The organism is Centipeda periodontii DSM 2778 (assembly GCF_000213975.1).
GTDB lineage: Bacteria > Bacillota > Negativicutes > Selenomonadales > Selenomonadaceae > Centipeda > Centipeda periodontii.
The window spans coordinates 1,108,576-1,166,246 of sequence record NZ_GL892076.1 but is presented as its reverse complement, the minus strand read 5'-3'; the positions used below and the strand labels follow the sequence as shown (position 1 = coordinate 1,166,246).

The following is a 57,671-nucleotide window of genomic DNA, read 5'->3' as shown; positions in this document are numbered from 1 at the left end:
TTTCCCGAGTACATCGGTCTCTGTGATGAAGATAACATAACTCTCCGGCAGCTTCTCGTAATCAGCCCCCTCGGGCAATGCATTCGCGTCCATAATGCTGCTATGATAGCGCGCTCTGCGCGGTGCCGCTCCCTTTCTCGCACGTTGAATCTCGATGTTGAACTCCTGCCCGTCCGCAAATGCGTGAATATCGAGCCGGACATCATGCCCATGCAGATTCTTCAGTGTATCCTGCGTGACAACGCTCGTTGCACGAAGATTCGGGCGATCTAAGATGATCTGCAAGACCAGATCAACACAGGGGAGACTGTCCTGAAACACCGCCGTCATAAAGACATCATCGAGCAAGGTAAAACTCTGAATGATTTCCTTGTACCTCTCACGGCGTGCTTCCTCCATATTGAATGTCATCGAATCCCCCCCTATGATGTATTTTAGCGTATTCCGCACACAATCGCAAGATGAAGCAGTTTTTCCACACAATTTACTGCGGCTTGATATGCCCTGTCTGATACGCGCGTAGGAGTGCGTGCAGGTCAGCAATCTCGTCCGCGATCACCGCGCCGCGGTCGGTATCGCGCACGAGGGAACTGCGCGCCTGCAGCTCGACCGTCTGCGAGACGGACTCGATGTCGCGGTTCTCGCGCAGTGCCTCGCGCACATTGGCGACCGCCTGATGCTGTAGAAGACGCAGCCCGCGCGAGTTGTAGATGAGTGTGTAGCCGGAGATACCGGTCTTCGCGCGAAACGGTGCCGCAAATCCACCGTCGATGACGAGTGCGCGCCCGCTGGCGCGCAGGGGGCTCTCTCCCTTTTTTACCTTGACGGGAACATGCCCGTTGATGATGTGCCCGTGCTTCGGATCCAGTCCGAACTCCGCAAGGATCTTTTCACAGATCGCCTCATCGTTCACAAGACGGAAATATGGGTCGGACGGTTCCTCCCACGTCGACTCATCCGCGATAAAGGAACGCTCAAACGTCGTGAACGAGCGGCCCGAGGTCGGCGCGAGCAGTCCGCACCAGAGGAAGTACATAAAGTCCAGTCCCTCCCGTGTATGCTCAAGCCACGCCTCGCGCGCCTTCTCCTCGCAGAAATCCAGCCACGCCCGCCCACGATACTCTTTTCCTTTGTATGTAATCGTCCGAAAATTCCCCGCCTCGTCCATCGGAACGCAGGCGTGAAAGAGCAGATTGCCGTTGCAACACAGATACATGCTGCCGCGCTCGTAGAGATAGTCTACATGGCGCTGCAGCGCCTTGCTCTCAAGGAAGTAGGAGCGCAGATCGTCGATGATGTGCCGCTCCTCCTCCGTGAGTTCGTAGCAGTTCGCACTGCCGTCAATCGTTGGGAAATACGCGCTCTCAAGCTCCACGCGCCGCCCACTGCCAAGCGTGACATAGGACGAGCTGAAGTCAATCTTGTCGAGGAGCAGGCGATCCTCCATCTGAAAGTCCGTGTTGCGCTTGATAAGCGCCCCCTCAAGCTTGAACATCATCATTGTGATGGCGCGCTCTGCCGCCTTGATTGGATTCTCGTCAGGGTAGATGCGCGAGGCGAAGGTTGAGAGCGGACGCAGGCTGATGCCGTAACCGCGCTCGAGTACGTCCGTATTGCGATAGCGCAGCGAGTTGCGGATGACCGCTGCAATGCAGACCTCGCTCCCGAGTGCCGCCCCCATCCAGAGCACATCGTGGTTGCCCCACTGGATATCGACAGACGGATGCTCCATGAGAAGGTCGAGGATCCCGTCGGGGCGGTCGCCGCGGTCGTAGAAGTCGCCGACGATATGGATGCGTTCGACCGCGAGACGCTTGATGAGGATGCTGAACGCCTCGATGTAGTCCGCGCCGCCGCCAATCTCCACAATCGTTTCGATCAGTTGTTTATAGTAGTAGAGCTGTGCCTCATCCAACTTTGGATGTGTGTTCAAGAGCTCCACAATGACGGATTCGTAGCGCTTCGGGATGTAGCTGCGCATCTTGCTCGCGGGGAGTTTCCAGCTCATGAGCTTCGTGAGCTCGAGCAGGTTGGCAATGGTCTGCTGGTACCAGATTGCCGTCGCCTTGCCCGCCGCCGTCTGCTGCTCCACCTTTTCGCGCGGATAGTAAATGAGCGTGCAGAACTCCGCTTTGTCCTCCTCTGTCATGCGCTCGCCGAAACAGTAATCCACCTTCTCCTTGATGACGCCCGAACAGTTGTTGAGAATGTGAAAGAACGAATCATACGCGCCGTGCAGATCGCTCATGAAGTGCTCCGTGCCCTTCGGCAACATGAGCTGCGACTTCAGATAGACAATCTTCTCATAGACAATTTCCTTCGTCGGATACTTCTCCGCCATCAGGCGGAGCACCTTTTCCTGTTCTGTATTTATCATGTTTATACTCACCTTGTTTCCTCCTACGCAATATTTTTACTCTTCTGCATTCTAACATTATGCAGGTGAAAATTCAAGGACGCGAAATGAGAGGAAGCACGAGCTCGCGCTTAGTGAAGCAAGTGAGGAGCACACGATCACTTGCGCAACGAGGCGTTCGCGGGGAGTACGCAAACGTACTCCTTCAAAGAAGTCCCTTTCCGCGAAGAAAATTCTCCGCAACGGAGCGCGGCTCTTTTCCCTCGCTCTCGACAGCGTAGTTCATCGCCGCCATCTCTTCATCCGTGATGATACCCGTCAGCTTGTCCAGCGCATCGCCAAGCTCCGGATGGCGCTCCAACACCTCTGCACGCACGACGTTCCCGCAGCGATAGGACGGGAAGAATCCCTGATCGTCTGTCAAGACGCGTGCATCCGACGCCGCAAGCTGCCCATCCGTCGTGAACACAATCATCACATCCATTTGCTTGTTCGCGAGTGCCTGATATTTCAGCCCGATATCGAGATCAACCGTACGTGCAAAATCAAGTCCGTATGCCTTGCAGAGCGCGGGAAATCCATCCGCACGCTCGAAGAAATCATACTCCGCACCAAAGGTGAGATTGGGCGCCGCGCGGCGCAGGTCGGAATAAGTGTGGAGATCGTATTGCTCTGCAATGTCACGCCGCACAGCAATGCCAAACGTATCGTTAAAGCCATACATCCCCATCCAGCGCATTCGAAAGCGCCGCTCATACTCCTCGGTCAGCTTCGGAAACAGTTCCTCACCGTATTTCGACTCCTCCTTGAGCACCATGTTCCATCCCGTCCCCGTGTACTCGGGGTAAATATCGAACGCGCCGCTCTCCATGCCGGGGTGGATGTTCGACGTGCCGCCGCCGACTCCTGCCGTAATACGCGCCTCGAGCCCCGTATCGTGCTCAATGACGAGCTTCAGCATCTCGCCCATGATGAGCTGCTCCGTCATCGGCTTCGTCGCGATATGCACGACATCTGCCTTCCCGAAAAAACCATACGTCACACCGCTCACCGCAATGAGCACAGCCGCCGCCGCGGAGGCGTATGCCGTACGGCTGATTTCGCGCTCCCGCACGGGCTCTGCCATACGTCGCTCCGCAAAGCCGAGCACACCGTCAACAACGAGGGCGAGCACGGCGATCAGAAGACTGCCTGCGATCGTGAGTGCGGGATTGTTCGTCGTGATGCCGCGATAGATTGCAACGCCGAGCCCGCCCGCGCCGATAAAGGATGCAATGCCCGCGAGCGCGATCGTCATCGTCGCCATATTGCGGATACCGCTCATGATGATCGGCATCGCGAGCGGAATCTGAACGCGCGTCAGCACATGCAGCTCCGAGCCGCCGAGGCTTGCAGCAGCCTCACGCAGGGATGGCTGAACCTGCGACAGCCCCGTGTGTGTCGCGCGTACCATCGGCAGGAGCGCATAGATCGTGAGTGCAATGATCGCCGAACGATTGCCGATGCCAAAGAACGGAATGAGGAAGCCGAGCATCGAGATCGACGGGATCGTATAGAGAAAGTTCACTGTCCCGAGTGTTGGCGCCGCTGCCCGTTCATATTTGTGGATCAGCACGCCTGCCGTCCCACCGAGTACGATTGCGATGCCGATTGCCGCGCCCGAAATCCAAAGATGCTCTACCAAAAGCTGCAAAAAAAATGTACTGCGCTCTGCAAAAATCGAAAGAACTGCCTGAAAGAGTTCCATGTTTCAATCCCCAAAATGTAATTTGTCTAATCACAATTATATTATATCACAGATGATAATGTCATGCAAATGAAAAATCCCTCTCTGCAATAGGAGAGGGGTTCCGCATCTATAGCAAGACAACCGCTTTGCCGAAGCCGTTCTGTCCCTCAAGCCAGCGATGTGCCTCCGCTGTCTCCGCAAGGGAGAATACACGTGCCGGCTGTACGGGAACATCATAGTGCCCAATGTACGCAAACAGCTCACGCAGGCGTTCCACGCGCACATTGCCCGAATAGAATGAGGTAAGATATGCATCCTCCGCAAGATCAACAATGGGATCGAATTCCTCGAGATACCATTTCCCACCGAGTTGTCCCGTATTGCACAGAATGCCGCCGGATGCCAAATGACGCATAGAGTCTTTCATTGCCGCCGCTCCAACCAGATCGAGAATACGGTCATAGCGTTCCTCAGCATTGAGTTCCCCGTTCGTTTCGATCACAACATGGTTGTATCCTTCTGTGCGCAGCTGCTCCACCATCTCAACACGACGTGTCGTACCGTCGATCTGTATATGAGGGAACTGCGCACGCAGCAGCCGCAGAAATGCAATTCCGACGCCGCTTGCTCCGCCGCGCACAAGCACAGTATTGCCCTCCGATATGCACAGATTCTTCAGTGAACCAAACGCTGTATAACAGGTCTCGGGAATCGCCGCAAAGACCTCCCACGGCAGATCATTCTCCACGGGATAGATCTGCTCATTCGGCAGGAGCACATACTCCGCATAACTGCCGTCAAAGGCACGCCCCATCTCTCCCATGATGGAAACGACACGTTGTCCCACAGGAAGTCGTGCCACATCCGTCGTCTCCTCCACCGTTCCGACGCATTCGATGCCAAGAATGCGCGGAAATACAACAGACGGAGATAGTCCCTGCCGCGTGAAGATCTCCGAGTGATTCACGCCGAATCCGCGCACGCGCACGAGTGACCAACCGTCCTTGCGTACGGGACGCGGTACATCCGTATATACGAGCTGCTCCGCGCCGCCGGGTTCATATACAACGACTGCTTTCATCATGTTTCCTCCAAACCGCGTACCATTTTTCTCTATATTATCATTTTCTTATCGCAAGGGGCAAGTATATACGAATGGATTTGTCACAGCCCTCTGCCTGTGCTATAATGCCTCTGTAAAAGTAACAGGACAGGAGTTGAACGTCCTTGAAGAAATTTTTCTCCACATTCTTCCATTTCATCGCAAGCGTTGTGCTTGCGGCGTGCGCTGCAGGCTATTGGTATATCACAGGCGATATTTCCGTTGAAGCTGCATCGGAGATCTTCCTCGGCGTATTTCTTGCGGCCTCGCCGCTGCCCTTTATCGTATCGCGATGGTTCATCGCCCTGCGGATTAAGCGACGCCTGCGCGACTCCGGCGTCACATGCAGCCGCATGGGGGCGCTGACCGAGCTGCTGCATGTCGACACGATTGCATTCAACCGCAACGGCACACTAACGGAGGGCAACATCTTCATCTCTGCCCTCGTGCCCGAAGGCATGACACAGGGATCGCTGCTCGCACTTGCCGCGAGTGCCGAGCGTGAGGCAACGCATCCCTACGCCCACGCGCTCTATGACACTGCTGTCCAGCGCGGTCTGCATCTCCAGCGTCACTCCGCCGCGCACGAGACCGAGAGCTTCGGCGTCGAGGCACTGATTGCACGCACACCCGTACGCGTCGGCAAGAAGGAATGGCTGCAGGAGGAGAACATCGAGATCAGCGCGGCACTCCTCACGCGCGCCGACCAGCTTGCAACGAGCGGACAGACGCCGCTCTTCGTGAGCTCGAGCAAATACGCGCGCGGCATCATCGCAGTTCGCGATGATGTGCGTGCCGACGTACGTCATGCACTGCAAGCACTCAAAGAACGAGGTCTTCGTTTTGTCCTCCTCACGGGTGAAACGAAGCGCCTCGCGAACGCGACGGGCAAGGAACTCCACATCTCCGAAGTGCGTTCCGACCTGACGGGCGCAGACAAAGCACGCGAAATTCGCCTCCTCCAATCGCACGGCTCCGTCATCGCGATGGTCGGTAATCCGATGGCAGATCAGCCTGCAATGCGTGCGGCGGACATTAGCATCGGCTGCCCCTCCTCACTCGATAAGCCCCCCGCCGTCGAAATGGAAGAGCAGCCCCACGATCCGCTGCACGAAGAACTCCTGCGTGGACCCGACGGGGAGCAATCGTCACAGGAGCTTGAACCGTTGATGTCCCCCGAGGACGCCGCCTACTTCGAGGCACAGGCGCTGCGCAATCAAGGGCGTTCGACAAACTTCACGCCGGACATCACCCTCGACGCGCAGGGATTGCCGAGTCTCGTCACGCTCTGGGATACGAGCAACGCAGCGCGTGTGCGCGCGAAGCAGAACGCATGGCTCAGTATCCTCTTTCTTCTCCTCTTCACAGCGGCTGCCGCAGGAATCTTCATAGCCTTTGACCTCGCTCTGATGCCCTATCCATTCGTCGGGGGCGCTCTTATTGTGCTCGTCATTTTGCTCATTGTGAACGCTCTTCGAGAATGAGGCTAACGATATTTATTCCTAAATAAGTAAAAATATTCATCTAACTTGTATTTCATTTTAACCTATGATATAATTCACCGAATCAAGGGATTTTGTTGCAGTTCTTGTGACAAAAGACGGTGATATTATCATAGGGTTTTATTTTTTAGGAGGGGTTTGGAAATGGAAGAAGTGCTGCTGTCACGATGGCAGTTTGCAATCACAACCATCTATCACTTTCTCTTCGTCCCCGTCACCCTCGGCATGGCGATCTTCGTCGCCATGCTCGAGACGTGCTACGTGCGGACGAAGAAGCCGGAATGGAAGAAGACCTGCCGAAAGCTGCTGCATTTCTTTGGCACGCTCTTTCTCATCAATTTCGCGATGGGTGTCGTCACCGGTCTGGTGCAGGAGTTCCAGTTCGGCATGAACTGGTCGGAGTACGCGCGCTTCATGGGCGACATCTTCGGCGCGCCGCTTGCACTCGAAGCGCTCACGGCGTTCTTCCTCGAGTCGACCTTCCTCGGCATCTGGATGTTCGGCTGGGATAAGCTGTCGGAAAAAGCGCACTGTGCCTGTATCTGGCTCGTCGCAATCGGCAGTAATCTGTCGGCGTTCTGGATTCTCGTCGCAAACTCGTTCATGCAGCATCCCGTCGGCTATACGCTTGCGAACGGCCGCGCGGAGATGGCAAGTTTCTTTGAGCTCGTAACAAATCACTACATCCTCGGCGAGCAGTCCCACACGCTGTTCGCAGGCATCACAACTGCGGGCTTCGTCGTCATGGCGGTTTCGGCATGGAAGCTGCTCCACGATACGGAGTCGCGCTACGCCTTTACGCAGGCGATCAAGGCGGGCGCGGTCTACACGGTGGTCGGCGTCGTCGGCGTCATTCTGAGCGGGCATTTCCACACGCAGTACCTCGCACAGGCAAGCCCGATGAAGCTCGCGGCGATGGAGGCGCTTTGGGAGACGGAGGATCCCGCGCCGTTTGCCGTCGTTGCCTACCCGAACATGGAGAAGGGACACAATGACTTCGAGATCACCATCCCCTACATGTTCACGATCATGGTGCACGATAATATCAAGGGCGAGGTGCGCGGTATCAACGATCTCCAAAAAGAGGCGGTTGAAAAGCACGGTCCCGGCGACTATCGTCCGCATGTAACCATGCTCTTCTACTCGTTCCGCGCGATGGTTGGCTCCGGCTTCTTCATGGTGCTCGTTTCGCTCGTGGTGTTCTACCTCGCAAAAAAAGACAAGCTGTTCTCGGCAAAAAAACTGCTCTACGCGCTCCCGTGGCTCGTGGTCGTTCCCTTTATCGCAAACTCCTGCGGCTGGATTGTCGCGGAGATGGGGCGTCAGCCATGGCTCGTCGTCGGACTCCAAAAGACGGTGGACGGTGTTTCGCCGAATCTCACCTCTGCTGAGATCATGATTTCAATGATCGGGTTCACGGTGCTCTACCTGCTGCTCCTGATCACGGCGCTCTATCTCGCCTTCCGCTTCATCCGCCGCACGCAGATCACCCCTGCCATCGAAGGAGGGAAGTAAGAATGGACTACAATATTCTCTGGTTCGTGCTCATCGTCGTCCTCTTCACGGGATTCTTCTTTCTCGAGGGATTTGACTACGGCGTCGGCACACTGCTCACACTCCTTTCGGACAAAGAGAGCGACCGCTCTCAGGTCATCCGCACGATTGGCCCCGTCTGGGACGGCAATGAGGTCTGGATGATTACGGCGGGCGGCGCTACCTTTGCGGCGTTTCCGCATGTCTATGCGACGATGTTCAGCACCTTCTACATCGCACTCTTCCTCATGCTCGTCGCTCTCATCCTGCGCGGTGTCGCATTCGAGTTCCGCCATCAGCGTGAGGATGCAGAGTGGCAGCGCCGCTGGTCGTACGCGATTGCGTTCGGCAGCATTGTCCCTGCATTCCTCTGGGGCGTTGCCGTCACGAATCTGATCGCGGGGCTGCCCATTGGCTCGAACATGGTCTATCAGGGCAACTTCTTCGATCTTCTGACCCCCTATACGGTGGTCGGCGGCGTAACCTTCCTCACGGTCTTTGCCTTCCACGGTGCGGCGTTCCTGCGCCTGCGTCTCACGGATCGCTATCTCCTCGACCGCGCCCGTGTGCTCGGTTTGAAGTTCGGCGTCCTCGCAGCGCTCCTCTACGTACTCTGCATGATCCTCACCTATGTTGAGACGGATCTCTATGCGAGCCCGCTCGCTGCCGGCGCTCTTGTCTTCTCGGCGGCGGCATTCGTCGCAGCGCTTGGCGCAATGTATAAGGGAACACAGCTGCCCGCATTCATGCTCGGCGGTCTTGCAATTGTCGGCACAACGATCGGCTTCTTTGTCGGTCTCTTCCCACGCCTCATGGTCTCGAGCCTGAATCCCGGGTACAGCCTCACGATCTACAATGCGTCCTCGACGGAGTACACACTCTCCATCATGACGATTGCGGCGGCCATTCTCGTTCCCGTCGTCCTCGCCTATCAGATCTGGACGTACTACATCTTCCGCAAGCGCATCTCACCGAATGACAACGGTCATCAGGCATACTGATCACAATGAAAAAAAGAAGTCCATTCTGCTGTCTGTGCTTCGCACTGAGCGGAACAGCATCCTCGTGCGCGCGGCGATCGAGTTCCTCCACGGAGGTCTCGTCGTCGCGGCAGCATGGGAGACTGCCATCATTGTGAATGCAGTATTTATAGAACACGGCAGGCTTGCTGAAACAGCATCAGATCTTCTGATGCTGTTTTTGTGCGTTCTCTCGATGGCACTGCTGCGCCTGCCGAAGGGACGCATTGAGGCACAGCTCTCGCATAACGTGCGCCTCTCCGCACGCTCCTCCCTGCACGAGGCAATGCTCCTGCACGGCCGCAGTTCCTCGGGTGCGCTGACGCTCATACTCGAACGCGTCGATGCACTCGATCCGTTCTTTCACACGGTACTGCCCACAATGATTGCAGGAGTTGTCCTCATCCCGCTCATTCTCATTGTGACGGCAATCGCGGATCCGCTCTCGGCGCTCCTCTTCCTCGTCACGCTGCCGATCGCGCCCTTCCTTCTCTTCCTCATCGGCAAGGCGACACGCCGCGCGAGTGAACGGCAGTGGGACAAGATGCAGGCACTCACGGACGGATTCGGCGAACTCGTGCGTGCAGCGATGACGCTCAAGATCTTTCGCCGCGTCGATGAAGAGGGCGCACATCTTGCACGGATGAGCCACAGCTTCGCCGAGGCGTCCCTCTCCGTCCTGCGCCTTGCCTTTGTCTCAGCGTTCGCGCTCGAGCTGATTACAACACTCTCGATTGCGCTCATTGCCGTCTCCATCGGTCTGCGCCTCCTCGATGGGATGATGACGTTTCAGACGGCGTTCTTTGTCCTCATCCTCGCGCCGCTCTTCTATCAGCCGCTGCGCGAGGGCGGCATCGCGTTTCATGCGGCGATGGATGCCAAGACAGCGGAGGCGGCACTCCTGCCCTACGTGGGTCTCCCCTCCCCCGGGGACGGTGCACGCAGTCAGATCCTCTCGCCGCCCGCCGTGCATGCGGAGCATCTCTCCTATCGCTATCCGCTGACCGAGGAGACCGTGCTCACGAACACGAATTACTCCTTCCCTGCGGGAAAAGCCACGGTGCTTGCGGGTGCGAGCGGCATCGGCAAATCTACCCTGCTGCTCCTGCTCGCAGGTCAGACTGCACCGACGGAGGGAAAAATTGTGCTCGCGGACGGTGCGGGAAACGGCAGCGCATTTGACCTTGCGCACCTCTCTGCGGCAACGCGGCAAAATCTCATCACCTACGTTCCGCAGGAGCCGCATATCTTTACGGCGTCGCTTGCGGAGAACGTCAGCCTCTGGCTCAAACACGCCACGAACGAAACCCTCACGGCAACACTTGAGGCAGCTTCGCTCGGCGACTTCCTGCGCTCCCTGCCCGAGGGACTCGAAACTCCGCTCGGCGCCGGCGGACATCCGCTCTCTGCGGGTGAGCGACATCGTCTCGGACTCGCGCGCGCGTTTTTTCAGAATCGCCCCATCGTACTGCTCGACGAGATCACGGCAGGTCTGGACGGGGAAACGGAGGCACAGGTCATTGCGGCACTGACACAATTTGCACATCATCGCACGCTGATTCTGACCTCGCACCGCCCCGCCCTCATCGCGTGGGCGGATCACGTTATCACATTGGGAGGTGAGCACGCATGACAAGAACACTCTTCCGACTACTCAGGATTGCTGATCCGATGAAGGCGCTGCCCGCTCTTATCGCGGGCATACTTGCGGCTGCCTCGGGCATTGCGCTCATCGGTGCAGCGGCGTGGATCATCGCAAGTGCTGCCCTGCAGCCTCCCCTCTCCGCACTCGCACTCATGATTACGACGGTGCGCGCCTGCGGCATCGGGCGCGCCGTCTTTCGCTACCTCGACCGCCTGCTCTCCCATCGGCTTGCATTCGCGTGTTACGAAGGCTTGCAGCAGGCGACCTACCGCCGCTCGGCTGCGATGATTCCGCTGCGCGAAGGAAACGTGCGTGAGGGCGAATTCCTGCACGATCTCCTGACGGGCTGCGAGACACTGCGTGACTTCTACCTCCGCACCGTCCCGCAGCCGCTGATCGCAGGAATACTCACCGCCGTAACCTGCGCGGCTCTCCTGCCGCTCAGCCCGTGGGGCATACTGCTCATCGTACTCCTGTATGCCGCGCATCTCGTTCTCCCCCATCTGCTGCGGGAAACAGATTTGCGCACGGAGAGCGCCGCCTACCGCAACGCACTGCTCGACCGTCTCGATGGACGCATGGAACTTGCGGCGGCGGGCACTCTCGTGGATGCTACGAATCATCTCGATCGGGCGGCAGTGAATTTTCAGCAGAAACAGAGCGGCAAACGCACGAAGCGCGAGCGCCTTTTCACACTGCTCGACGTTCTGCGTGTATCCGTCTGGATTCTTTTGATCATCCTACTCACCCCGCTCGTCGCAAACGGTGCTCTCACGGGCGTCCAGTACGCCGTCTGGGTGCTCGTTATTGAGGCAGTCCTCAGCGAGTATCGGCCCCTACCCGCCGCAAGTCTCGGTACGGTGGAGGCAGTACGGGCGGCAGAGACAATTCTGCCCGCGACGAAGGAACTACGTGAAATTACCTCCCCCGTGCCCGACAGCGCCCCTGACGCACCTCTTATTGAGGCGCAGGACATCTCCTTCGGGTATCATGCCTCCGTGCCCATACTGAACGGACTCTCGTTCACAATTCAGCGCGGTCAGCACACGGCGATCATCGGTGAGAGCGGCGCAGGCAAAACCACGCTTGCAAGCCTCCTCCTGCGCCTCTGGGAGGTCGATGGCGGGATGCTCTCCTATCGCGGAGCAAAGCATACGGAACTCTCTCCGACCGCGACGCGCGTGCTCTTCGGCGCTGCGCTTCAGGGCAGTTATCTCTTCAGCACGTCAATACGCAACAACTTCCTACGTCTGCACGAAGGTATAACGGCGGAACGTATGTGGGAGGCGCTCGAAACGGCGCAGCTTGCCGATGTTGTGCGGGCACTTCCTGCGGGACTCGACGAAGAGCTCGGCGCGAATGCCGCACGCCTCTCGGGCGGACAGCGCAGCCGCCTCCTCACGGCGCTTGCACTCGCCTCCAATGCGCCGATTCTTCTTCTCGACGAGCCGACCGCAGGGCTTGATGCAGAGCGTGGGGAGCGGTTGATTGCCGCCGTTCTCGCGGAACTCGACGCACGCGGCGGCACGCTCATCGTCATCACGCATGACCTTCCCCTTCTCGACCGTATGAAACAGGTGATAGAACTATGACAGAAGAACGCTTTCACGAACTCATTCATGTGGTGATAGACCGTCTTGGTGCGGCAGCTCCGCCCCACGACCTCTTTGCGGGCGGCGTAGCGGACTGGCACGCACGCGCACGCCTTGCCCATTTCCTCGCACAGGCGGAGGAATATCGCAGTGATGCTCTCGCACTTTTTCAGAGTATCATCGACGCAGAGCCGAACGAAGAGCTTGCACAGGACATGGAGGAAAAGATCTATGCCATGCAGGGGCTGAGTGCGCTCGAAGCTGCGGAAAAGGAGACGCAGGAAGCGGCACTCGAGCACATCAACCTTGCCATCGAGTGCGCCGAGTCCACGGATTTCCTCTACAAGTACATCCTGCGCGGCGAGCTCTGGGCAGATCGCTGGAACCTCATGCACAAGCTGCACATGACCGAGGATGCCGAGGCAGAGGTGGACGAGCGCATTGCCGCCTTTGACGGGCTCGCGGACGCCGTGCCGCACAACTCGTATCTCTACTACGGCTACCGCTTCAAGGCACATCTCGCCGCCGAGCGCGGCGTCGTCCTCATCGCAAAGGACTACATGCATATGGCGCTGCACGCGATGGAGATTCCGCCCGCATATGAGCAGGGACTTGCAGATGCCTTTGCCGCAGCGCACGAAAACGCGCCATGGATCCTGCGCGAGATCGACCGTGCGACACCGAACCCCGAACAGCTGCACTGGGATATATAATTTTTTCAAATTTTTTGGTAAAACCTGTCATTTATGACAGTACACTTTTTTTCTGACTGTGATAGAATATAGGAAGAGCTTTTTGGAGGAAAAGAGGATACCCCCTCAGTTTCCGTGTATTTCAGCTATAAGGAGGAAGTGTTATGCAAATCCGTTCACTCAGTAAGGTTCTGCTCGCCCTCTGCTTTGCTCTCTTTACGAGCGTCGCCCTCATGGGCTGCGGCGGGAACGATCCGAGCGTTGATGTCCAAGCCCTCGCAGAGGGAATCGGCCACGGCGATGCCGCCGCAATGAAGGATTTCAAACTGACGGGCGATGGCGCAAAGCCCATCAACGAGATCTTTATTCAAGAGTTGGGGAAGAGTCTCGAAGCCAGCAAGGAAGGAAGCGACGCTGCCCAGAAGGTCATGGGTGACAAGCTCAAGGAGCTGAAGATCAAGACCGAGGACGTGTCTAAGAGCGACAACTCGGCGAAGGTCAAAGTCACGACCGACTATATCGAGTTCACATCTGTGATGACGAGCTCTATGCAGATGCTCGAAAAAGAAATGGAAAAGGCGATGGATTCGGATGATACGTCAGCTCTTTCCAAGCTCGGTGACGTGTATCTGAAGATCTTCTCCGACCAACTGAAGGCTGCAAAAGTCGCAGGACAGCAGTCGTTTGAGGTCGAGGTCAAGAAGGACAAGAATACCGGCAAATGGGTGCCCGCCGATGTCGGCAAGTTCCAGGAAGACCTCGCGCGCTACATGTTCTTCAAGGGCGGCGACGACTCCATTATGGATGAGATGAAATAACGAACATTCCGGTACACAAACCTACTGACGAAAGTCAAACGATAACATCACAGGGGCAGTTGCACGAAGCTAGAAAACTTCGTACAACTGCCCCTGTCTTTATGATTAGATGAATCGTTACAAACGCCCCTGCCCCGCTGCGGCGGGGCAGGCTTTGATATTCGGCATAAATTTTGAGTTGACAAGACAAACACAATAATGTATTCTACGAACGAGCACATGAGGGAATGATTATAATTTTCGCTGCTGTTGATTGTAGAAAAAGGGGGCGATCCCCCTTTTTCTTTTATATCTTTATTGATAATAATTTTATATTTCATATTCTTATAAATGGAGATTCTATGGAAGCATCGAAAAAAAATTTCTCCACAGACATTCATCCGCGTGCACTGCTGCGTCGGCTGGCACTTGGCATTGGTTTCCTCGCACTTGTGGGCGCACTGCTTGCGAGCGCTTCACTGGGAGCGGTCGAGATCGCTCCGCATGATATTCTTCCGACACTTCTCGGAAACGGAACGCCGGAGGACTACCGCATCCTGTATCATATTCGTCTGCCGCGCATCGTTACGGGGGCGCTCACAGGCATCAATCTCGCGCTCGCGGGCTGCATTCTGCAGGGCATTCTGAAAAATCCGCTCGCTGATCCGGGCATCATCGGTGTCTCGGCAGGAGCGGGGCTTGCCGCTATGTGCATTATGATCCTGCTGCCTGCCGAAACAAAATTTGTCCCGCTCGGTGCCTTCATTGGAGCGATGATCGCCGTTGCGCTCGTCTTTGCCCTCTCATGGGAGAACGGCGTGCATCCGATGCGCATGGTGCTCGCAGGCGTCGCCATTGCCGCATTCTTCGGTGGAGCGATGACTGCCCTGATGGTGTTCTACTCCGATCGCGTGCAGGGTACGGTGAACTGGATGGCAGGAGGTTTCGCAGGGAGAAGCTGGAGTCATGCAGAGATGGTTCTCCCCTACACACTCATCGGCATTGCCGGAGCCCTGCTCGGCAGCCGCTGGCTGAACGCTCTGCAGCTCGGTGAGGAAACGGCGCGAAGCCTGGGCGTGAATGTCGCACGCGCCCGCCTTGTCCTCCTCATACTTGCAGCGCTGCTCGCGGCATCCGCCGTCAGTGCCGCAGGCATGCTGGGTTTTGTCGGACTGGTCGTACCACATATCGTACGCCTCCTGACCGGTTCTGACTTTGACTGGCTCCTGCCTGCATCGGCACTCTGGGGTGCAGCGCTCGTCGCCGGTGCGGATGCTGCGGCACGCGTCGCCTTTGCCCCGGTCGAGGTGCCGGTCGGCGTATTCATGTCCTTTCTGGGCGCGCCGTTCTTCCTCTACCTACTCAAGAAAGGCATGCGAAGGGAGTGACGTTATGGAAGAACTGCTGCGGGCACGCGCGCTTTCGCTCAGCTACGGGCGCATGGAGATCATACACGCGGTTGATGTATCCATACACCGCGCGGAAATTGCTGCCATCATCGGCCCCAACGGCTCAGGCAAGTCAACACTCCTAAAGGCGCTCGCCCGCCTCTTGAAACCGAGCAGCGGGACAATCGAATTCCTAGGCGCCGACATATGGGGGAAAAGCGAACGGGATATTGCACAGAAAATCGCCTTCCTGCCCCAAAGCGCGGAACCGCCCGGCGACATCACGGTACTCGAACTCGTTCGCATGGGACGACTGCCGCATCGAAAATTTTGGGACATGTTCTCCAAAGAGGACGGAGAAATATGTCGTGAGGCACTCATGCGAACGGGCATGGAGTCCCTCTCCATGCGACCGATCCGCGCGCTCTCCGGCGGTGAGCGTCAGCGCGTACGTCTGGCGATGGCGCTTGCCCAGCAGCCGGAGGCGCTGCTTCTCGACGAGCCTACCACGTATCTTGACATCCGGCACCAGCTCGCACTCATGGAGCTTGTGGAAAATCTGCACGACACACTCGGTCTCACCGTCATTATGGTTCTGCATGACCTCAACCAAGCCGTGCGCTATGGCGGTCGCCTCATTGCCGTCCGCGCAGGCGAAATTATCGCGGACGGATCCCCAAACGACGTATTCACGCACGAACTCGTGCGTGATCTCTACGGCGTGGAGAGTCGCGTCAGCGACATTGAGATTGCGGGACGGCGCACGAAACTCTGCCTGCCCGAGCGCGTTGCACGGACAGCACACGAACACTGAACACCGAAATCTCAGAGAATTACTTTAGGAAGTTATCACTTTCGGAGGTGTTTATGCGAAAAATCGGTATCATTGCAGCATTTCTCTGCCTCGCGGCAGCTGCCATCTTTCTCCTTTGGCCTTCGGCACAGGCACCGCCGGAGCCAAAGGAGCTCATGGTAACGGACAGCACGGGACGCACGGTCACACTTCCGTCACATCCGCAGCGCGTCGTCATCCTCAACCCGTCGAACCTCGACCTCTACGTCGCTGCGGGCGGCGCCGACGCCATCGTCGGAAAGCCGACTTCGCAGGCGCTCTCCGAGACAGTCAAGGAAAAGACGGCATCCGCAGAGGAGGTCGGCATCATACATCAGCCAGACATCGAGAAGATCCTCGCGCTGCAGCCCGATCTCGTCATCGGCACGAACGTCCCCTTCCATACGGGGCTTGTGGAGACGCTGAGCAATGCCGGCGTACCACTCTATATACAAGCGCTCGACGACGTTCCATCCCTGCTCTCCACGCTCGACTTCTACGGAGGCCTCACGGGGCACGAAGAGGATGCTCGCGCGCAGGCAACAGTGATTCAAGAGAAACTCGATGTCGTGAAGAAACGTGCGGAGGGGCGCACGCCACCAAAGAATCTCCTCGTCTTCGGTTCGCCCGACAGCTTTAACATGGGCACATCGAAATGCTTCACCGGGGGGCTGATTGACATGCTCGGCGGCGGCAATATCGCCGATCGGGCGGAGGGGGACGGCGGTTATATTCCGCTTTCCATGGAGTTCGTCGCGCGCGAGAATCCAGCCGTGATCTTCATCATCGTGCACGGTCCCGCTGAGACGCTTGAGCCGAAGATGCGTCGCGACCTACAGGAGAGCGAGGCATGGTCAGATGTCGATGCAGTGAAGAACGGTCGCGTCTATGTACTGCCATACGAACTCTTTGCCGTAAATCCCGGTGTCCGCGCTGCGGATGCCCTTCAGACACTCGCGAACATCATGTATCCGAATTCGTAGTGAAGGGAGGGATGGGCAAAGAAAACACATCTGCATTTTTTAGGAGAGCAAAACGAGGCGGCAGCGGCGATGTGCAGGAATTCCCCACGCGGAGCTTTTGCATACGCCACGTTTACATAGGGAATCGCTGATAAAATGAAGTCCGTCAGATTGGCGTAGATTTTTTCGTCCGGTTGAGGAGGCAAACCGGACGCAGAGTGGTGCTCTGTGGAGGATCGAGGGCGAAAAGCGGGCAAAAAAGATGCGCCAAGATGATGGTGCTGAATTTATCAGTGCTTCCATAGTATGATAGGAGTTGAAAAGATGTCACACAAGCACACACAGAGGAAAATTCTTCTGACCGCAGCCGTACTCAGCGCAATATCCGTGCCCGCCTACGCAGCAGTTCGCGATGGAGGGGCATCTGTAGTCACAGACGAAGTCGTTGTCACGGCTTCCCGCACGGAGCAAGAGATCAAGGAGACACCAAGCGCCGTCGAGGTCATCACGCGCGCGGACATCGACAAGATGGGCGCGGAGAACCTTGCACAGGCGCTCAAACTCGCCCTCGGTATTGATCTGCAGGAAAACACGATGGTCGGCAATCGCTCCGCCATCCGCGGCATGAATACAAATCAGACGCTCATCCTCATCGATGGACGCCGCGTCCGTACGGAAAATACGAGCGAGACGATGAACTACTATGAGCTGCAGCGCGTCAACATGGACGATGTGGAGCGCATCGAGATTGTGCGCGGCGCGGTCAGCTCTCTCTACGGCTCGGAGGCGCTCGGCGGCGTTATCAACGTCATACGGAAGCGCCCCGCCGAGGCACAGACCTCTGTTACCCTCGATTGGACGACGCGCCAGAACAATGAAGGTCTCCGTCTCGACTCCGGCAAGGTCGGCAAATGGGCGTTCAGCACGAGCTTCAAGCGCACGGACGTGCGCGAGCGCGGTACCGACGCGGTCAGTAATATATACGGCAAGAAGTATTTCTTCAACATCGACGGGCGTATGGACGTGGCAAGGGACAAGTGGCTCGATGTCTTCTTCGACTATCTGAAGGAAAATCTCGACATGAAGGACTCCGCCACACAGAAAACAAGCTATGACCATGATCGCTTCTCCACGGGCGTCAAGTATTCCGGACGTGACAGCCGCGGCGACTACGAGATGCAGGTGTACTATACCTTTTTTGACAAGAATCAGCGGACAAGAAACCGCGCAAACGGCAGCCTCCACAGCTTTGACGATATGACGTACAACTCCCTGATCTTCGACGGCAGACGCTCCATGCAGATCGCAAAGGATCATCTGCTGACCGTCGGCGGCGAATACCGCAAGGAAGACTACGAGAGCACGCGCATCAAAGGCTCCAAGACAACGACGCTTGAGGGTGTGACCAATCAACTTGGCGACAGCTCAATGAATTTGGCCGCGCTCTATGTGCAGGATGAGTGGCTTGTAAGCCCACGTTGGACGGTCATCCCATCCGTGCGCTGGGATCACAGCGACGTATTCGGCAGCGAGGTGACGGGCAAGCTCGGCACAACCTACAAAATAAACAAGGGTCTGCGCTTCAAGGCGAACGTCGGCAGTGCCTACCGTGCCCCGACCGCGAGCGAACTCTACTTTGACTGGCGGCATACACCGGCTCGAAAAATAAATGTCCATATTGTTGGAAATCCTGATCTGAAGCCCGAAAAGGCGCTGAACTTCGACCTCGGAATCGAGGGCGAGCGCGGCAAGACCTTCGGTAAGCTCACGTACTTCCACAACAAGGTGGAAGACTTGATCAACGTCAATGTAGTCAATACCGTCATCCCCGGTCCCCCGCCGCCTACTATCCTCTCAACCGGTACCTATCAGAACATCGACAGCGCCACGATTCAGGGCGTCGAGCTTGAGGCAAAGCAGGATCTCGGCAGCGGCTTCGCCCTGCGTGGACTCTATACCTACCTCGACGCGCAGGACGATAAGACCAACACACGCCTGACGGGACGCGCCCGCCACAAGGCAAGCCTCCAACTCAGCTACGATGACCCGCGGCACGGCTGGAACGCGACGCTCTGGCAGGACTGGACCGCCGGCTATCGCTATGCGGAGCAGGTCGGCAGGCGAACCGTTTATAAGGATGCCGCGCTCGCGCTCACGAATCTCGTTGTCACCAAGAAATTCAACGACCAGTTCAGCGCCTACCTCGGCGTCGACAACATCTTCGACAAGGAGAGCGACGCACTCGCCTACGACGGCCGCATCTGGCGCGGCGGCGTACGCATGACCTTCTAAACAGATACAGTAAAACGCAGAGAACCCATCGGCGATTGTGCCGACGGGTTCTTTGTGTTTTCAGATGAAATTGTAAAACGATTGAGGCTTAAGGAAGCACTGATAAATTCAGCACCGCCATCTTGACGCATCTTTTTTGCCCGCACTGTGTCGGCAAATCCTCCACATAGCTTTGGCTATGCGTCCGGTTTGCCTCCTTGTTCGGACGAAAAAATCTACGCCAATCTGACGGACTTCATTTTATCAGCGATTCCTTAGTTACCTCATAAATGTATAGACCGCAACATTGCTGAAGATCGAGAGCGGCTCTGCCCATACGCCGATGATGAGGGTAAAGGCGACGGCGATCACGCCCATTGCGCTTGCGGGGAGCGGCAGGCGCAGGTGCTCCTCCGTCCACTTCTCCCCTTCCTCGACATCGCGGAACATCTCCTTGATGACAAGCAAATAATAGTAGACAGACATCATGGACATGACGAAGCCGACACCCGCGAGCCAGAGATAGCCCGCGTCGATTGCTGCCGAGAAGATGTAGATCTTCCCGACGAATCCCGCCGTCGGCGGAATGCCCGCCATCGTGAGGAGTGCGACCATGAGAATGCCCGCAGGGAGCAACGAGTCCTTCGCAAGACCTCTGACGCTCGTAAAGTCCGCACCGCCGCGCTTCATCTCAAGATAGGACACCGTGACAAATGCGCCGACGTTCGCAAAGACGTAGACCATCGCATAGAAGAGGACTGCCTTGACGCCCGCCGCATTCGTCGCGACCATTGCCGTCATCATGTAGCCCGCCTGTGCAATCGACGAATACGCAAGCATACGCTTGATGTTCGTCTGGCGAAACGCCATGAGATTGCCGCCAACCATCGAGACCGCCGCGAAGATCGCAAGCAGATGCGCCCAGTACGCCGAGAGCACAGGGAACGCGACGAAGAGAACGCGCAGGAGGATCGCAATGCCTGCCGCCTTCGAGCACATGGCGAGCAGTGCCGTCACGGGTGCGGGCGCGCCTTCGTACACATCGGGTGCCCAGAGATGGAACGGGATGATCGAGAGCTTGAAGAAGAAGCCCGCGAGGATAAAGACCACGCCGATCAGCCCGAGGGAGAACACGAGTCCGAGTCCCTGCGCGATCGACTGAAACACCATCGTCCCTGTCATGCCGTAGACGAGGCTCATGCCGTAGAGCAGCACCGCCGTCGAGCCGGAGCCGAACACAAGGTACTTGATGCCCGCCTCCGCCGAGAGCGGGTTATCCGTGCGAATGGCGACGAGCGTATAGAACGAAATCGTCATCAGCTCGAGTCCGACAAATGCCGTCATGAGGTCGTTCGCCGAGGCGAGAACGCACATGCCGAGGAGGCCTGAGAGCAGGAGCAGATAGAACTCGCCCTTGTGTCGCATCGTCTGCTCCACATAGTCCGCCGCAAAGATGACGGTCGAGAGAATCCCGATGATGAATAGAATCTTGAAGAAAATCGAGTAACCGTCAACGATGTAAAGCCCCGCGTAGAACGCCGCCGCGCCCCCATCGGGCGGATACATGCCCACGGCAAGCGCGAGCACGCCGAGAAGTCCTGCCACCGTCAGCCAGACGACGGGGCAGCGCGGCGCATCCTTTTTGAGGACAAGATCGGTGACGAGCACGGCCGCCATCAGGAGGACAATGCCGATCTCCACGGAGATTGCCGAAAAGTTCATCGCCTGCAGCATCAGTGCCCACCTCCTAAGATTGTCGGTGCGTCCTGAATCAGCTCAAAGAGTGGCGCAAGGGGCGCAACACCCGTATCCACAACGCCCATGAGGAGCCCCGGGAAGACGCCGAAGCCGACAAGGAACACGCCGAGCACGACGAGCGGCACGATGTCGATCTTGCGCTCGTCGGGGAATTTTGCAAAGCGTTCCACACGCGGTCCGAAGAGGACGCGCGCGAGCATACGCAGGACATAGAACGCAGTGAAGATGATGCCCGAGACGGCGATCACGGCGATCACGGGGTAGACCTCGATAATGCCGACGAAGATCGTGAACTCCGGGATGAAGCCGATCAGACCCGGCAGTCCGAGCGAACACAGACCCGCGAGCATAAAGCCGACCGTGATATGCGGCATGTGGTGCGCGAGCCCCCAGAGGTCGCCGACGCTGCGCAGTTCCGTTTTCTCGTAGACATAGCCGACCTGCGAGAAGAAGAGCGCGAGCATGATGCCGTGCGCCACCATGTAGGCGACCGCACCGCTCACACTCACGACGTTCAGCGCCGCGAAGCCGAGCAGGACGTAGCCCATGTGGGAAACGGAGGAATATGCGATCATGTACTTGATGTCGCGCTGTGCGAGTGCGATGTAGGACGCATAGATGACGTTGATCATCGCGAGCACGGCAATCACGGGCGCCCAGAACTTTGCGCCGAACGGCAGGATGAAGAAACCGATGCGGATGAGCGCGTAGCCCCCGATCTTTTTCACAACGCCCGCGTTGATCATGGAGATCGCCGTCGGCGCGCCCGCATAGCCGTCGGGCGACCAGATGTGGAATGGGAACATCGAGAGATGCGAGCCGAAGCCGATGAGCAGCAGGAGGAATGCCGTGATCTGCACCTCCCACGAAATGTGCCCCGCAACCGCAGCGGCGGCAAGTGCCTCAAAGTCAAACGTCCGCATCCCCGACTCGTACGCGCTCACGTAGAGCAGGAGTACGCCGAGCAGCATGAACGCAGAGCCGACGAGCAGGAAAATGGTCATCTTCATTGCCGCGTGCTCTTTCGAAACGCGCTCCGAGGAGCCCCAGATGAGCACCATGAGATACGCCGGAATGACGACCATCTCGCAGAGCACGAGGAAGAAGAAGAGGTCGCGCACGAGGAATGCCCCCGAGACGCCCGCAATCACGATGAGGAGCAGAACAAAATACTCCTTGACACGCTTTTCGACGTGCCACGAACTGTAGACGGCGGCAAGCCCCACGACGCTCGAGAGGAGCAGCATGGGCAGCGAGATGCCGTCGACGCCAAGCGAGTACGCAACACCGAGATCGGTGATCCACGGGATGTACTCCGTGTACTGCATTCCGCCGCGTGCCATATCATAGTCCGCATAGACAAAGAGTGTCAGCAATGTTGCGACCATCATCGCAAACGCCGAGAGCTGGCGGATCGTATCGTGCAGCCGCCCCGGCAGGAGCGCGATGATGAGCGCCGCCGCGAGCGGTGTCAGGAGGATGACCGAGAGAATCGGAAATGTCATCATCGCAGTCCACCTCCCCAGTAGGCAATGATCTGAACCGCCCAGTAGAGCGCATAGCACAGGAGAATGAGCACGCCTGTATAGAACACGACGACGTAGCGCTGTGCCTGCCCGTTCGCGGACTCCGTGAGGAGGTCGCTCGTGGCGAGCGCATAACCGCCGAGACCGTACATGATACCGTCGAAGATCTTTTCATCGACCCATTTGAGAATGAGCGCCGTCCCGTAGACAAATCGTTCACGGAAATAGGCGTAGAGTTCGTCGATGTAAAACTTGTGATAGACAACGCGATAGACGAAACCGAAGCTCCGCTGACGCATCGCCATCCGCAGGCTGTGCCGCCCGTAGATCTGATAGGCGGCGGCGAACGCGACGAGTGCAAGTGCCGTACTCGTGCCTGCGACCGTCCAGTCGATCGCCGCATGATGCGGCACGCCCGCATTGACCCAGACGGCGAAATCGCCGAAGTAGCCCCAAAGACCGCTCACAAGCGTAAGCAGGATGAGCATGATCATCGGCCAGCGCATGAATGCGTCGACCTCATGTGCCTCATGCTTGCTGCGGCTCTCGCCGAGAAACGCCACGATGAGGAGGCGTGCCATGTAGAACGCCGTGAGGAAGGAGGTAAACGACGCAATCACATAGAGCGGCGTGCTCGCGTGCATCACCGCCGCGAGAATTTCGTCCTTGGAGAAGAAGCCCGAAAACGGCGGAATGCCCGAGATGGCAAGCACGCCGACCACCATCGCCGCGAACGTGAGCGGCATCTTCTTCCACAGACCGCCCATCTTCGTGATGTCCGTTTCATCGTGCAGCGCGTGCATGACCGCACCCGCACAGAGAAAGAGCATCGCCTTGAAGAAGGCATGCGTCATGAGGTGGAACATGGACGCAGAGAATGCGCCGACGCCGACCGCAAGCATCATATAGCCGAGCTGACTGATGGTCGAGTACGCGAGGACGGACTTGAACTTCCGCTGTGTCACGGCGATAATCGCGGCAAAGAGCGCGGTAAACGCGCCGAGTCCTGCGATAAAGTCCATCACAAACGGCGACTCGCTAAAGATAAAGAACGCGCGCGCGACGAGGTAGACGCCCGCCGCGACCATCGTCGCCGCGTGGATGAGCGCCGATGTGGGCGTCGGTCCTTCCATCGCATCGAGCAGCCAGACGTGCAACGGGAACTGTCCCGACTTTCCGATTGCGCCCATAAAGAGGAGGAGTCCGATCACGGTCAGGAAGCCCGTCCCCGCAAGAACAACGTACGGAGGCACGAGCATGCGCAGCTCGATGAAGTCCATTGTGCCGAACGTCATCTGTACGAGCAGGATGCCGACGAGCATTCCGAAGTCGCCAATGCGCGTTGTGATGAACGCCTTTTTCGCCGCCTCGCGTGCAGATACCTTGTGATAGTAGAAGCCGATGAGGAGGTAGGAACAGAGTCCGACGCCCTCCCAGAACACATAGAGCTGGAGGAAGTTGACCGAGACGACGAGTCCCAGCATGGACGCCGAGAACAGCGAGATAAACGCGAAGAAGCGCCCCATGCCCTCGTCGTGCTCCATGTAGCTGACGGAGTAGATGTAGACGAGCAGCGAGACGAGCGTCACGATGACGAGCATCATCGCCGTCAGGGGGTCGATGAGCACGCCCATCGTCAGTTTCACGTCGCCGATCTGCGCCCAGAGTGCCTTCATGACGTACGGATCGTTCATCGTGATCTGATAGTTCACGGTGGCGAGCGCGACGAATACGGAGAACGCGAACGCGAGCGACATCATCGTAATCGCAATCGCGGCGGAGAGGTTTTTCTCCTGCCGCGTGAACGGCCCGATGATGAGGAATGCGAGCGCAGGGAACAGGGGGATCAGATAGGCATGTGTCAGTGCAAAGGTAAACATATCTCTCCCCTCCTCTAATCTCTGAGCGTGTCCAGCTCATCGACATTCGTCGTGAATCGGATCTGATACAGACGGAATGCGAGGGCAAGCCCGACGGCGATCTCGGATGCGGCGACCGCGATCGAGAACAGCGCCATGAGCTGTCCCTCCATATTGTGCGCGTAGAAGCGGTCGAACGCGATGAGGTTGATGTTGACCGCGTTGAGCATCAGCTCCACGCACATGAGGATCGGGATGATGCCGCGCCGCGTGAGCAGACCATAGAGACCGATGCAGAAGAGCACGGCGGCGACAAAGAGAAGATCAGGCAGTCCGATCATTCCGTATCGCCTCCCCTCGCGAGCACGAGCGCCCCGACCATCGCGACGAGCAGCAGCACCGCCACGATCTCAAACGGCAGGACGTACGTGCCGAGCATCCGCTGTGCGATCTCATGCGCGCCTGCGGACGGAGCGAGATCACCGTCCGGCAGGGGTGAAAGCACAATCCCTAGACCGATGAGGAAGAAGAATCCGCCCGCGAGCAGCCCCGTCACCACGCGGCGAAAGAGCTTCTGCGAGGGGTTCGACTGCGCCATGGAGTCGCGGCGCGTCAGCATGATCGCCATGACGATGAGGACGGCGACCGCGCCGCTGTATACCATCAGCTGCACCGCGCCGAGGAACTCCGCGCCGATGGAGAAGTAGATCGCCGCGACGCCAATGAAGGAGAGCACGAGGAAGAGCGCGCTGTGCACGACATTCGGGGACAGCACGACGCCGAGTGCGCCGATGATCGTCACCGCCGCGAGAAAATAGAATACGATGCTCATGCCGTCCCTCCTTCCTTCGGTTCTGCTTTTGCTTCGGCGGGTTTTGGCGCAGCGGGCGGCTTTTCTGCCGCAGGTTTTCCCGCTGCGGGCACTTTCGCTGTCGCTTCCGGCTTTTCGGGCGTTTTCTCGGCAGCCGCCTTGGGATTCTCCGCCGCAGCCTTCTCTGCCTCGGCTTTCGCCTTCGCGGCAGCCTCCGCCTTTGCCTTGGCGGCGGCTTCCTTCTTTGCCTTTTCCTCCGCCGCCTCGACCTCGACCTGTGCCAGGAACGCCGCAAGGTCTTCGCGATCCTGATCGGTCATCGCATCGTGGGTCATCGTCTCCTTGCTCCACGTCGAGATCGCATAGTCCTTATCCCAGACGAGCGTCTTGACGGGGCAGACCTCTACGCAGAGATTGCAGTAAAGGCAGCGTCCCGACTTGTGCACGTAGGATTTCATGTGGCGCTTCTTCTTCGCGTCCTGCACGATGTCGAGCTCAAGCGCCTTATTCGGGCACGCATTCGCGCACATCGAGCAGCCGATGCAGACGCGCCAGTCCATCGCGAGGTTGCCCCCGCGAAAATTATCCGTCATCGGAAGTTTCTCTTCGGGGTAGCAGAATGTTTCCTTCTTGCCCCAGAGGTGCTTCCATGTGACGCTCATACCTGTGAGCAAACCTTTTCCAAACATGTGGGCACCCCCTTAGACAATGCCGAAGAGATACATCCCGATGCCCGTCAAAAAGACGTTGAGAATCGAGAGCGGCACGAGCACCTTCCAGCCGAAGGTGAGAATCTGATCGACGCGCGTGCGCGGGAACGTCCAGCGGAACCACATGATGAGCAGCACCATAAGCACTGCCTTGAGTCCGAACCAGACGAAGCCCGGCAGGAACGACGGGCCGCTGTAGCCGCCGAGGAAGAACGTCGTCGCGAGGATCGCCGCCGTCAGCAGATTCGCGTACTCCGCGAGGAAGAACAGCGCCCAGCGCATCCCCGAGTACTCTGTAAACGGCCCTGCGATGATCTCGGACTCGCCCTCGACGAGATCGAACGGCGTGCGATTCGTCTCCGCGACCGCCGCAATCAGGAAGATGACGAACGCGAGCGGCTGCATAAAGATGAACCATCTCGTCTGTGCCTGCATTTGCACAATGTCGTCGAGGCGCAGCGAGCCCGTAATCATGATGACGCCGAGCAAGGAAAAGAGCAGTGGTGCCTCGTAGCTGAGCATCTGCCCAACAATGCGCATACCGCCGATGAACGAGTATTTATTGTTCGATGCGTAGCCGCCCATGAGGAATGGCAGAACCGCCTGTCCCGAGACGGCGAACAGCAGGAACACTCCCACGTTTACATCCGCGAGCACCGCGCCCGCGTCGAACGGGAAGAACGCATAGACCAGCGCCGCAGGGACGAAGAGCAGCGCGGGCGAGAGCGCCCAGACCACCTTGTCCGCACCGGCGGGCATGATATCTTCCTTGCTCATAAGTTTGAGCATATCGGCAATCGGCTGAAGCAGTCCGAAGCGTCCGCCGACGCGGTTCGGACCGATGCGCACCTGAATGAACGCGCAGATTTTGCGCTCCGCATAGGTAAAGACGATCGCCGCCATCGAAATAATCCCGAGCAGGAGCGCGATGCCGACGAAGGTCATCACAAGATCGACCACAAACGGGATCGGTACGATGCTGTAGATGAGTGCGCGCAGCGTAAGCGCAATCGTTCCCAAGAAAGAAAGTTCCATCATCCGCCTCCTTCCTCAGCAGTCCACTTCGCCCATGATCGGGTCGATGGACGAATACGCGGCGACCGAGTCGCCGATGAGCATTCCGTGGCACATCGCGTTCAGCCCCTGCATGTTGACGAACGAGGGGCGGCGGATGTGGATGCGGTACGGCTTTGTCGTGCCGTCACTGACGATGTAGAAGCCGAGCTCGCCGCGCGTGCCCTCCGTGCGGCTGAACACCTCGCCCTTGGGGGGCTTGATGACCTTCGGGACTTTCTTGCCCATAAAGTCGCCCTCGGGCAGACCGTCGATCGCCTGACGGATGATCTTCGCGCTCTCGGCGATCTCGTTCAGCTTCACCATATAGCGATCCCAGTTGTCGCCGTTCTTGCCGACGGGGATATCAAAGTCAAAATCATCGTAGACACTGTAGCCGTCCACCTTGCGTAGGTCGAAGGCAAGCCCCGTCGCGCGCAGATTCGGCCCCGTCATATTGTACGAGAGTGCCTGCTCCGTCGTCATGGGGGATGTCCCCACAATGCGGCGAATGAAGATCTCGTTGCCCGTCAACAGCTTGTTGTACTCCTCAAGGAAGATCGGCACCTCATCGAGGAATGCGCGGATCAGCACCTCTGCCTCGGGTGTGAGATCTTCCTTTACGCCGCCGATGCGGATGTAGTGAAACGTCTGGCGCGCACCGCAGACGAGGTTGAAGATGTCGAGAATCTTCTCGCGGTCACGGAAGCAGTAGAGCATCCCCGTCGACGCGCCGAGATCGTTCGCGAGTGTCCCGATAAAGATCAAATGGCTGTTGATGCGGTTCAGCTCCGCCATAATGACGCGGATGTACTCTGCGCGCGGCGTTGTTTCGATGCCCGCAAGCTGCTCCACCGCAAGCGCGTAGCCGAAGTTGTTGTTCATCGCCGAGATATAGTCAAGGCGGTCCGTATAGGGCAGCCCCTGTACGTACGTCCGATCCTCGAGCAGCTTTTCGATGCCGCGATGGAGGTAGCCCATGATCGGCGTCGCCTTTACAATGCGCTCGCCGTCCAGCTCAAGCTGCACCTGCAGCACGCCGTGCGTCGAGGGGTGCTGCGGTCCCATGTTGAGCGTATAGGTCTCGCTGCGTACCATCAGATCCCCTCCCTTCGAATGCGCGGGATGTTCGGCGGAGGCGGCGGTACAAAGTCCTTGCGCAGTGGATGCCCGACAAAATCATCGCGATGGAACACGCGCCGGAGATCGGGATGTCCCGTAAATGTGATGCCCATAAGGTCATAGACCTCGCGCTCCTCGAACTCCACGCCTGGGAACACCGCCGTCGCGGACGGCACTGTGGGCGCATCCTCATGCGCGAGCGTCACCTTCACCGTCAGCCAGTGCAGGAGGGTCGGCGAAAAGAGATGGTAAACCATCTCATAGCGATCCTTCCAGTCAACCGCCGTGACGTTCTCCATGCGCGTGAGCTGCAAAGCTCTGTCGTCGCGCAGGAACGTAAGAAACACGGTCAATTCCTCCGCGCCGATATAGACGGCTGGATGCGAAGCCTCCGCATCGTATTCCGCATTTGGAAAGGCAATCTTGAGCGCAGCGAGCGCTTCTGACGAAGCATAGTCGTTTCTCATGCGTTCACCGCCTTCTTCTCCACCTGCTGCGCCCAGTAGGCGCGCTCCGCCGCCACGCGCTCCGGATGGAGAATCTTCTCACGCAGCTTCAGCATGCCGTCGATCAGTGCCTCGGGGCGCGGTGGGCAGCCGGGGATATAGACATCCACGGGCAGGATCTCATCCACACCCGGCACAACTGCATAGGAGTCCGCGAAGGGCCCTCCTGCAATCGTGCACGCGCCCATCGCGATCACATACTTCGGTTCGGGCATCTCCTCGTAAAGACGCACGATCGGATCTGCCATCTTCCACGTCAGCGTCCCCGCAACGATGAGGAGATCGGCTTGACGCGGGCACGGACGGAACACCTCGTAGCCAAAGCGCGCGAGGTCGAAGCGCGCCGTTGCCGTGCTCATCATCTCAATCGCGCAGCAGGCAAGCCCCGAGGACAGCGGCCAGATGGAGCTGGCATGTGCCCAGCGCAGAAGTTCGTCGAGCTTCACCACAAAGACATTGTGCCGCAGACTTTCGGGAACACGATCCGCTATCTCCATGAGAGATCCCCCTTTCGCCACGCATAGGCAAGACCGAGCGCAAGAATCCCGACAAAGACAAACATCTCGAGCAGCGCAAAGAGGCCGAGCATTTGGAACTCGACCGCCCACGGATAGAGGAACACCGTCTCGATGTCAAACACGATGAACAGCAGCGCGTAGAGGAAATACCCCGCGCGATACTGCACGTACGGCGAGCCGATCGGATCAACGCCGCACTCGTAGGGAATGTATTTCTGCGGCGACGGCTGCTTCGGCTGCAAGAGAAATGCAGGGCCGAGCGCCATGACGGGGAAAAACAGCGCCACCACGAGAAAGATTCCCAGACTTCCAAACTCTCCCATACACAGACCTCCTAATATGAAATAACTACACAGAAAAATAAACAAACAGAACAAATGCCTGAGAAAATTTTTATCTGCACAGGCAATACTAATAAAATTTATAATTAGTGGAATAGACAATAAAATCTATGTATAATATACTCGAAAAGCATTTCTTTTACAAGGAGAGCGATGAAAAAACTTCCTTATAGAATACTAGAAAAATACTATCGCACAATCCTATATAACCACACCCCGTCATTTGAAAGAAATGACGTTTCCTGCTATAATCATAAACGATACAGGAGAGCGCTTCCGTAACCGAAGCAACAAGCTCTCCATGCCAGAAGGAGTTATTTACAGAATGCTGTTACACCGTAAATCCGTTGAGCTACTCGCCCCCGCCGGCACATGGGACGCCATGACAGCGGGTATCGCAGCAGGTGCGGATGCCGTCTATCTCGGCGGCAAACATTTTAATATGCGGCTCCACGAGGGCGACTTCAACTTCGACGACGAGCGCCTGAAGGCAGCCGTTGACTACGCGCACGCACACAATGTCGAGCTCTACATCACGCTCAACAATCTCATCAGCAACGAGGAGCTGCCCGCGCTGCGAGAATACCTCGCCTATCTCAACGAGATTCGCCCCGACGCGATCCTCGTGCAGGACTTTGCCGTGCTCGAACTCGTGCACGAAATGGGCATTACCGTACCCCTGCACACGTCCGTCATGATGAATACGCACAATGAGCACGCGATTGAAAAACTCAAGGAGTACGGCATTACACGCATTGTTGTGGGGCGCGAGATGACGCTCTCCGAACTCGCGCTCTTCCGCGCACGCACGGGCATCGAGGTCGAGTACTTCATGCACGGCGACATGTGCATCTCCGAGAGTGGGCAGTGCATTCACTCGGGCGTACTCTTCGGGCAGAGTGGCAACCGCGGGCGCTGCATGAAGATCTGCCGCTGGCCGTTCGCCCTCATCGATGAGACGACAGGAGAAGTGCTCGATGCAAACAGCCCCGGGCCGTACAAGCTCGCGCTCAAGGATATGTGCATGTACCGCTCCATCCCCGCACTCATTCAGGCGGGCGTCTACTCGTTCAAGATCGAGGGACGCATGCGCTCGCCCGAGTTCATCGGGCGTCTCGTATCGACGTACCGCAAGGCGATCGACGCCTACATCGCCGACCCGAACGGCTACACAACGGACGAGGAGGGATGGCGCACGCTCTACGACAACCGCGTACGCGACTACACGACGACGTTCGCATTTGGGCAGCCGACTGCGATCGACATCGGCATGACGGGCGAGCGTGAGCCGCGCTTTTTCAGTCAGGCGGTCGAGGAAGCGGGATTTGCAGACGAGGTACTGCGTGCCGAGCGTCCGATCGAAAAGGAAAATACGCCGAGCCGCCACCTCAGCGTGCGCGTCGGCACCGTTGACGCAGCGCGTGCGGCAGTGGATGCGGGCGCAGATACGATCTACGTCGGCGGCGAGGCATTCCGCCCTCACCGCCCGTGGAAGTTCACGGACTATAAAGACATCGTCCGCTATGCGGCGGGCCGCACACGCGTTGTTGTGAACACACCGCGCACGACCATGCGGCGCGAGTGCGGCGAACTCGAGCAGTTCTTTACCGCGCTGAATGACCTCGGCGTCGACGGCATTATGGTCGGCAACCTCGGCACGCTGAAACTCGCACGCACGCTGACGAAGCTGCCCGTGCAGGCGGATCACTCATTCAATACATTCAACCATCTCGCCGTCGCCTTCCTCAAGGAAAACGGCCTCACGATGGCGACCGTCTCCTATGAGCTGTCCTTTCAGCAGCTGCGCGAGATCGTCGAGAACGCCGTTCTGCCTGTTGAGGCGGTCATCCACGGCGCATACGAGTCGATGATCTGCGACTACAACTTCCCCGCAATGTCGCTGCCGAACTACAGTGACCTTTCCTCGCCGGAGCTGCTCGACAAATTGTACGCATTCCGCGACGAAGCGGGCGGCGTGCACTCCATCCGCATCGACCAGTACGGACGCAACCACATCTACTTCGCAAAGGATCTCTGCCTCTACCCCTACCTCGAAAAATTCAACGGCCTCGGCTCGTACAGAATCGAGGCGCAGGACTATACGGCGGACGTGACCGCCGAGATTGTCCGCATCTACCGTGCCGCGCTCGATCGTCTCGCTGCGGGCAGCGACAGCTATCGCGCGGCGGATTTCGACCGCCTCACGGAGATTGCGCCGCGCCCCTTGGGCATCGGCACCTATCGTTTCCGCCAGAGCCGCAATTCTATCTGACCATTAGAAAGCATATTCCATGGACACAGCTTCCCCAAACGAGAACATCTACATCGGTGCCGCCGCCATCCTCGAAAAGAAAAAGAAGTACATCATGCCCTGCCTCGGGCATTTCTACCGTGAACCGCGTCAGATCGTGCGCGGCGAGATGCAGTACCTCTACGACAGTGCGGGCAGGAAGTATCTCGACTGCTTCGCGGGCGTCTCCGTCATCAACTGCGGGCACTGCAACCCCGCGATCAACGCCGCCGTCACGGAGCAGCTGAACACGCTCCAGCACGTCTGCAACATCTACCTCACGGAGAATTTCGTCAACCTCGCCGAGCAGCTCGCGCGCATTACGCCGGGACGGCTGCAAAAGAGTTTCTTCTGCTCCACGGGCACGGAGGCGAACGAGGGCGCGGCGCTCCTCGCGCAGATCGCAACGGGCAGCAGTGAGTTCATCGCCCTGCGCGGGGGCCTGCACGGACGCACAAAGCTCACGATGAGCCTCACGGGTATCTCCATGTGGCGCACCGACCCGAACCCCGTCGGCGGCATCCACTTCGTCAAAAATCCCTACTGCTATCGCTGCCCGCACAAGCACACGCCCGAGGAGTGCGGGATTGACTGCACATACGAACTTGAGGAGACGATCAAGAGTGCCACCTCGGGGCGTCCCGCCGCATTCATCGCCGAGAGCATTCAGGGCAACGCGGGCATCATCGTCCCGCCGAAGAACTACTTCAAACGTGTCAAGGAAATCCTCGATCACTACGGAGTCCTCTTCATCGCGGACGAGGTGCAGACAGGCTTTGCACGCACGGGCAGGATGTTTGCCATCGAGCATTTTGGCGTCACGCCTGACATCATGACCGTGGCAAAGGCACTCGGCAACGGTGCGCCCATCAGCGCGTTCATCGCGACGCCCGAGGTGGCAGACACATACACAAAGCCCGGCGCATCGACCCTCGGCGGCAACCCCGTCTCTACGACCGCAGGGCTTCAGGTCATTCGTTACATCGAGGAGCACAATCTCATTGGAAATGCAGAGCAGCGCGGGAAGCAGCTGCGCGCAGGACTCAGGGAAATCCAAAAGCGCCACCCCATCATCGGCGATGTGCGCGGGCTTGGTCTCATGGTCGGCGCAGAGTTCGTCCACGCAGACAAGTCGCCTGCCGCCGCCGAACTCGACCTCGTGCTCGAGGATCTGAAAGACCGCGGCTTTATCGTCGGCAAGAACGGCATCGGTCGCAACGTCATGGCGTTCCAGCCACCGCTCATCATCACTGAGGAGAACGTGAACGACGTACTCAACGCTGTGGAACTCGTACTGACCGAGAAAGGATTCTGAACATGGCAAAACGATACTATGATCTCACAGTCGCAGGCTGCAAGCGTCGGCTCACAATCCTCAACCTCAACGAAACGCTTGCCATCGCTGGCTTTATCATGCTCGGCGACGTGGAACTCTGCGCGAACTGCGCGCGCGAACTTGCAAAGAAGATTCCGGCAGACACGGAGATCATCATGACCGCCGAGACAAAGGGCATCCCGCTCGCGGCAGAGCTTTCACGCCAGCTCGGAATGCCCTACTACATCACAGCGCGCAAATCCGTCAAGGCGTACATGGAGGATCCGATCTGGGTCGAAGACGAGTCCATCACGACACTGGGCAAACAGCGCCTCTACCTCATGAATACAGACATCGAGCGCATTGAGGGGCGCAAGGTGCTCCTTCTCGACGACGTGATCAGCACGGGCGGCTCCATGACGGCGCTCGGAAATCTTGCCGAGAAGGCGGGCGCACACGTCATCGGACAGGCAGCGGTACTCGCCGAGGGCGATGCGGCAAAGCGCACGGACATCATCTTTCTTGAGGCACTTCCGCTCTTTGAAGCAGAGTAAAGAGAGGAAGGCTGCGCTTGCATCAATATCTCTTCTACATTGGGGACTTCCCCATCCGCTCGTACGGCGTTGTGATCTCGCTCTCCATCCTGCTCGCAACGGGCGTCGGCTACTTCCTCGCAAAGGCGGACGGACGCGGCTACGAAAAGCACGTCCCCGATCTCGGCATCTACTGCGGCATCGCGGGGCTGCTCGGAGCACGCCTCTGGGACGTATTCTTCTTCGACTGGGATTACTACCAGCACCACCTGACCGAGATCCTGAACGTCTGGCAGGGCGGTATGGCAATCCAGGGCGGCGTCTTTCTCGGCGTGCTCGTCGGCATCCTTTACAGCCGCAAGCACAGACTTGACACCATACACTTCATGGACATTGCCGCCCCCGCCATCGTCCTCGGACAGGCGCTCGGACGCTGTGCGAATCTCCTCAACGGGGATGCATTCGGCGCACCGACGGGCAGCAATTTCGGCATCCTCTACCCCGACACTACCCTCGCGCATCACACCTACGGCGCACAGCCTCTCTGGCCGGCGGAGGTCTGGGAGGGACAGCTCGACCTCGTCATCTTTGCCCTGCTGCTCATCTTCCGCGCACGAGGGCACGCACGCGGGCAGTGCTTTGCACTCTACATCATGCTCTACAGTCTCGTACGCTTCGCGCTCGAGTATCTGCGCGGCGACTACACTGAGAAGTACCTCGGGCTCTTCACCAGTGCACAGATGACCAGCCTCGGCTTCGGGCTCGTCGCCCTTGGCTTCTTTCTCTGGTTGGGGCTGAAAACGCAAAATACTGAACCGCCAACGAAGGGCAAGAGCAAACGCGCCTCACGAACATAGGAAGCTGCACACACACAACAGATGAACGACAAAATCCGGCACCTGCCTTTTGGGCAAGTGCCGGATTTTTACTCATCATATTTTTCAAGTATGCTCTATTTGCGCTTGGAGCTCGAGAATCTCTGCGCGTGTCATGCCGCTCGATTTTTCAATTACATCTACGGGCACGTTAAGTGCAAGCAGAGAGCGTGCCATATCCAGCATGCCCTCACGCCGACCCTCACGCCGACCCTCACGCCGACCCTCACGCCTACCTTCTTCGAGCCCCTGACGATGTCCCTCACGGCTACAAAATGACATAGCACTGAGATAATCGCGCATTGCTTTTTCTCTCTGCTCGTACTGCCAACGCTCCACATCACTCTGCATAAAGATGCGCTCTGCCTGAATCGCCTCGTTGATTGCTGCCTCGCTCATCGCCAACTCCTCCGTTTCTCTCTCGTTCAATTTGTTTGAAAAATAAGCAAGCCACTTTTCAAGACGCTTCATCTCTTTCACCGATTTGATCTTGAACTTGGGAATCTCAAGAAAGTGTATTTCCAGATCGTCAGTCAGCCGATGCCCGCTTGCAATATCATAAATTCCATACATATTGTGCGGACTTTCCTGTGGGAGCATCTGAAAGTTGAGCAGATTGATCGTAATGGACGGGCTCAGATCTTGATACTCCGCCCCTTTGCGGAGGGTCTGATACATCCGAGCCCAATAGTAGAGCGTCCGCTTCTGCATATTGTATAGATTCACAAGCTGAACCTCTATGTTGATTTGACTGCCATCGCTTGCAATTCCATAAATATCCAGCTGTGAGAGCTTATCGTCCTCAAACTGCGGATCAATTTCGCGGTCAATAAATGTAATGTCCGTGAGTGTTTCTTCTCCCTCACGATCTAAAACAGCATTGAGGAAACTGAGCGTAATGCGCTTACGCTCATCTCTGCCAAAGATGAACTTGAAGAGATAGTCATTCAAGGGATTGTAGTTTTGACGGTTCATCCGATGCTCCCTCCTTTACTCCCTATATTTTATCCTTTTTTTTCCATTGATACAAGACAAACGAGATGAACCCACGAAAGATTTTGTGCATCATCCCGTTTGTTATCCCTGCAATTCCTCAATGTGCACCATGCGCATGCAGATACGTTTTATCAACACATCACAGATGATATGAAATTACAATATTTCCATCCTCCAAATGGTGAATGCGCGCGCGCACACCGTATAGTTCGTAAATAAATTCATCCGTGAAAATCTCTTCGGGTACCCCTTCTCTCAAAATCACACCATCCTTCATCGCAATGATCCGATCACAGTACGATGCGGCAATATTGAGATCGTGGACAGCGGCAATCACGGTCAAATTCATCTGCCGTATGTTTTCCATGATTTCCAACTGATAACGAATATCCAGATGATTCGTCGGCTCATCCAAGATCAGGCAGGACGTCGACTGCGTGAGCGCCCGCGCAAGCAGCACGCGCTGCTGTTCCCCGCCCGAGAGACTGGAAAATGACTGATTGACAAAACTCTCCATACCGATAAACGCCAAATAATGCTTTGCAATCCTATAGTCCTCCTCGTTATACCTCTCCAGCATGCGCTTATGCGGACTTCTCCCCATCAGGACAACCTCCAGGACAGTAAAGTCAAATGAGAATGTATGATGTTGTGCAAGCACTGCCTGCCGCCGCGCCGACTCCCGCACAGACAGATCATCCAACGGCTCCCCATCGAGAAAGACTGCACCGGAATCCGGACGGAGAACGCGATAGATACACTTGAGCAACGTGCTCTTCCCGCTCCCATTGGGACCGATAATGCCAACAAACTCCTTACGCTCTACCGCAAGCGATATTTTATTCAGAATCTGTCGGCCATCAAAGCTCTTTTCCAATTCTTCTACGCGAATCTCCATAATATGCTCCTGTTGCCGCCTATGCACCGCTGCCAAAACCGTATGTTTTCTTTATCATCAGATAGATAAAGCAGGGTGCACCGATCATTGAAACCAGAATGCCGATGGGGAGTTCTGTCTGCGGAATGATGATGCGGCAGAGCACATCCGCCCAGACGAGAAATATTGCGCCGGAAAGTGCGGCAATCGGCAGCAGCTTTCTATGATCTGCTCCGACCAGCATACGGCTCACATGGGGGACGATAAGCCCTACAAAGCCGATCATACCGGCTGCATAAACGGCAAATCCTACCATAAGTGCGCTCACGAGCAAATACCCCTGACGATACAGATGCAAATCCACCCCAAGGGTCACCGCCGTATCATCGCCGAGCAGCATCAGATTCAATATCTTTGCCTGCGTATAGAAGAAAAACGGCACCACAATACTGAGCGGTATCATTACCCCCAGCGTCGACCAACTTGCACCCGCAACACTCCCCATCAGCCAATAGGTGATGGATTGGATGCCGTCCTTATCGTTGGCAAAGTAGACAATAAAGCTGGAAAACGCGCTGCATACCGCACTCAGTGCCATGCCCGCAAGCAGCAGTTTCACAGCGTTGGCACGCCCGCCCATATTTGCAATGAACACAATCGCGAGAGATATCGCAAAGGCTCCAACAAATGCAGCGATCCCGACAAAGTTTTCTCCAAGAGAAACCCCGACACCGAGGAGGATTGCTGCCGTTGCGCCTAGAGAAGCACCAGAGGAAACGCCAAGGATATAGGGGTCGGCAAGCGGATTTTTCACGATCGCCTGCATAATGACACCACAGGTTGCAAGTCCCGCTCCGATACACGCAGCCATCAGAATACGAGGCATCCGCAGCAGCCAGACAATATCATGAAGTGCCCCCTGTCCCGCCGCATCAATGGGGATGCCGCTTCGCAGGGAATCATAAATCGCAGATATGATATCGCCGACGGATAGAGATACCGTACCAAACGTCAGCGCTCCTGCCATGCTGATGATCAGAATCAAAAACAATTCAACGAGGATTACTGCCTGCTGCCAATTTGTACGGTTCATAATTCCGGATACAGCCCCCTTTTGATCGCTCGAATCCCATCTATTGTATGCACTGCCGGCGTATACATATACCGGAACGGCAGCATATAGATTCGATTATTGCGCGAGGCTTTCAATGAGTTAAAGCGGACGTTTTGAAAGAAAAGCTCCGACTCCTCGCGATGCCGTGAATTAAAGTAAACGACAAAAATAATGTCCGGATCCTGTGCCAGCAAGTCCTCAGCCCCCACAGAGCGACTCTTGACGGGCATATTTCCACCCAGACGCCGCACCATATCCCCCACGATCCAACCATCATCATAGTTCATAATTCCCGTTTTACTCACTTCAACGACCATGACCTCTTGTAGTTTTTCCCCCACAATACTCTTCTCTGTAAGCTCCATCTCTGCGTGAATTTCATTGATCAAAGCCTCTGATTTCTCTCTAACATCAAATATTCGCCCCATGTCATCCAGGAATTGGCACTCGTCTTCGATCGTTCCATGCGGCACCACATGGTTTGATGTGGCAACAATATATGTATTCACGCCGCGCTCCTGCCACCAATCCGTGCTGCCGTATCGCCTCGGAGAAAATGTCGACTTCCATCCCAGAATAAAATCCGGCTGATAGGCAATCGTCTGCTCTCTGCTAATCTCCTGCTGGGAGATATGTCGTATTTTTTTCAGTTCTTCAGGGTATTTCTCCCTCATCCGCGCATATGCCTCATCGGATGTACTCAATGACGCGCTGAGAATCTTGTCACCCTGACCAAATACCATGAGTGTCTCTATTGTATTTCCTCCATATACAATCCCCCGTATCGGTACTTTGTCAAACTGAATCCATATGGGGTTCTTCGACGAGTCAAACGTCTCAATCTCCACAGTTTCATATGAAGGGGCTTTCTCAACCATGTCTTCTGATGGCAGTTTCACTTCAAAGTTCTCTCCATTTCTTTCCTCAAAAAAAATGGACAGTCCGACAATTACCAGCAATAAGATGAGAGATTTTTTCATAGCTCCAACTTTCTTATAGAAATGGACAGCAAGCTGTCAAAATGACACACTTGCCGCCCCATATCCTTAGAATTTATATTTCATACCAATCAGAAAATGTCTGCCTAACTGAGGCCAGCTCCCCTTCCCAAGATAGCTGGTATAAACCGTCTCATACGCCTGGTTGGTCAAATTCACAACGGAGGCATACAGGGTTAAATCCTTTTGAAGCGCGTAGTTGATGTTGAAATCGAGAACAAGCGCACGCCTGCTGGTATACGCCATTGTATTGCAGCCCGTATACCAAGTACCCGTCAATGCCGTATACAGCTTTCCGTTCTCATACACAAGATCCGCTGTATAGGTATTAGCAGGACGCAACTTATTGATAACGGAATTAACATTGCCATCTGCCCATTTCAGTTCAGGATCGAAGGTCATTCCATCCTTTGCCGAAAACTTATCGAAATCATGCGAATAACCTGCCGTAATCGACAAATGCGGATTAAATTGATGTTGCAAAGAAAGGTTGATCGATTTCTTGACTTCCTTGGCGTTGACATACTTGAGCTTGAAGTCACTCACCGCTCCATCCCAGATGCTGTATCGAACAACCGCGTTACTCATACGTGTATAGGCGTAATGGACAGACGCCGTTGTATTTGGTGAAAACTCGTGCCGCACGCCGAGCGTCCATACATCTCCCTTCTCATCCTGCAGATTGGCAGCATCCGCTCCATTCGTCGCCGTATAGTCATTCGGTTTGAGCGGTCTGTGTACGCGGCTGTAGCCGAAATATGCGCTCGTATCTTTATCAAACCGATACTGCGTATTGAGGGACGGTGTAATCGTGTTGGACGAGGCACCGCCGATGCTGTGAACCCCATCTTGCGATACATGGCTGACATCACTGTAATGCGCGAAGCGAAGGGACGGCGTCAGTTCCCACTTATCCGAAAGCAGAATTTTATCCTGAATGTAGCCAAGGATAGAATCTCGTTTAACACTCGTGTTTTTTCCTGTACTTACTTGTGTATTATAGTATTTCGAATTATCATAGGTCCACGAAGTGAGAACATCATGTTTCCCATAGGATTTACCCAGTTGGAACTGAATCCCTTTATTTTCCAGATGGTGATACCATGAGCGATGGTCTCGGCTGCGATAATTCGCTTTCCCCCATTCAAACCATTCGGGCGTATCCGGTACGGGCGAATCTTGTCGACTCCCTCCTCCAAACGACCCCCAATAGCGTTCATGCTGTTCGTAGTACCGAACAAAACTCTCCATGCCGTTATCTCGATGGAACGTATAGGTCAGATCGAGATTGTTCTTGTTGTAGGCGTTATAGGCGCCCGTCACCGCCCACATATACCATAGTGTGCGATAACCTGGATTTTTTGGATCACCATATTTTTTATGTACGGAATAATCAGTCTTAATCCGATCCCAATCAGCTTGATTAAAGTACTTGTGATCGGGTGCCGTAAGCGGATAGTCTGCATCACTCTGCATATGATTGAACGCCGCCTGCAATGAATGTGTGGGGTCGAAATCATAGTCCACACGGAGATTGAACGTTTCCTCTTTGTAGCCCGTATTCACATAGGTATAGGTATTGCCGCTCAGTCCATCCTTATATTTGGCATCTCCACCCATTTCACGCGCAAGTGTAAAGAAATATTTCAGTTTCCCCTGATCTGTGCTCCCCGCATAGTTCAATTTATAATTGTGCCGATTCCATGAACCGGTTGACAGATCAAGTGACCCATAGGATTTATCTGTCCCCTTGCGCGTAATAATATTGATAACGCCGCCGGTGGCATCCGATCCGTAAAATGACGCACCGGGTCCTTTGATGACTTCTATTTTTTCGATATTATCAATATTTGTGACCTGATTGATGTCCGTGACCGCCTTGGAGCCGCTCGTTGAACGTCCGGAGACAACGTTGCCCACAGAGTTATCCATACGGCGCCCATCCACGAGCACAACAACTCGATCATCGCCATTAATTGTCACAATGTTGTGTGTCTGCGTATACCCATACTCACCCCCGCGATACCCCGGCGTCTTGATCTGTACCCCCGGCACTTGCCGTAGCGCATCGCTGAGCTGATCGTAATGCCGCTTTTCAAGCGTATCACGGTCAATGACGTTCACATCGCCGCCCGTGCGATAGTAGGACTGTTCCGTCATCACATTGCCGAAAGGATCTTTCATCTTTCCTTCGACATCAATATCCTGCGTCACATATGTCGTCTTGACTGTTTCCTCGCCGGGCACAGTCGACTCTGCGTCCTGAGCATAAACATCTGTGCCTCCCATCAGCATCGTCGACATTAAGATCCCGAGTACAGTACCCCTTCGCAGCTTCTTTTGCATGTGCTTACTCTCCTTTGACAAAAAGCATTTAATACGGCAGTACATCATAGAAAACAATGTCAAATACAGGCTTATTCCCGCATTCACATTTTGTTTCCAAAATGCCAATAGGATTCATGCATCGTCAAATTGAGCACAAGAAAAACACACCGTAAGAAGCAAACAAAAAGCCTTCTTGCTCTCCGGCAAAAAGGCATACGAAACATACAAAAATAATCGTGCCTTCCTGTCTCTCGCAGGGACGATACAGCGTTCCAATCGGGCAGTTCTTCTGGCTCTGCTTCCTCGTCTCCCTCGCCTTCCCAGTTTCCCAGTGACGTATTGAGGTCGACTCCACATTACAGCTGCGGGACAGCGCAGGTCTCTCACCTGCTTCTCTATTAAGCGCAATGCGCACCCGATTGGCAAAATATTCAATTGTGTTTTTATTCCCAATAACTTTTAGCAGATTATCATAACATAAATAATCTGTCAAGCCTATTATAAAGAACGATACAATTCTCCTTATCGATAGTCACATTTCTGACACTGCGTCATCATATGCTCCGAATCTTCCTTGAAGAAGAGTCCTGCCCAGCCGCAGATGTGTAGTGGCCCCATGCAGTGCCGTAACGGGCTGCCCGTTTACAAGGAAATCCTTGTGCACATCCACAAATTCGATCATCGTTCCTTCACCTTCTTCAAAGCCGCACGCACCAGTTTCGCGAGATAATGTGCCGTCGGCGCGAGCGCATTCGGATCGACGCAAAAGCCCGGATTGTGGAGCGCGTGTGAAAGCCCCGTGCCAACGAGGACAAACATGCCCGGAACTTTTTCCTGATAGAAGGCAAAGTCCTCACCGCCGAGCGACTGGGGTGCGAGAACGACGTTCAGATTGCGCGCCTTTGCCGTTTCCTCGGCAAACGACGCCCAGAAGGCATCGTTCACTGTCGCAGGAGGTCCCTCGTACCAGTCCATCTCCACCGTCGCACCATGTGCCGCTGCCATGTTCTCTGCCAGGGCGCAGACGCGCGCACGGATCAGCGCACGCTCCTCCGCCGACAAACTGCGCGTCGTCCCCTCGACGAGAGCCTCCTCGGGAATGACGTTCCACGTATTCCCTGCTGCGATGTGCGTGACGCTTACAAGCCCCGCCGAAAACGGGTTGAGATTGCGCGCGACAATGGTCTGCACCGCCTGAACGAATGCCGCCGTGAGGGGAATCGGATCGATGCCCGACTCCGGATGTGCGGCGTGTGTGCCCTTGCCGCGAAAGCGGAACACGAAGCGATCCACCGCAGCCATCACTGCGCCCGCTGAGATGCCGACCGTCCCGACGGGGAGGAGCGGACATGCGTGTAGTCCAAAGATCGCACTCACATCCTGTAGCGCCCCCGCCTCAATGAGCACCTTCGCGCCGCCCGGTGCCTCCTCCGCCGGTTGGAAAAAGATGCGCACGCGTCCCGGAAGCTCTGCCTCGTGCTGTTTGAGCAGGAGCGCTGCACCGAGCACCGCAGCGATGTGAAAATCGTGCCCACAGGCGTGCATACGCCCCGCGTGCTCCGAGCGATACGGCAGATCCGTCTGTTCCTCGATGGGCAGTGCGTCGATGTCCGAGCGCAGAGCGACGACGGTATCGCCCGCTCCCACCTCTGCGACAAGCCCCGTCTTCAATGGCAGATCCAAAATACGGATTTCCGCACGTTCCAAGGATGCGCGAATGCGCTTCGTCGTTTCGACTTCTTCGTAGGAGAGCTCGGGATGGCGATGAAACCATTGAAACTCTTCTGCAATATGTGCTTCGATATGTTTAATGTCTTTCATTTTCTTGCTCTTTCCAATCCATACATATTAGATATGTTATATTGGAATTATACATACTGAAAAAGATCTTGTCAATGAGGTTTTCATATATTTTTCTATGCTTATAAATACGCAAAAAAATTCGGCATCCACCTTTCGGACAGATACCGGATTTTCGTATGAACGGTAGTTCTCTTTTATCCCTGCAATTCCTCAATATGTACCATACGCGTACAGATCCGCTGTGCTAACGCCTCATTGTGCGTGATGGCAATGAGCATGGTGCGGTTCTTCTCGATCTCGCGCAAGATAACAGACCAAATCTGCGCCTGTGTGATGGGGTCGAGGCTCGCCGTGATCTCGTCGGCGATGAGCACGCGTGTCTTTGGACTGAGCGCGCGCAGGATTGAGAGCCGCTGCAGCTGACCGCCCGAGAGTTCGTGCGGCCAACGCGAGAGCCAGTCCGGCTCCGCACCGATCGCCGTGAGCAGTTCCTGCGGAACGTCCCATGCCTCACGCAGCGTAGCTCCCACCTTCCAGCGCGGATCCATTGCTTTCTCCGGATGCTGATAGATGAGCTGAACGGGATTGTAGCCGCCCTTTGGCAGCGACGCGCCGTCCAACGTGATCGTCCCTTGCTGTAGCGGAAGATACCCCGCGAGAAGAAGTGCCAATGTGCTCTTGCCGCGCCCACTCGGTCCGAGAAGTGCGAGACGCTCCCCGTCCGCAACGCGCAGCGACACATTCCACAGAACAGGGCTGTCCTCCCCATAGCGATAGGACAGATCCTTTGCGTCCAGCATCTCACGCACCTCCCACCGCAGTCATCTGGGTAACCTCTGCCGCCGTATATACGGTAAAATCGTTCTGCGGCAGCGCATGATAGAGTGCCTTCGTATACGGGTGCACGAGTTCAGCCCCATCTCCATGAAATGCGGCAGCCGGAGCCATATCCACCGTTCGACCCTCATAGAAAACGGCAACATTGTCCGCAACCTCGACGGCAAGGTCAATGTCGTGCGTGATGAGCAAAACACCCTTGCCCGCATCGGCAAGCTCGCGCAGGAGCTGCAGTGCCTCGACGGCACTCTTCACGTCCATGCCGGGCGTTGGCTCGTCTGCGATGATGAGTGAGGCATCCGTGATGACCGCCGTCGAAAAGAGCACGCGCCGCGCCATGCCGCCCGAGAGTTGGAACGGATAGAGACGCTGCACCCGCTCCTCCAAGTGCAGACGGCGGAAGGTCGCCGCCATATCGTCAGGCGAACCGTAGAGTCCACACACCTCACGCCCGACGCGCATAAGCGGATCGAGATAGGTCACGGACTGCGGAATCAGTGCTATCTCACGTCCGCGCAGCTGCTCCTGTCGTTTTGTATCAAGCACAGCCCCGCGATACCGCATCTCACCGCTCGTCATGGCATTGTACGGCAGGATGCCGAGCACGGCGTGTGCGAGCAGGCTTTTGCCGGAGCCGCTTGCACCGACGACGGCAAGGATCTCTCCACGGTTCAGATGCAGATTGACATCGTGCATCCCTGCCACCAAGGTATGGGTCAGTGCCCCCTGATACATACGGAAGGACACGGACAGATTCTTTACTGCGAGAAGTTGTTCCATATCCCCTCCTATGCCTGTCCGGACTGCGGATCGAACAGATCGCGCAGTGCCGCGCCGAGACGGTCAAAGATCAGCACGACGAGCAGCAGCAAAAATCCCGGGAAGAACGCAAGCCACCACATGCCGAGTGCGAGGTAACGCATCGACTCCGAGAGGATGATGCCAATTGCCGGCATATCCAGCGGCAGACCATACCCGAGAAAACTGATTCCGGCTTCGTGCATGATCGCATGGGGAAATAGCAGGACGAGCCCGATGATGTACTGCGGCAGGACATGGGGGACGAAATGCCGCCGTGCCACAGTCACCCACGAGTACCCGTACTGCCGCGCCGCCAGAATATAGGGCTGTGCACGCAGCTGCATGACCTCTGCACGGATGATGCGTGTCAGGCGCGGCCAGTGGGTAACAATGACACCGATGGACACCCCCATAACACCGCCACCCATCATGACCGAGATCATGAGGATGAGCAGGATATGCGGAATCCCCATGCAGAGATCCACGAGCCAGAGCACGAACTGATCGACCTTGCCGCCGAATGCCGCCGACAGCGTTCCGAGGAGGAGTGCAATGCAGGAGCTGACAAATGCCGCAGCAATTCCAATCTGCAGACTGATGGACATGCCCTTGACCGAACGTAGGAGCATATCGCGCCCCATATAATCTGTCCCGAACGGATGCGCAGCAGACGGTACAAGATTTTTCTGCCCATAGTCGACCGCATACGCGCTCTCCGGCATCGTCGTTCCCCAGATGAGTATACCGAGGATAAAACAGCCCGCCAACACGGCAAAGATCAGCTGACGCTGCCGAACGCTCATGCCGCCGCGCAGGGAAAGATCCTCTTTCATCAAGAATCTCCCCTCCCCTCGCGCAGCTGCGGATCAACAATGCCGTACAGAATATTGGCAATGAGATTTCCGACAAAGACAAACACCGCACTGAAAATCGCAATGCCGAGCAAAAGTGACAGGTCGCCGCGCAGCCCCGCCATCGTGACCGTACCGCCAAGCCCCGGATAGGAGAACACCGTCTCCGCAAGCACCGCTCCGCCGAACAGTTCGTTAAAGGAAGCAAACTGTAGCGTGACTACAGGCATCAGAATGTTGCGCAGACCATGCCGACGCACGCGCTGCCAGAGCGACTCGCCCCGCGCCTCGGCAAAGAGCATATAGTTCGTCCCCATGACCTCAATCATCTTCTCGCGCGTCTGAAGCGTCATCGCGGAGATTCCTGTAACGCTCAGTGTCAGCGCAGGCAGGATAACATGACGGAGCTGATCCGTCAGTGTGACCTCCTCGTGCAGCTTCCCAATCGGCGCAGCAAGTGCCAGTGGGAACCACTGCAGCTTGACTGCGAAAAGCATCAGAAAGAGCAGCCCCAGCCAGAACACCGGCACAGAAACGCACAGCAGAGAGAATCCCTGAATCGCCTTGTCGAGACGGCTACCGCGGTACATTCCTGCAAGTACGCCAAGCGTGAAACCGATCACGCCCCACAACACCCACGCCGTCAGCATCAGCAGGAGCGTCAGACGGAATTTTTCTCCGATGACCTCGAGTACCGGTGCCCGATAGATGAGCGACGTGCCGAAGTCACCGTGCAGAATATTCCCCGCCCAGAGCAGGAATCGCTCAAGCGGCGGTTTGTCAAATCCCCAGTAGGCAGCAACAAGCGCATGCTGCTCCGCCGTCGCCGTTTTATTCGCAAAATAGGCATCAATCGGGTCAATCGGCGAGTTCGCTAGCAGTACAAAGCTAACCACACTTACGGCAGCCAAGAGCAGCAGCAGACGAGCTGCGCTCCCCCCGATGAAGTATGCCATCCGTTTTGTCATACTGATCTACTTCCACTGCCAATCATCAAGATTCGCGAGAACCCCCATGCCCTGCCCGCGCTCGCCAACACGAAGCTGTCCAAGATCAAGACGCTCGTTGACAAAGTACGGCACCTGCACGGTTACAATCCAAAGATACGGTACGTCGCTCTTCGCTCCTACCGTCCCATCCCACTGCGCTGCCTTGAATTCACGCATGGCTTCCTCGTCCGAGGTTGCCGCAAGCGCACGGTCAATATGCACATCGACCGCCGGATTGCGATAGATTGCGGGGTTATTGACAACATTGACTCCAACCTGAGAGGAGTGGTAGTAGTTGTAAATCGCCTGCGGCGTATAATCGCCAATCGCCCATACCGTCGGGATATTCCGCGCGATCTTGCGCGCCTCCGACCACGGCGTTGACTTTGCGATGATGTTGATGCCGAGCTTCTTCGCATCCTGCGCGAGTGCCACTGCCGTATTATAACGCTGCAGATCATTGGAACGCCCATTGATGACGAACTCCGCCTTCATGCCGTTCTTCTCACGGATGCCGTCTCCGTCCGTATCCTTCCAGCCCGCATCCTCGAGGATCTTCACAGCCTCGTCGACACGGTTGTCCTTCTCCTGCAGTGCGTTGTTCGCCCACGGGAGTGCCTCTGCCAAATTCATGCTCGGCTTGCCAAAGCCGGCGAGTGCATTCTCAATAATCGTCTTGCGGTCAATGCCGATATTCAGTGCCGTGCGAATCGCAGGATCGCTCGTCACATTATTGCCGACCAGCATGCCGTTTTCGTCATGCTCCGCTTCCTGCGGCATGTTGACGCAGAAGCTGTCAATGGTATCCATTAACACCAATTTCATATGCGGTACACTTGCCCCTGCATACTCCGTCGGGGTAAATACGAGATCCACCTGTCCCGACTGCGCGGCAGCGAGAATCGCATCATCACCGAGGTTCAGCACCGTGACCTTCTTCAGCTTCGGTTTCTTCCCGTAGTAGTATTCATTCGGCTCCATGATGAGCTGCTGCTCCTTCTGGAACGATACCACCTTCCACGGGCCGCTGCCCATAGGAGCCGTCGCATAGCCCTCTTTGTATGCATGCTTCGGCACGATGCCAAGAGCCGCAGCTGTCTCAAGGAAGACCGACCACGGCTTGGAGAGCGTGAACTCCACCTGTGTCGGAGAGAGCACGCGTACCTCCTCCATCACCGTCAGATCGACTGTGCCGGCGGCTTTCTTCGCCGTCTCGTAGGTGAACGCAACATCCTCCGCCGTCAGCGGCTGACCATCGGAGAACTTGGCATCGCTGCGGATCGTAAAGGTATATTTCAGACCGTCCGCCGAACGCTGCACATCCGTCGCAAGATCCTTGACGAGCTGATTCTTCTCATCATGCATCATCAAGGCACTGTGGAACGGATCCGGCCCCCAGCTCCCCCAGCCTGCTGTCGGGTCAAAGCCCTCGCCGACCATGTACTTGCCCACCGAGATTACGATCTCGCCCTTCTCGGCGCGTTCGTTCTTTGGCTGATCCGTGCCGCCGCATCCGACGATGAGCATTGTCATCGCCATCAGCAGACACATCAGAAACTTCCTCACTGTCATGCCTCCTTCATCATATAAAACGCCTCTTTGCACAAAGAGCAAAAAGGCGCACAAAGCACATCCATCGAATCAGCCTTCCTGTCTCTCGCAGAAAATGATAACAGCGTTCCAATCGGGCAGTTCTTCTGGCTCTGCATCCTCGTCTTCCCCGCCTTCCCGGTTTCCCAGTGACGTTATGAGGTCGACTCTGCATTACAGCTGCGGGACAGCACAGGTCTTTCACCTGCTTCTCTATTAAGCGCAATGCGCACCCGATCGGCAAAATATTCAGTTGTGATTAAAAATCAGATTATCATACGATATACAAGATGTCAACATGGAACACGATACGCATTTTGCAGCTACCGCAGGAGTCTGAAAAAACTCCTTGACAGAAATCATATCCATTGTTATAATTCATCTTGTCGTTTGGACATGAGCGACAACAATGGGGTTATAGCTCAGTTGGTTAGAGTGTCTCGTTGACATCGAGGAGGTCACAAGTTCGAATCTTGTTAACCCCACCATTTGATTTTCCATCCGCAAGCGTGCGGATTTTTTTATCAGTGATTCCTTAGGCTCACTTAGCTCAGTTGGTAGAGCATCTCCGTCACATGGAGGGGGTCGGGGGTTCGAATCCCTCAGTGAGCACCATGTATATTACACCGTCCTATGGGGCGGTTTTTTCGTATATACAGGAGTACACAAAAATGACAAACGAAAAGGAAAATGCCGCGCGCATTCTCGCACAGACTTCCCTTGCACAGGGGATGAATGAGGAGGAGGTCGCCGAACTCCTCGCCTCAAGCGATGTAGCACTGCGAACGTACCCAAAGGGCGCGGTCATCTTCCACGACGGGGAGATGCCGCACTCGCTCTACATCCTGCTCGAGGGGGAGGTGCACATCCTCAAGGACACGTATTCGGGACGGCAGATCTTCATCTCGGAGATTGACCGTCCGGGCGATATGTTCGGCGAAGTCTACGAGGTGCTGCGCCGTCCGTACGATATGTATGTCCGCGCCGTGACAAAGGTCAAGCTGCTCGAAGTTTCGAGCCATCTCTTCACGCTGGATGTAGGAGAAGCGCCGCGCCGCAGTGCGCTCATCGTGCAGCGAAACCTCATGAAGATCTTTGCCGGCAAGGCGTATGGGATGCATACGAAGCTCAAGATTCTCGCGAGCGGAACGCTGCGCGAAAAGATTGTGCGCTATTTGTTCCCGCACATCGACGAAAAAGGGAAGATTGCGCTCACGGTCAGCCGTGAGTTCATTGCCGCCTACCTCGCGGTCAGCCGCCCCTCCCTCTCACGCGAACTGAGCGCAATGCAGCGCGAAGGAATAATTGAGGCGACGGGGCGAAGTATACGGATTTTGGATATGGAGAAGTTTGAGGAGTATCTATAGGAAGCACTGATAAAATTAGGGACGCTGACTTCGTGCAGCGTCCCTAATTTTATGCAGATCAATGTGCGCCGCAGGTGCCCGTCGACACGCTACAGTCTTCGTTGCGGTTCGTGAAACCGAGCTCCTTGATGAGCTCCATATCCTCGGCAATTGTCGTACCCGAAGTCGTGAGCATATTCCCCGTGATGGATGCGGACGCACCCGCGCGAAACGCCGTCGCGCCGTTCTCGGGCAGCAGCTTGCGTCCCGCGCCGAGGCGGATGTTCGCGGTCGGATTGATGAAGCGGAAGATCGCGATCGTTCGGAGAATCTCCTCACCCGAGAGTGGTGCAAGATGCTCGAGCGGCGTCCCCGAGATCGCCATGAGGGAGTTAAGAGGGATGGACTCGATGCCGAGCTCTTGGAGCGCGAACGCCATATCGAAGCGATCCTCCCACCGCTCCCCCATGCCGATGATGCCTCCCGAACAGACGCAGAGCCCCTCTGCCTGCGCCGCCTTGATCGTACGGATACGGTCGGCGTAGCTGTGCGTCGTGCAGATCTCGGGGAAGTAGCGCTCCGAGGTCTCGATGTTGTGATGATAGCTCGTCACGCCGACCTCGCGCAGACGGCGGAACTGGCTGCGCGTGAGGAGTCCGTGCGAGGCGCAGAGCTCGATGGAAAGCGTGCGGCGCATTTCATCGTACGTGGCAAGTGCCTTCTCAAATTCCTTGCCCGAGAGCGCGCCGCCCGAGGTGACGATGGAGAAACGGTTTGCGCCCGCATCCTGATTTGCCTTTGCATGCGCAATGATCTCCTCCTGCGGGAGAAAGCCGTAGGTATCGACACCTGTCTTGTGGCATGCTGCCTGCGCGCAGTATTTGCAGTTCTCCCCGCAGCGCCCGCTGCGCCCGTTGACAATCGTACACAGGTCGATGTGGTTGCCGCAGAAGTGCTTTTGCAGACGGTACGCCCCCTCGCCCAGCTCCTCGATCGGCGTATCCATAAAGATGGAGCGATCATCATCGCGGCTGATACGATAGCCTGCAATGATCTTCTTCGTGAGTTCTGCAATACGATGTTCGCGCATAAAAAATCCCTGCCTCATAATAGATAATTTTTATGTCGTCTATTATAAAGCAGGATTTTATCTTCGTCAACTAAATGTTCTGTTGTTGTTTACACTTAAATTTGTGTGAGCAAATCCGAGAGCATTGCCCGCACATGTTCCTCATGCACGCAGACCTCCGTGATAAAATCTGCAAGGTAGTCGTGGAAGATGCCCTCGTGCGTGCATAGTTCACGCAACGACATGACCGCCTTCTCTGCCGCAATGTCATACTCGACGCGATGCAGGAGGCGCGCAATCGTACGCCGCGTTTCATGCGAAAAGAACCGCTTGAGATTTGCCGCTGCCGCCGTACTCCGAGACGCCTCAATGAGCCATGTGCGCGTCGTAAGATCGTCGCTGAAATTCTGGAACCCCTCCTCTGCCCATGCCTCCCCCATCGCCGGATCATCGTCACGCTCGCCCGCGAAGAAGTGAATCTCCTTGTAGAGCGTATCGTTGAGGAGACGCACGATCTCGGGCTTTGCATAGAGATGACGGTCGCCGCGCACGTGGAACTCCCCGTCGCGCAGTCCCGCGAGCACGCGATGATAGCGGATGTTCGTGTAGCAGGTGTAGAGTGTCCCCGTCTCCTTGAGCGCGCGGTTCAGTGCCATGAGCGCATCATACGGTTCATAGGCAGACTCAATCGCAAACTCCGAAATAATCCGATCAAATGTCTCATCCGCGAACGGCAGGGGGTCACGTCGCCAGTCGAGAAGGTGTGCGTGTACGCCGAGTGCCGCTATGTCCTCGTTCTCCGCAATCTCCGGATAGGGCGTGATGGCGTGCATCTCCGCGTTTGGATACATCTCCCGCAGGCGCATGAGATGCTCTGAGCCGTCAACCACAAGCATCGTCAGACGCTCCATACTTGGTGCGAGGATGTCAAGAATCTCTGTCTTCACCGCACAAAGTCCCCACGCTCCGCCCACAGCCGTTCGATCTCGCTCGTAAATGCTGAGAGATACTCTGCTCCATCCATCAGTGCAGATGCCTCCACCTCCGCGCGCAGCGCTGCACGATTCGCTCGAACCTCCCAAAGATGTTCCGCCATCTGTAGGGCAAGCCGCTCATATGCCTGCGCACTCTCTGCAATCCATGCCGCTTTTCCTGCCGCCGTAAGCATCGCTGCACCAAGCCGCGATGCATGGTGCGTCTCCCCGCGCAGGGTAATCACAGGCACGCCCATATAGAGTGCCGTCGCCGTCGAGGCACCGCCCGCATAGGGGAACGTATCGAGCGCAATGTCGATGTCAGCGTAGTCCGCGAGATAGTCGCGCTTGCCCGTGCGCACAAAAATCCGCTTTGCAGGCAGCTTCAGCCCCTCGATCATCTCGAGGATCGTCGTTACGCGCAGTGGGCTGTCCACGGCGGCATCCTGCAGAATGAGCTGCGCCTTCGGCAGTTTTTTCAGGATGCGTCCCCATGCCTTCAGCGACTCCTCGTTGATCTTCATAAAGTTCTGGAATACGCCGAACGTCACGGGCGCATTCGCAGGACGCTCCGCCACCGCGCTCGCACGCATCGCCGCATCGGGCGTGAAGTGGAACGCATGCGGCAGACGCAGTAGCTGCTCGCTGTAGAATTCCTCCGCCCCCGCAGGTGAGAGCACATCATCCGTCAGGAAACCGTCGACGAAATCCACGCCCGTTGTCGCAAACCAGCCGATGCCCGAAAGCTGCACAGGCGCAGGACGGCGCGCGAGCACCATGAGTGTCATACCCCCGTCCGTATGTCCGCCGAGGTCAAAGAGCACGTCGATCTCATCCGCACGAATGTGCTGCGCCTGCTCCTCGATGGAGAGATTCGAGAGCACATTGTAATTGACCTCACCGCGCAGACTCTCGGTAAAGTCGTCCGCACGATCATCCAGAGCGTATGCATAGACATCGTATTTCTCCCCAAGCCCGCGCAGGAGTCCCTCATAGAACATCGAGGATGATGAGCTGAGAAAATTCTCTGCGATAAAACCGATGCGCAGACGCTCATGACGCACGTTCTCACGTGGGGACAGCGGCTCCTCATGGCTGTAGAGCTTCGCGTACATATCGAACTGCGCCTTGAGCTCCTTCGGCGTCAGATTCGGCACGGCGTGACAGAGATAGAGATAGTTGGAGAAATGCGAACGCTGGCTGCGCAGGTATTTATCCTCCGTCGCCGCCTCAAAGTATGCGGCAAGTGCCCCCTCCGTATCCGCAAGCGCACGACAGCACGCGCCCATCATCTCGGAGAAGCGCCACTGCTCGTCCGCAGGGATCTCCTCATGGGTGCGCATGAGGAGAATTGCCTCGATCGACTCATAGATGTATCCCGTGTGAATGTCCTCGCGAATCGCCATGTAGTCATCCATCCAGTTCATTCTGCTCTCTCCAATCTGAAATATGCCACCTCGGGCGGGCAGCCGATCCGCATCGGAAACCAGCTGCCGTTGCCCGTATGCACGTAACCATAGTTGTCATTGATACGCACCATGCCGCGCGTGTATTTGAACACGGGGAAGAGCGGCTGCCCGAAGATACCGAACTGGCTTCCATGCGTGTGCCCCGTCAGCGTCAGGGGAACGCCGCCATGCGCCGCCGCATCGTCGATAAACTCCGGATGATGCGCCAAAAGAATCGTCACGGCATTCGCGGGAACATCCGCCATTGCTGCCGCAAAATACGCTTCCTTTTGCGGATCAAATGCCTCACCGCGTGCAAACGGATAGTCAACGCCCGCAATCCAAAGTGCGCCGCGCCCCGCAACCTGCTCTGCCGAGTTCAGCACGACATGCACCCGTCCCTCGCGTGCCATGCGATCGACAAGCGGACGCCCATTTCGGTAGTATTCATGATTACCGATGCAGTACCAGATGCCGTCCCGCCAGTCCCCCACATGCGCAGCAAGCACCTCTGCCGCTGCCTCGTTCAGTCGCTCATCATCAAATACATCGCCCGTCACGGCGAGGAGATCCGCGCCGCCGCGCGCGACCTCCGTCAGAAGCGCATCAAGATCCTCCACGGAGAAATACGCTCCGAGATGCACGTCGCTGATCTGCGCGATCACCATGCCGTCTGCCTCGGTCGGGAGATTTGCGATCGAGATGGTGTGATCGCGGCGCACGGTGTGATGACGCTCAACAAATGCGCCGTAGCTGCTGAGAAGGAAGCCCGCCGCAGGATAAATTGCCGCATTTTTCAGCACCCGCCGCCGCTTCGCATCGTATGGAACATTTTGGGTTTTGCGCCAGAGAAATCGTCCCGTCACGGCAAACACGGTGATGCCAAGCGCGATGAGCTGACCGATAAGAAAGAGGATGATCGGCAGTGTAAGCATCCCCGCCAGACCTTCCGTCGCATGACTTCTGAACAGATAGTACAGCCCACCGACACCGCCGAGTTCAAAGAGCGTGACCCCGATACGCGCCACGCGCAGACGCCCCCCCTCTGCGAGATAGCGCAGGAAATAGAGGCTGAAACCGAGAGACGCGAGAACGACGAGCAGAAAAATAATCAGAGCACTGAACAAATGTACCTCCCTTCGAACAGATGAAGCGGACGGGCTTCATTTATCAGCGATTCCTTAAAGCCCCGTAATCATGGATACAAGAGGAATCGTCGCCACGGAGATCAGCGTCGAGAGTGCGATGATCTCTGTCATCAGCGGATAGGCGACCTTGTTGTAGAGCAGTGCGACCATAGCAACCATGCCGCCCGTCGGCGCGGCAACGATGACGAGGCTGCATCCGAGGATGTAGGGATTCGTCACGAAAAGTTTCATCACGAAAAGAATTGGGATCGGCAGCACCACTGCTTTGAGAAACGTATAGAGCACGAGCTTCCGATCCGTCAGCATATGGCGCATGTGGATGTCCTTGAGTGAGGCTCCGATCATCATCATCGCAAGCGGTGCCGTCATTGCGCCGATCATCGCAAATGCCTGTGAGAGCAGCGGATGTGTCTGAATCTCACCGAAGTAGATCACGCACGCGATCATCGATGCAATGATGCCGGGATTGAGCAGCATACGGAACATCTCGAATCCGCGCCGCTTGTGAATGCTGATGGAGGAAACGCCGTAGACGAAGAAGAGCAGGTTCACAGGAATGAAGAAAAGTGTCATGTAGACGACCGCCTGATCACCGTAGACTCCCTGCACAAGCGGCAGTCCCATGAAGAGAGAGTTGTTGAACCAGAACGAGAGATTGACCGCGCCGCGCAGTCGCCCGCGAAACCGCAGGATGAGCGGCAGGAGGAAGCCGATAATGCACATCATCGCGAGGAGTGCAGCATAGGCGGTATAGGTCTCGATGACCTGGTGCAGCCCCATATGCTCGTCTGCGCGCATCGCCGCAGAGATGATGAGGCACGGACACGCGATGTTTACAATCAGGGAGGAAAACTGCTCCTGATTGTTCGGAATGATGATAGAGTAGCGCCGGGCAAGCGCTCCTGCAAAGATCATCAGGAAAAATACGATCATCTGACCTAGGATCAGCATTGCATTACCTTCTTTTCAGTTCGTAAAAATCTATTTGTGTTTCTCCTCAAGCAGAGGCTTCAAAAATCTCCCCGTATAGGACTCAGGAACTTGAACGATCTGCTCGGGAGTTCCCTTCGCGACGATTGTCCCACCGCGCACGCCGCCCTCGGGACCGAGGTCGATCACATAGTCCGCCGCCTTGATGACATCGAGGTTGTGCTCGATGACGACAACGGTATCGCCGCCATCCACGAGGCGTTGGAGGATCACGAGCAGCTTGTGAATGTCCGCCGCGTGCAGCCCCGTCGTCGGCTCGTCGAGGATGTAGAGCGTCTTGCCCGTACTGCGCTTCGACAGCTCCGTCGCGAGCTTCACGCGCTGCGCCTCGCCGCCCGAGAGCGTCGTCGCGGGCTGTCCGAGGCGGATGTAGCCGAGCCCCACGTCACGGATGATCTCGAGCTTGCGCGCGATGCGCGGTACATTCTGGAAGAAATCGACCGCCTCATCGATCGTCATGTCGAGCACCTCGGCGATGGTCTTGCCCTTGTAGTGCACCTCGAGCGTCTCACGATTGTACCGCGCGCCCTTGCAGACCTCGCACGGCACATAGACATCGGGCAGGAACTGCATCTCGATTTTCAAAATACCGTCCCCGCGGCACGCCTCGCAGCGTCCGCCCTTCACGTTGAAGCTGAACCGCCCCGCCTTGTACCCGCGCATACGCGACTCGGACACCTGACTGAAGAGGTCACGGATCGCGTCGAACACACCCGTATAGGTGGCGGGATTCGAGCGCGGCGTGCGCCCGATCGGCTGTTGGTCGATGTTGATGACCTTGTCGATGTGTTCGAGCCCCTTGATCTTCTTGTGTTTGCCGGGCTTGCCCTTCGCGCGGTAGAGACGCGAAGCGACGCCGCGATAGAGGATCTCGTTGACGAGCGTAGACTTGCCAGAACCCGAGACGCCCGTCACGAGTGTGAGCGTCCCGAGCGGGAACTTCACGTTGATCTCCTTGAGGTTGTTCTCTGCCGCGCCCACCACTTCGAGGAAGTTGCCATTGCCCTTGCGCCGCTCGGCGGGCACGGGAATGAACTTCTTGCGTGCGAGATACTGCCCCGTGATGGAGGCGGGGTTCTTCATGATCTCCTCCGCTGTCCCCTCCGCGACCACCTTGCCGCCATGCTCACCCGCTCCGGGGCCAATATCGATGATGTGGTCAGCGGCGTACATCGTGTCCTCATCATGCTCCACAACGATCAGTGTGTTGCCGAGGTCGCGCAGATGGCGCAGCGTCGCAAGGAGACGGTTGTTGTCGCGCTGATGGAGACCGATGCTCGGCTCATCGAGGATGTAGAGCACACCCATGAGCCCCGAGCCGATCTGCGTCGCGAGGCGGATGCGCTGTGCCTCGCCGCCCGAGAGCGTACCCGCCGCGCGTGAGAGCGTCAGATAGTCGAGACCAACATCGAGGAGGAAATGCAGACGCGCGTGAATCTCCTTCAGAATCTCCACAGCGATCTTCGCCTCGCGCGGGCTAAAGTCCTTTTCCGCCTCCGCAAGGAATGCGTCTGCCTCGCGGATCGTGAGTGCCGTAAGATCAGCAATACTCTTGCCGCCGATCGTTACCGCAAGTGTCTCGGGCTTCAGACGCGCGCCGTGACACGCCGTACACGGCGTATCCGTCATGTAGTCCTCGTAGCTCTCGCGCATCTCCTCCGAGTCCGTCTCGCGATAGCGGCGCGCAAGTGCGGGCAGAACGCCCTCGTACGGGACGTTGTATTCCTTTTCCTCGCCGAACATATTCGTGTAACGGAAGGAAACATATTCCTCCGAACCGTAGAGCAGCATCTTCTGTGTCTTCTTGTCCATGCGCTTCCACGGCGTATGCTCGTCATAATCATGCGCACGGAGGAGCGCCGTGATCGCGCGCATCCCATAGGAGTTCGGATTCTTCGAAAGCGGCGCAAAGACACCGTCCGCCACACTGAGTGCAGTGTCGGGCAGAACGAGTTCGGGATCGAATTCCTTGTGACTGCCGAGCCCCGTACAGACGGGACACGCGCCGAACGGACTGTTGAATGAGAACATGCGCGGCGCGATCTCGGGCAGCGAGATGCCGCAGTCGACACAGGCAAAATTCTCACTGAACATGAGTGTATCCCCGTCGACAATCTGCACATAGACCACGCCGCCCCCCGCATGGAGCGCCGTTTCGAGCGAGTCCGCGAGGCGGCTCTCCATCCCTGCACGCACAACGAGACGGTCAACCACGATCTCGATCGTATGCTTCTTCTGCTTTTCGAGCGCAATCTCCTCACCGAGATCGCGCAATTCTCCGTCGATGCGCACGCGCACATAACCGTCGCGGCGGATCTGGTCGAGGATCTTGCGATGCTCGCCCTTTTTCCCACGCACGAGCTGCGCCATGATAAGCAGCTTCGTTCCCTCGGGCTGCGTCAGGATGGCGTCAACCATCTGATCGACGCTCTGCTGCGCGATCGGCTTGCCGCAGTTTGGACAGTGCGGACGCCCCGCACGCGCATACAGCAGACGCAGATAGTCATAGACCTCCGTCACCGTGCCGACTGTCGAGCGCGGGTTGTGGCTCGTCGTCTTCTGGTCAATCGAAATCGCGGGCGACAGCCCCTCGATGTTGTCCACGTCGGGCTTATCCATCTGCCCGAGGAACTGCCGCGCGTACGCGGACAGCGACTCCACATAGCGACGCTGCCCCTCGGCGTAGATCGTGTCAAACGCGAGCGAGGACTTGCCCGAGCCGGACAGCCCCGTCACCACAACCAATTTATCGCGCGGAATCTCCACGTTGATATTCTTCAGATTATGGGCGCGAGCGCCCTCGATTTTAATGCTTTCGTTCATAGTTTCCCCTATTGTTTCTTCTTCGGCAGTTCGCCCTCAAGTTCCACAATCA

At 56.6% G+C, this 57,671-nt stretch carries 49 protein-coding genes, 2 tRNA genes and 2 riboswitches (2 of these 53 only partly in view); of the genes, 18 read left to right on the top strand and 33 right to left on the bottom strand.

The annotated features are described in order from the left end of the window. From HMPREF9081_RS05105 to HMPREF9081_RS05090, 4 genes are all read right to left on the bottom strand, one after another. Positions 1-411: the beginning of a PD-(D/E)XK nuclease family transposase gene (locus HMPREF9081_RS05105; protein ID WP_006305977.1), read on the bottom strand. The gene continues 456 nt to the left of window position 1, outside the view; 411 of the gene's 867 nt are visible here — the first part of the coding sequence; it begins with the start codon at positions 409-411; its stop codon lies off the left edge, out of view. Between the two features lie 73 nt (positions 412-484). Further along, the gene (locus HMPREF9081_RS05100; protein ID WP_040394566.1) at positions 485-2,377 is read right to left on the bottom strand and encodes a fructose-bisphosphatase class III; all 1,893 of its coding nucleotides are present in this window, start codon (positions 2,375-2,377) and stop codon (positions 485-487) included. A 184-nt stretch (positions 2,378-2,561) separates the two neighbouring features. Then, positions 2,562-4,103, bottom strand: a complete 1,542-nt coding sequence (locus HMPREF9081_RS05095; RefSeq protein ID WP_006305975.1) for an ABC transporter permease/substrate-binding protein — start codon at positions 4,101-4,103, stop codon at positions 2,562-2,564. 109 nt (positions 4,104-4,212) lie between these two features. Next, the gene (locus HMPREF9081_RS05090; protein ID WP_006305974.1) at positions 4,213-5,169 is read right to left on the bottom strand and encodes an alcohol dehydrogenase catalytic domain-containing protein; all 957 of its coding nucleotides are present in this window, start codon (positions 5,167-5,169) and stop codon (positions 4,213-4,215) included. Between the two features lie 143 nt (positions 5,170-5,312). On the opposite strand from HMPREF9081_RS05090, the gene HMPREF9081_RS05085 reads away from it, so the two are divergent. The 11 genes from HMPREF9081_RS05085 to HMPREF9081_RS05035 all read left to right on the top strand — a co-directional run bounded on the left by HMPREF9081_RS05085 (position 5,313) and on the right by HMPREF9081_RS05035 (position 19,441). Next, the gene (locus tag HMPREF9081_RS05085; protein WP_006305973.1) at positions 5,313-6,671 is read left to right on the top strand and encodes an HAD-IC family P-type ATPase; all 1,359 of its coding nucleotides are present in this window, start codon (positions 5,313-5,315) and stop codon (positions 6,669-6,671) included. 162 nt (positions 6,672-6,833) lie between these two features. Beyond that, positions 6,834-8,204 (top strand): cytochrome ubiquinol oxidase subunit I, encoded by a 1,371-nt coding sequence (locus HMPREF9081_RS05080; RefSeq protein ID WP_006305972.1) that lies wholly within the window; start codon positions 6,834-6,836, stop codon positions 8,202-8,204. Positions 8,205-8,206: 2 nt separating this feature from the next. After that, positions 8,207-9,223, top strand: coding sequence for a cytochrome d ubiquinol oxidase subunit II (gene cydB, locus HMPREF9081_RS05075; RefSeq protein WP_006305971.1), 1,017 nt, complete (start codon positions 8,207-8,209; stop codon positions 9,221-9,223). Continuing rightward, on the top strand, positions 9,198-10,874 hold the full coding sequence (gene cydD / locus HMPREF9081_RS05070) for a thiol reductant ABC exporter subunit CydD (protein WP_006305970.1): 1,677 nt from the start codon (positions 9,198-9,200) through the stop codon (positions 10,872-10,874). The genes cydB and cydD overlap by 26 nt, the downstream gene beginning before the upstream one ends. Further along, complete coding sequence (locus HMPREF9081_RS05065; protein ID WP_006305969.1) at positions 10,871-12,478, top strand: amino acid ABC transporter ATP-binding/permease protein; 1,608 nt, start codon at positions 10,871-10,873, stop codon at positions 12,476-12,478. The genes cydD and HMPREF9081_RS05065 overlap by 4 nt, the downstream gene beginning before the upstream one ends. Next, positions 12,475-13,191 carry a hypothetical protein gene (locus HMPREF9081_RS05060; RefSeq protein ID WP_006305968.1) on the top strand — a complete coding sequence of 239 codons (717 nt, stop codon included), beginning with the start codon at positions 12,475-12,477 and terminating at the stop codon, positions 13,189-13,191. The genes HMPREF9081_RS05065 and HMPREF9081_RS05060 overlap by 4 nt, the downstream gene beginning before the upstream one ends. A 143-nt stretch (positions 13,192-13,334) precedes the next feature. Then, complete coding sequence (locus HMPREF9081_RS05055) at positions 13,335-13,988, top strand: hypothetical protein (RefSeq protein ID WP_006305967.1); 654 nt, start codon at positions 13,335-13,337, stop codon at positions 13,986-13,988. A 341-nt stretch (positions 13,989-14,329) separates the two neighbouring features. Next, positions 14,330-15,355, top strand: coding sequence for a FecCD family ABC transporter permease (locus HMPREF9081_RS05050; protein WP_040394562.1), 1,026 nt, complete (start codon positions 14,330-14,332; stop codon positions 15,353-15,355). A gap of 4 nt (positions 15,356-15,359) precedes the next feature. Continuing rightward, on the top strand, positions 15,360-16,169 hold the full coding sequence (locus HMPREF9081_RS05045; protein WP_006305965.1) for an ABC transporter ATP-binding protein: 810 nt from the start codon (positions 15,360-15,362) through the stop codon (positions 16,167-16,169). Positions 16,170-16,222: 53 nt separating this feature from the next. Beyond that, a complete protein-coding gene (locus HMPREF9081_RS05040) occupies positions 16,223-17,170 on the top strand; it encodes an ABC transporter substrate-binding protein (RefSeq protein ID WP_006305964.1) in 948 nt (315 codons plus the stop codon). Positions 17,171-17,473: 303 nt separating this feature from the next. Further along, positions 17,474-19,441, top strand: coding sequence for a TonB-dependent receptor plug domain-containing protein (locus tag HMPREF9081_RS05035; RefSeq protein ID WP_040394561.1), 1,968 nt, complete (start codon positions 17,474-17,476; stop codon positions 19,439-19,441). A gap of 258 nt (positions 19,442-19,699) precedes the next feature. Here HMPREF9081_RS05035 and HMPREF9081_RS05030 read toward each other — a convergent pair whose 3' ends face one another. The 11 genes from HMPREF9081_RS05030 to HMPREF9081_RS04980 are packed head-to-tail and all read right to left on the bottom strand — an operon-like array spanning position 19,700 to position 29,606. After that, positions 19,700-21,154, bottom strand: a complete 1,455-nt coding sequence (locus HMPREF9081_RS05030) for an NADH-quinone oxidoreductase subunit N (RefSeq protein WP_006305962.1) — start codon at positions 21,152-21,154, stop codon at positions 19,700-19,702. Further along, entirely contained in the window at positions 21,154-22,686 is a 1,533-nt protein-coding gene (locus tag HMPREF9081_RS05025) for a complex I subunit 4 family protein (protein ID WP_006305961.1), read from the bottom strand. Before HMPREF9081_RS05025 ends, HMPREF9081_RS05030 begins: the two co-directional genes overlap by 1 nt. Further along, complete coding sequence (nuoL, locus tag HMPREF9081_RS05020) at positions 22,683-24,584, bottom strand: NADH-quinone oxidoreductase subunit L (protein ID WP_006305960.1); 1,902 nt, start codon at positions 24,582-24,584, stop codon at positions 22,683-22,685. Before nuoL ends, HMPREF9081_RS05025 begins: the two co-directional genes overlap by 4 nt. A gap of 14 nt (positions 24,585-24,598) precedes the next feature. Further along, positions 24,599-24,904 (bottom strand): NADH-quinone oxidoreductase subunit NuoK, encoded by a 306-nt coding sequence (gene nuoK, locus HMPREF9081_RS05015; protein WP_006305959.1) that lies wholly within the window; start codon positions 24,902-24,904, stop codon positions 24,599-24,601. Continuing rightward, positions 24,901-25,395 carry an NADH-quinone oxidoreductase subunit J family protein gene (locus HMPREF9081_RS05010; protein ID WP_006305958.1) on the bottom strand — a complete coding sequence of 165 codons (495 nt, stop codon included), beginning with the start codon at positions 25,393-25,395 and terminating at the stop codon, positions 24,901-24,903. Before HMPREF9081_RS05010 ends, nuoK begins: the two co-directional genes overlap by 4 nt. Further along, positions 25,392-26,063, bottom strand: a complete 672-nt coding sequence (locus HMPREF9081_RS05005; protein WP_006305957.1) for a 4Fe-4S dicluster domain-containing protein — start codon at positions 26,061-26,063, stop codon at positions 25,392-25,394. The genes HMPREF9081_RS05010 and HMPREF9081_RS05005 overlap by 4 nt, the downstream gene beginning before the upstream one ends. Positions 26,064-26,075: 12 nt before the next feature. Then, positions 26,076-27,122 carry an NADH-quinone oxidoreductase subunit NuoH gene (gene nuoH / locus HMPREF9081_RS05000; protein ID WP_006305956.1) on the bottom strand — a complete coding sequence of 349 codons (1,047 nt, stop codon included), beginning with the start codon at positions 27,120-27,122 and terminating at the stop codon, positions 26,076-26,078. A gap of 12 nt (positions 27,123-27,134) precedes the next feature. Beyond that, a complete protein-coding gene (locus HMPREF9081_RS04995; protein ID WP_006305955.1) occupies positions 27,135-28,235 on the bottom strand; it encodes an NADH-quinone oxidoreductase subunit D in 1,101 nt (366 codons plus the stop codon). After that, positions 28,235-28,726, bottom strand: a complete 492-nt coding sequence (locus HMPREF9081_RS04990) for an NADH-quinone oxidoreductase subunit C (RefSeq protein WP_006305954.1) — start codon at positions 28,724-28,726, stop codon at positions 28,235-28,237. Before HMPREF9081_RS04990 ends, HMPREF9081_RS04995 begins: the two co-directional genes overlap by 1 nt. Next, entirely contained in the window at positions 28,723-29,262 is a 540-nt protein-coding gene (locus HMPREF9081_RS04985) for an NADH-quinone oxidoreductase subunit B (protein ID WP_006305953.1), read from the bottom strand. The genes HMPREF9081_RS04990 and HMPREF9081_RS04985 overlap by 4 nt, the downstream gene beginning before the upstream one ends. Next, complete coding sequence (locus HMPREF9081_RS04980; RefSeq protein WP_006305951.1) at positions 29,253-29,606, bottom strand: NADH-quinone oxidoreductase subunit A; 354 nt, start codon at positions 29,604-29,606, stop codon at positions 29,253-29,255. Before HMPREF9081_RS04980 ends, HMPREF9081_RS04985 begins: the two co-directional genes overlap by 10 nt. A 343-nt stretch (positions 29,607-29,949) precedes the next feature. On the opposite strand from HMPREF9081_RS04980, the gene HMPREF9081_RS04975 reads away from it, so the two are divergent. The 4 genes from HMPREF9081_RS04975 to lgt are packed head-to-tail and all read left to right on the top strand — an operon-like array spanning position 29,950 to position 34,619. Continuing rightward, the gene (locus HMPREF9081_RS04975; protein ID WP_040394560.1) at positions 29,950-31,896 is read left to right on the top strand and encodes a peptidase U32 family protein; all 1,947 of its coding nucleotides are present in this window, start codon (positions 29,950-29,952) and stop codon (positions 31,894-31,896) included. A gap of 19 nt (positions 31,897-31,915) precedes the next feature. Then, positions 31,916-33,229 (top strand): aspartate aminotransferase family protein, encoded by a 1,314-nt coding sequence (locus HMPREF9081_RS04970; protein ID WP_006305947.1) that lies wholly within the window; start codon positions 31,916-31,918, stop codon positions 33,227-33,229. Positions 33,230-33,231: 2 nt separating this feature from the next. Further along, positions 33,232-33,783 (top strand): phosphoribosyltransferase family protein, encoded by a 552-nt coding sequence (locus HMPREF9081_RS04965; RefSeq protein WP_006305946.1) that lies wholly within the window; start codon positions 33,232-33,234, stop codon positions 33,781-33,783. Between the two features lie 17 nt (positions 33,784-33,800). Then, the gene (gene lgt, locus HMPREF9081_RS04960) at positions 33,801-34,619 is read left to right on the top strand and encodes a prolipoprotein diacylglyceryl transferase (protein WP_006305945.1); all 819 of its coding nucleotides are present in this window, start codon (positions 33,801-33,803) and stop codon (positions 34,617-34,619) included. Positions 34,620-34,703: 84 nt separating this feature from the next. Here the strand turns inward: lgt and HMPREF9081_RS04955 are convergent, their stop codons facing one another. The 11 genes from HMPREF9081_RS04955 to HMPREF9081_RS04905 form a co-directional block, all read right to left on the bottom strand. Further along, on the bottom strand, positions 34,704-35,612 hold the full coding sequence (locus HMPREF9081_RS04955) for an Rpn family recombination-promoting nuclease/putative transposase (RefSeq protein ID WP_006305943.1): 909 nt from the start codon (positions 35,610-35,612) through the stop codon (positions 34,704-34,706). Between the two features lie 160 nt (positions 35,613-35,772). Continuing rightward, entirely contained in the window at positions 35,773-36,531 is a 759-nt protein-coding gene (locus tag HMPREF9081_RS04950; protein WP_006305942.1) for an ABC transporter ATP-binding protein, read from the bottom strand. Positions 36,532-36,550: 19 nt separating this feature from the next. Beyond that, positions 36,551-37,603, bottom strand: coding sequence for a FecCD family ABC transporter permease (locus HMPREF9081_RS04945; RefSeq protein ID WP_006305941.1), 1,053 nt, complete (start codon positions 37,601-37,603; stop codon positions 36,551-36,553). Beyond that, positions 37,600-38,604, bottom strand: a complete 1,005-nt coding sequence (locus tag HMPREF9081_RS04940) for an ABC transporter substrate-binding protein (protein ID WP_006305940.1) — start codon at positions 38,602-38,604, stop codon at positions 37,600-37,602. The genes HMPREF9081_RS04945 and HMPREF9081_RS04940 overlap by 4 nt, the downstream gene beginning before the upstream one ends. A gap of 66 nt (positions 38,605-38,670) precedes the next feature. Further along, positions 38,671-40,968 carry a TonB-dependent receptor plug domain-containing protein gene (locus HMPREF9081_RS04935; RefSeq protein ID WP_040394559.1) on the bottom strand — a complete coding sequence of 766 codons (2,298 nt, stop codon included), beginning with the start codon at positions 40,966-40,968 and terminating at the stop codon, positions 38,671-38,673. Positions 40,969-41,212: 244 nt separating this feature from the next. Then, positions 41,213-41,384: riboswitch (cobalamin riboswitch) on the bottom strand. 244 nt (positions 41,385-41,628) lie between these two features. Further along, positions 41,629-42,771 carry an amidohydrolase gene (locus tag HMPREF9081_RS04930; RefSeq protein WP_006305935.1) on the bottom strand — a complete coding sequence of 381 codons (1,143 nt, stop codon included), beginning with the start codon at positions 42,769-42,771 and terminating at the stop codon, positions 41,629-41,631. A 176-nt stretch (positions 42,772-42,947) separates the two neighbouring features. After that, on the bottom strand, positions 42,948-43,553 hold the full coding sequence (locus HMPREF9081_RS04925; protein WP_006305930.1) for an ABC transporter ATP-binding protein: 606 nt from the start codon (positions 43,551-43,553) through the stop codon (positions 42,948-42,950). A 1-nt stretch (position 43,554) separates the two neighbouring features. Further along, positions 43,555-44,370, bottom strand: a complete 816-nt coding sequence (locus tag HMPREF9081_RS04920) for an ATP-binding cassette domain-containing protein (protein ID WP_006305929.1) — start codon at positions 44,368-44,370, stop codon at positions 43,555-43,557. 8 nt (positions 44,371-44,378) lie between these two features. Then, positions 44,379-45,224, bottom strand: coding sequence for an ABC transporter permease (locus HMPREF9081_RS04915; RefSeq protein ID WP_006305928.1), 846 nt, complete (start codon positions 45,222-45,224; stop codon positions 44,379-44,381). After that, positions 45,224-46,210, bottom strand: coding sequence for an ABC transporter permease (locus HMPREF9081_RS04910; RefSeq protein ID WP_006305927.1), 987 nt, complete (start codon positions 46,208-46,210; stop codon positions 45,224-45,226). Before HMPREF9081_RS04910 ends, HMPREF9081_RS04915 begins: the two co-directional genes overlap by 1 nt. Positions 46,211-46,216: 6 nt before the next feature. Next, positions 46,217-47,803, bottom strand: coding sequence for an ABC transporter substrate-binding protein (locus tag HMPREF9081_RS04905; protein WP_006305926.1), 1,587 nt, complete (start codon positions 47,801-47,803; stop codon positions 46,217-46,219). 98 nt (positions 47,804-47,901) lie between these two features. Continuing rightward, positions 47,902-48,073, bottom strand: a riboswitch (cobalamin riboswitch). Positions 48,074-48,232: 159 nt separating this feature from the next. Here HMPREF9081_RS04905 and HMPREF9081_RS04900 point away from each other — a divergent pair. The 3 genes from HMPREF9081_RS04900 to HMPREF9081_RS14085 all read left to right on the top strand — a co-directional run bounded on the left by HMPREF9081_RS04900 (position 48,233) and on the right by HMPREF9081_RS14085 (position 49,188). Next, positions 48,233-48,309: transfer RNA gene (locus HMPREF9081_RS04900), tRNA-Val, on the top strand. A gap of 51 nt (positions 48,310-48,360) precedes the next feature. Further along, a tRNA-Val gene (locus HMPREF9081_RS04895) sits at positions 48,361-48,436 on the top strand. Between the two features lie 56 nt (positions 48,437-48,492). Continuing rightward, on the top strand, positions 48,493-49,188 hold the full coding sequence (locus HMPREF9081_RS14085; RefSeq protein WP_040394556.1) for a Crp/Fnr family transcriptional regulator: 696 nt from the start codon (positions 48,493-48,495) through the stop codon (positions 49,186-49,188). A 58-nt stretch (positions 49,189-49,246) separates the two neighbouring features. On the opposite strand, the gene bioB is transcribed toward HMPREF9081_RS14085, so the two are convergent. The 7 genes from bioB to uvrB form a co-directional block, all read right to left on the bottom strand. Beyond that, on the bottom strand, positions 49,247-50,257 hold the full coding sequence (gene bioB / locus HMPREF9081_RS04885; RefSeq protein ID WP_040394554.1) for a biotin synthase BioB: 1,011 nt from the start codon (positions 50,255-50,257) through the stop codon (positions 49,247-49,249). 95 nt (positions 50,258-50,352) lie between these two features. Continuing rightward, complete coding sequence (locus HMPREF9081_RS04880; protein WP_006305923.1) at positions 50,353-51,183, bottom strand: methyltransferase domain-containing protein; 831 nt, start codon at positions 51,181-51,183, stop codon at positions 50,353-50,355. Continuing rightward, a complete protein-coding gene (locus HMPREF9081_RS04875; RefSeq protein ID WP_006305922.1) occupies positions 51,180-52,637 on the bottom strand; it encodes an O-linked N-acetylglucosamine transferase, SPINDLY family protein in 1,458 nt (485 codons plus the stop codon). The genes HMPREF9081_RS04880 and HMPREF9081_RS04875 overlap by 4 nt, the downstream gene beginning before the upstream one ends. Beyond that, positions 52,634-53,785, bottom strand: a complete 1,152-nt coding sequence (locus HMPREF9081_RS04870; protein ID WP_006305921.1) for a metallophosphoesterase — start codon at positions 53,783-53,785, stop codon at positions 52,634-52,636. The genes HMPREF9081_RS04875 and HMPREF9081_RS04870 overlap by 4 nt, the downstream gene beginning before the upstream one ends. 54 nt (positions 53,786-53,839) lie before the next feature. Further along, positions 53,840-54,757, bottom strand: a complete 918-nt coding sequence (locus tag HMPREF9081_RS04865; protein ID WP_006305920.1) for an AEC family transporter — start codon at positions 54,755-54,757, stop codon at positions 53,840-53,842. A gap of 30 nt (positions 54,758-54,787) precedes the next feature. Beyond that, complete coding sequence (gene uvrA, locus HMPREF9081_RS04860; RefSeq protein WP_006305919.1) at positions 54,788-57,619, bottom strand: excinuclease ABC subunit UvrA; 2,832 nt, start codon at positions 57,617-57,619, stop codon at positions 54,788-54,790. A gap of 8 nt (positions 57,620-57,627) precedes the next feature. After that, on the bottom strand, positions 57,628-57,671 hold the final stretch of the coding sequence (uvrB, locus tag HMPREF9081_RS04855; RefSeq protein WP_006305918.1) for an excinuclease ABC subunit UvrB. The gene runs 1,999 nt beyond the window's last position; 44 of the gene's 2,043 nt are visible here — the last part of the coding sequence; the start codon falls outside the window, past its right edge; its stop codon occupies positions 57,628-57,630.

Bases quoted from the DNA above. Each gene is read 5' to 3' on its own strand.
- HMPREF9081_RS05050 (WP_040394562.1), top strand. From the start codon at position 14,330: ATGGAAGCATCGAAAAAAAATTTCTCCACAGACATTCATCCGCGTGCA.
- HMPREF9081_RS05005 (WP_006305957.1), bottom strand. From the start codon at position 26,063: ATGTTTGGAAAAGGTTTGCTCACAGGTATGAGCGTCACATGGAAGCAC.
- HMPREF9081_RS14085 (WP_040394556.1), top strand. From the start codon at position 48,493: ATGACAAACGAAAAGGAAAATGCCGCGCGCATTCTCGCACAGACTTCC.
- HMPREF9081_RS04930 (WP_006305935.1), bottom strand. From the start codon at position 42,771: ATGAAAGACATTAAACATATCGAAGCACATATTGCAGAAGAGTTTCAA.
- HMPREF9081_RS04975 (WP_040394560.1), top strand. From the start codon at position 29,950: ATGCTGTTACACCGTAAATCCGTTGAGCTACTCGCCCCCGCCGGCACA.
- HMPREF9081_RS05045 (WP_006305965.1), top strand. From the start codon at position 15,360: ATGGAAGAACTGCTGCGGGCACGCGCGCTTTCGCTCAGCTACGGGCGC.
- HMPREF9081_RS05055 (WP_006305967.1), top strand. From the start codon at position 13,335: ATGCAAATCCGTTCACTCAGTAAGGTTCTGCTCGCCCTCTGCTTTGCT.
- HMPREF9081_RS05040 (WP_006305964.1), top strand. From the start codon at position 16,223: ATGCGAAAAATCGGTATCATTGCAGCATTTCTCTGCCTCGCGGCAGCT.
- HMPREF9081_RS04990 (WP_006305954.1), bottom strand. From the start codon at position 28,726: ATGAGAAACGACTATGCTTCGTCAGAAGCGCTCGCTGCGCTCAAGATT.
- HMPREF9081_RS04905 (WP_006305926.1), bottom strand. From the start codon at position 47,803: ATGACAGTGAGGAAGTTTCTGATGTGTCTGCTGATGGCGATGACAATG.
- HMPREF9081_RS05090 (WP_006305974.1), bottom strand. From the start codon at position 5,169: ATGATGAAAGCAGTCGTTGTATATGAACCCGGCGGCGCGGAGCAGCTC.
- HMPREF9081_RS04955 (WP_006305943.1), bottom strand. From the start codon at position 35,612: ATGAACCGTCAAAACTACAATCCCTTGAATGACTATCTCTTCAAGTTC.
- bioB (WP_040394554.1), bottom strand. From the start codon at position 50,257: ATGCGCGAACATCGTATTGCAGAACTCACGAAGAAGATCATTGCAGGC.
- cydB (WP_006305971.1), top strand. From the start codon at position 8,207: ATGGACTACAATATTCTCTGGTTCGTGCTCATCGTCGTCCTCTTCACG.
- cydD (WP_006305970.1), top strand. From the start codon at position 9,198: ATGACAACGGTCATCAGGCATACTGATCACAATGAAAAAAAGAAGTCC.
- HMPREF9081_RS05035 (WP_040394561.1), top strand. From the start codon at position 17,474: ATGTCACACAAGCACACACAGAGGAAAATTCTTCTGACCGCAGCCGTA.
- HMPREF9081_RS04875 (WP_006305922.1), bottom strand. From the start codon at position 52,637: ATGAACTGGATGGATGACTACATGGCGATTCGCGAGGACATTCACACG.
- HMPREF9081_RS04985 (WP_006305953.1), bottom strand. From the start codon at position 29,262: ATGGAGATAGCGGATCGTGTTCCCGAAAGTCTGCGGCACAATGTCTTT.
- nuoL (WP_006305960.1), bottom strand. From the start codon at position 24,584: ATGTTTACCTTTGCACTGACACATGCCTATCTGATCCCCCTGTTCCCT.
- HMPREF9081_RS04935 (WP_040394559.1), bottom strand. From the start codon at position 40,968: ATGCAAAAGAAGCTGCGAAGGGGTACTGTACTCGGGATCTTAATGTCG.
- uvrA (WP_006305919.1), bottom strand. From the start codon at position 57,619: ATGAACGAAAGCATTAAAATCGAGGGCGCTCGCGCCCATAATCTGAAG.
- HMPREF9081_RS04970 (WP_006305947.1), top strand. From the start codon at position 31,916: ATGGACACAGCTTCCCCAAACGAGAACATCTACATCGGTGCCGCCGCC.
- nuoH (WP_006305956.1), bottom strand. From the start codon at position 27,122: ATGATGGAACTTTCTTTCTTGGGAACGATTGCGCTTACGCTGCGCGCA.
- HMPREF9081_RS05100 (WP_040394566.1), bottom strand. From the start codon at position 2,377: ATGATAAATACAGAACAGGAAAAGGTGCTCCGCCTGATGGCGGAGAAG.
- HMPREF9081_RS04940 (WP_006305940.1), bottom strand. From the start codon at position 38,604: ATGAAAAAATCTCTCATCTTATTGCTGGTAATTGTCGGACTGTCCATT.
- HMPREF9081_RS04995 (WP_006305955.1), bottom strand. From the start codon at position 28,235: ATGGTACGCAGCGAGACCTATACGCTCAACATGGGACCGCAGCACCCC.
- HMPREF9081_RS04865 (WP_006305920.1), bottom strand. From the start codon at position 54,757: ATGCTGATCCTAGGTCAGATGATCGTATTTTTCCTGATGATCTTTGCA.
- HMPREF9081_RS04915 (WP_006305928.1), bottom strand. From the start codon at position 45,224: ATGAAAGAGGATCTTTCCCTGCGCGGCGGCATGAGCGTTCGGCAGCGT.
- HMPREF9081_RS04925 (WP_006305930.1), bottom strand. From the start codon at position 43,553: ATGCTGGACGCAAAGGATCTGTCCTATCGCTATGGGGAGGACAGCCCT.
- HMPREF9081_RS05095 (WP_006305975.1), bottom strand. From the start codon at position 4,103: ATGGAACTCTTTCAGGCAGTTCTTTCGATTTTTGCAGAGCGCAGTACA.
- HMPREF9081_RS05030 (WP_006305962.1), bottom strand. From the start codon at position 21,154: ATGCTGCAGGCGATGAACTTTTCGGCAATCTCCGTGGAGATCGGCATT.
- HMPREF9081_RS05065 (WP_006305969.1), top strand. From the start codon at position 10,871: ATGACAAGAACACTCTTCCGACTACTCAGGATTGCTGATCCGATGAAG.
- HMPREF9081_RS05060 (WP_006305968.1), top strand. From the start codon at position 12,475: ATGACAGAAGAACGCTTTCACGAACTCATTCATGTGGTGATAGACCGT.
- HMPREF9081_RS05025 (WP_006305961.1), bottom strand. From the start codon at position 22,686: ATGATGACATTTCCGATTCTCTCGGTCATCCTCCTGACACCGCTCGCG.
- HMPREF9081_RS04980 (WP_006305951.1), bottom strand. From the start codon at position 29,606: ATGGGAGAGTTTGGAAGTCTGGGAATCTTTCTCGTGGTGGCGCTGTTT.
- HMPREF9081_RS05010 (WP_006305958.1), bottom strand. From the start codon at position 25,395: ATGAGCATCGTATTCTATTTTCTCGCGGCGGTGACGATCATCGGCGCA.
- HMPREF9081_RS04910 (WP_006305927.1), bottom strand. From the start codon at position 46,210: ATGACAAAACGGATGGCATACTTCATCGGGGGGAGCGCAGCTCGTCTG.
- HMPREF9081_RS04950 (WP_006305942.1), bottom strand. From the start codon at position 36,531: ATGGAGATTCGCGTAGAAGAATTGGAAAAGAGCTTTGATGGCCGACAG.
- HMPREF9081_RS05080 (WP_006305972.1), top strand. From the start codon at position 6,834: ATGGAAGAAGTGCTGCTGTCACGATGGCAGTTTGCAATCACAACCATC.
- nuoK (WP_006305959.1), bottom strand. From the start codon at position 24,904: ATGATCGGACTGCCTGATCTTCTCTTTGTCGCCGCCGTGCTCTTCTGC.
- HMPREF9081_RS04945 (WP_006305941.1), bottom strand. From the start codon at position 37,603: ATGAACCGTACAAATTGGCAGCAGGCAGTAATCCTCGTTGAATTGTTT.
- HMPREF9081_RS04920 (WP_006305929.1), bottom strand. From the start codon at position 44,370: ATGGAACAACTTCTCGCAGTAAAGAATCTGTCCGTGTCCTTCCGTATG.
- HMPREF9081_RS04965 (WP_006305946.1), top strand. From the start codon at position 33,232: ATGGCAAAACGATACTATGATCTCACAGTCGCAGGCTGCAAGCGTCGG.